The 56205-nt window shown below is 51.0% G+C and carries 53 protein-coding genes and 1 riboswitch; of the genes, 29 read left to right on the forward strand and 24 right to left on the reverse strand.

Features of this window, described 5'->3' with window-relative positions; translation table 11 throughout:
* Positions 1-667 precede the first annotated feature (667 nt).
* On the forward strand, positions 668-2203 hold the full coding sequence (locus HMPREF9370_RS03280) for a Re/Si-specific NAD(P)(+) transhydrogenase subunit alpha (protein WP_009115884.1): 1536 nt from the start codon (positions 668-670) through the stop codon (positions 2201-2203).
* Between the two features lie 10 nt (positions 2204-2213).
* Complete coding sequence (gene pntB, locus HMPREF9370_RS03285; RefSeq protein WP_009115885.1) at positions 2214-3602, forward strand: Re/Si-specific NAD(P)(+) transhydrogenase subunit beta; 1389 nt, start codon at positions 2214-2216, stop codon at positions 3600-3602.
* 220 nt (positions 3603-3822) lie between these two features.
* On the opposite strand, the gene HMPREF9370_RS03290 is transcribed toward pntB, so the two are convergent.
* Complete coding sequence (locus tag HMPREF9370_RS03290; RefSeq protein ID WP_009115886.1) at positions 3823-4308, reverse strand: Lrp/AsnC family transcriptional regulator; 486 nt, start codon at positions 4306-4308, stop codon at positions 3823-3825.
* A gap of 227 nt (positions 4309-4535) precedes the next feature.
* Positions 4536-4632: riboswitch (glycine riboswitch) on the forward strand.
* A 161-nt stretch (positions 4633-4793) separates the two neighbouring features.
* On the opposite strand from HMPREF9370_RS03290, the gene gcvT reads away from it, so the two are divergent.
* From gcvT to HMPREF9370_RS03330, 7 genes are all read left to right on the forward strand, one after another.
* Positions 4794-5894 (forward strand): glycine cleavage system aminomethyltransferase GcvT, encoded by a 1101-nt coding sequence (gene gcvT, locus HMPREF9370_RS03300; protein WP_009115887.1) that lies wholly within the window; start codon positions 4794-4796, stop codon positions 5892-5894.
* A 132-nt stretch (positions 5895-6026) separates the two neighbouring features.
* A complete protein-coding gene (locus HMPREF9370_RS03305; protein ID WP_009115888.1) occupies positions 6027-6599 on the forward strand; it encodes a putative periplasmic lipoprotein in 573 nt (190 codons plus the stop codon).
* Between the two features lie 197 nt (positions 6600-6796).
* Positions 6797-7375, forward strand: coding sequence for a DJ-1/PfpI family protein (locus HMPREF9370_RS03310; RefSeq protein WP_009115889.1), 579 nt, complete (start codon positions 6797-6799; stop codon positions 7373-7375).
* A gap of 100 nt (positions 7376-7475) precedes the next feature.
* Positions 7476-7859, forward strand: coding sequence for a glycine cleavage system protein GcvH (gcvH, locus tag HMPREF9370_RS03315; RefSeq protein ID WP_009115890.1), 384 nt, complete (start codon positions 7476-7478; stop codon positions 7857-7859).
* 126 nt (positions 7860-7985) lie between these two features.
* Positions 7986-8675 carry an aspartate/glutamate racemase family protein gene (locus tag HMPREF9370_RS03320; protein WP_009115892.1) on the forward strand — a complete coding sequence of 230 codons (690 nt, stop codon included), beginning with the start codon at positions 7986-7988 and terminating at the stop codon, positions 8673-8675.
* A 109-nt stretch (positions 8676-8784) separates the two neighbouring features.
* Positions 8785-9183 (forward strand): hypothetical protein, encoded by a 399-nt coding sequence (locus tag HMPREF9370_RS03325; RefSeq protein ID WP_156792964.1) that lies wholly within the window; start codon positions 8785-8787, stop codon positions 9181-9183.
* A 119-nt stretch (positions 9184-9302) separates the two neighbouring features.
* Positions 9303-9863 (forward strand): DNA-3-methyladenine glycosylase I, encoded by a 561-nt coding sequence (locus HMPREF9370_RS03330; RefSeq protein ID WP_040666843.1) that lies wholly within the window; start codon positions 9303-9305, stop codon positions 9861-9863.
* 136 nt (positions 9864-9999) lie between these two features.
* Here HMPREF9370_RS03330 and purH read toward each other — a convergent pair whose 3' ends face one another.
* The 4 genes from purH to dusB all read right to left on the reverse strand — a co-directional run bounded on the left by purH (position 10000) and on the right by dusB (position 13612).
* On the reverse strand, positions 10000-11577 hold the full coding sequence (gene purH / locus HMPREF9370_RS03335; RefSeq protein ID WP_009115896.1) for a bifunctional phosphoribosylaminoimidazolecarboxamide formyltransferase/IMP cyclohydrolase: 1578 nt from the start codon (positions 11575-11577) through the stop codon (positions 10000-10002).
* 145 nt (positions 11578-11722) lie between these two features.
* The gene (locus HMPREF9370_RS03340) at positions 11723-12193 is read right to left on the reverse strand and encodes a hypothetical protein (RefSeq protein WP_009115897.1); all 471 of its coding nucleotides are present in this window, start codon (positions 12191-12193) and stop codon (positions 11723-11725) included.
* A gap of 103 nt (positions 12194-12296) precedes the next feature.
* Positions 12297-12542, reverse strand: a complete 246-nt coding sequence (locus HMPREF9370_RS03345; protein WP_009115898.1) for a Fis family transcriptional regulator — start codon at positions 12540-12542, stop codon at positions 12297-12299.
* A 77-nt stretch (positions 12543-12619) separates the two neighbouring features.
* The gene (dusB, locus tag HMPREF9370_RS03350) at positions 12620-13612 is read right to left on the reverse strand and encodes a tRNA dihydrouridine synthase DusB (RefSeq protein ID WP_009115899.1); all 993 of its coding nucleotides are present in this window, start codon (positions 13610-13612) and stop codon (positions 12620-12622) included.
* Positions 13613-13791: 179 nt separating this feature from the next.
* Between dusB and HMPREF9370_RS03355 the strand changes: the two genes are divergently transcribed.
* Positions 13792-15273, forward strand: a complete 1482-nt coding sequence (locus HMPREF9370_RS03355) for a DNA recombination protein RmuC (protein WP_050795400.1) — start codon at positions 13792-13794, stop codon at positions 15271-15273.
* A 127-nt stretch (positions 15274-15400) separates the two neighbouring features.
* Here the strand turns inward: HMPREF9370_RS03355 and HMPREF9370_RS03360 are convergent, their stop codons facing one another.
* Together HMPREF9370_RS03360 and HMPREF9370_RS03365 are read right to left on the reverse strand one after the other, a co-directional pair.
* Entirely contained in the window at positions 15401-15595 is a 195-nt protein-coding gene (locus tag HMPREF9370_RS03360) for a hypothetical protein (RefSeq protein ID WP_009115902.1), read from the reverse strand.
* Positions 15596-15646: 51 nt separating this feature from the next.
* Positions 15647-16450, reverse strand: a complete 804-nt coding sequence (locus tag HMPREF9370_RS03365; RefSeq protein ID WP_009115903.1) for a DNA ligase — start codon at positions 16448-16450, stop codon at positions 15647-15649.
* Between the two features lie 84 nt (positions 16451-16534).
* Between HMPREF9370_RS03365 and HMPREF9370_RS03370 the strand changes: the two genes are divergently transcribed.
* Entirely contained in the window at positions 16535-17170 is a 636-nt protein-coding gene (locus HMPREF9370_RS03370) for an MBL fold metallo-hydrolase (RefSeq protein WP_009115904.1), read from the forward strand.
* An 86-nt stretch (positions 17171-17256) separates the two neighbouring features.
* Here the strand turns inward: HMPREF9370_RS03370 and HMPREF9370_RS03375 are convergent, their stop codons facing one another.
* The 6 genes from HMPREF9370_RS03375 to edd all read right to left on the reverse strand — a co-directional run bounded on the left by HMPREF9370_RS03375 (position 17257) and on the right by edd (position 24364).
* Positions 17257-18702 carry a dihydrolipoyl dehydrogenase gene (locus HMPREF9370_RS03375; protein ID WP_009115905.1) on the reverse strand — a complete coding sequence of 482 codons (1446 nt, stop codon included), beginning with the start codon at positions 18700-18702 and terminating at the stop codon, positions 17257-17259.
* Between the two features lie 233 nt (positions 18703-18935).
* The gene (locus HMPREF9370_RS03380) at positions 18936-19670 is read right to left on the reverse strand and encodes a glutathione peroxidase (RefSeq protein ID WP_009115906.1); all 735 of its coding nucleotides are present in this window, start codon (positions 19668-19670) and stop codon (positions 18936-18938) included.
* 207 nt (positions 19671-19877) lie between these two features.
* Positions 19878-20684 (reverse strand): 1-acylglycerol-3-phosphate O-acyltransferase, encoded by an 807-nt coding sequence (locus HMPREF9370_RS03385; RefSeq protein ID WP_009115907.1) that lies wholly within the window; start codon positions 20682-20684, stop codon positions 19878-19880.
* 208 nt (positions 20685-20892) lie between these two features.
* Positions 20893-21714: a bifunctional DNA-formamidopyrimidine glycosylase/DNA-(apurinic or apyrimidinic site) lyase gene (mutM, locus tag HMPREF9370_RS03390; protein WP_009115908.1), complete on the reverse strand. Its 822-nt coding sequence runs from the start codon at positions 21712-21714 to the stop codon at positions 20893-20895.
* A gap of 111 nt (positions 21715-21825) precedes the next feature.
* The gene (locus HMPREF9370_RS03395; RefSeq protein ID WP_009115909.1) at positions 21826-22455 is read right to left on the reverse strand and encodes a bifunctional 4-hydroxy-2-oxoglutarate aldolase/2-dehydro-3-deoxy-phosphogluconate aldolase; all 630 of its coding nucleotides are present in this window, start codon (positions 22453-22455) and stop codon (positions 21826-21828) included.
* Positions 22456-22534: 79 nt separating this feature from the next.
* On the reverse strand, positions 22535-24364 hold the full coding sequence (edd, locus tag HMPREF9370_RS03400) for a phosphogluconate dehydratase (RefSeq protein WP_009115910.1): 1830 nt from the start codon (positions 24362-24364) through the stop codon (positions 22535-22537).
* A 521-nt stretch (positions 24365-24885) separates the two neighbouring features.
* Between edd and zwf the strand changes: the two genes are divergently transcribed.
* From zwf to HMPREF9370_RS03430, 5 genes are all read left to right on the forward strand, one after another.
* Complete coding sequence (gene zwf / locus HMPREF9370_RS03405; RefSeq protein WP_009115911.1) at positions 24886-26322, forward strand: glucose-6-phosphate dehydrogenase; 1437 nt, start codon at positions 24886-24888, stop codon at positions 26320-26322.
* A gap of 119 nt (positions 26323-26441) precedes the next feature.
* A complete protein-coding gene (pgl, locus tag HMPREF9370_RS03410; protein WP_009115912.1) occupies positions 26442-27143 on the forward strand; it encodes a 6-phosphogluconolactonase in 702 nt (233 codons plus the stop codon).
* A complete protein-coding gene (locus HMPREF9370_RS03415; protein WP_009115913.1) occupies positions 27124-28146 on the forward strand; it encodes a glucokinase in 1023 nt (340 codons plus the stop codon). The genes pgl and HMPREF9370_RS03415 overlap by 20 nt, the downstream gene beginning before the upstream one ends.
* Positions 28147-28423: 277 nt before the next feature.
* Positions 28424-29284: an SIS domain-containing protein gene (locus HMPREF9370_RS03425; RefSeq protein ID WP_009115915.1), complete on the forward strand. Its 861-nt coding sequence runs from the start codon at positions 28424-28426 to the stop codon at positions 29282-29284.
* Between the two features lie 208 nt (positions 29285-29492).
* Positions 29493-30965, forward strand: coding sequence for a DUF3360 family protein (locus tag HMPREF9370_RS03430; RefSeq protein ID WP_009115916.1), 1473 nt, complete (start codon positions 29493-29495; stop codon positions 30963-30965).
* A 97-nt stretch (positions 30966-31062) separates the two neighbouring features.
* Here the strand turns inward: HMPREF9370_RS03430 and HMPREF9370_RS03435 are convergent, their stop codons facing one another.
* Positions 31063-32589, reverse strand: a complete 1527-nt coding sequence (locus tag HMPREF9370_RS03435; protein WP_009115917.1) for a helicase HerA-like domain-containing protein — start codon at positions 32587-32589, stop codon at positions 31063-31065.
* Between the two features lie 567 nt (positions 32590-33156).
* On the opposite strand from HMPREF9370_RS03435, the gene HMPREF9370_RS03440 reads away from it, so the two are divergent.
* Positions 33157-34665 (forward strand): catalase, encoded by a 1509-nt coding sequence (locus HMPREF9370_RS03440; protein WP_009115918.1) that lies wholly within the window; start codon positions 33157-33159, stop codon positions 34663-34665.
* A 444-nt stretch (positions 34666-35109) separates the two neighbouring features.
* On the opposite strand, the gene accD is transcribed toward HMPREF9370_RS03440, so the two are convergent.
* From accD to mltG, 6 genes are all read right to left on the reverse strand, one after another.
* Positions 35110-35979 carry an acetyl-CoA carboxylase, carboxyltransferase subunit beta gene (gene accD / locus HMPREF9370_RS03445; protein ID WP_009115919.1) on the reverse strand — a complete coding sequence of 290 codons (870 nt, stop codon included), beginning with the start codon at positions 35977-35979 and terminating at the stop codon, positions 35110-35112.
* 50 nt (positions 35980-36029) lie between these two features.
* Positions 36030-36332, reverse strand: coding sequence for a hypothetical protein (locus HMPREF9370_RS03450; RefSeq protein ID WP_009115920.1), 303 nt, complete (start codon positions 36330-36332; stop codon positions 36030-36032).
* 13 nt (positions 36333-36345) lie between these two features.
* Entirely contained in the window at positions 36346-37128 is a 783-nt protein-coding gene (gene trpA, locus HMPREF9370_RS03455) for a tryptophan synthase subunit alpha (RefSeq protein WP_009115921.1), read from the reverse strand.
* Between the two features lie 87 nt (positions 37129-37215).
* A complete protein-coding gene (locus tag HMPREF9370_RS03460; protein ID WP_009115922.1) occupies positions 37216-38571 on the reverse strand; it encodes a PFL family protein in 1356 nt (451 codons plus the stop codon).
* 15 nt (positions 38572-38586) lie between these two features.
* A complete protein-coding gene (locus HMPREF9370_RS03465; RefSeq protein WP_009115923.1) occupies positions 38587-38859 on the reverse strand; it encodes an ACT domain-containing protein in 273 nt (90 codons plus the stop codon).
* A 319-nt stretch (positions 38860-39178) separates the two neighbouring features.
* On the reverse strand, positions 39179-40201 hold the full coding sequence (mltG, locus tag HMPREF9370_RS03470) for an endolytic transglycosylase MltG (RefSeq protein ID WP_009115924.1): 1023 nt from the start codon (positions 40199-40201) through the stop codon (positions 39179-39181).
* A gap of 150 nt (positions 40202-40351) precedes the next feature.
* On the opposite strand from mltG, the gene HMPREF9370_RS03475 reads away from it, so the two are divergent.
* From HMPREF9370_RS03475 to galU, 5 genes are all read left to right on the forward strand, one after another.
* A complete protein-coding gene (locus HMPREF9370_RS03475; protein ID WP_009115926.1) occupies positions 40352-41119 on the forward strand; it encodes an alpha/beta fold hydrolase in 768 nt (255 codons plus the stop codon).
* Complete coding sequence (gene ampD / locus HMPREF9370_RS03480; protein ID WP_009115927.1) at positions 41100-41690, forward strand: 1,6-anhydro-N-acetylmuramyl-L-alanine amidase AmpD; 591 nt, start codon at positions 41100-41102, stop codon at positions 41688-41690. Before HMPREF9370_RS03475 ends, ampD begins: the two co-directional genes overlap by 20 nt.
* 114 nt (positions 41691-41804) lie before the next feature.
* Positions 41805-43136: a cell division protein ZipA C-terminal FtsZ-binding domain-containing protein gene (locus tag HMPREF9370_RS03485; RefSeq protein ID WP_009115928.1), complete on the forward strand. Its 1332-nt coding sequence runs from the start codon at positions 41805-41807 to the stop codon at positions 43134-43136.
* Positions 43137-43227: 91 nt separating this feature from the next.
* Positions 43228-45648, forward strand: coding sequence for an NAD-dependent DNA ligase LigA (gene ligA / locus HMPREF9370_RS03490; RefSeq protein WP_009115929.1), 2421 nt, complete (start codon positions 43228-43230; stop codon positions 45646-45648).
* Positions 45649-45712: 64 nt separating this feature from the next.
* Complete coding sequence (gene galU / locus HMPREF9370_RS03495) at positions 45713-46594, forward strand: UTP--glucose-1-phosphate uridylyltransferase GalU (protein ID WP_009115930.1); 882 nt, start codon at positions 45713-45715, stop codon at positions 46592-46594.
* A 585-nt stretch (positions 46595-47179) separates the two neighbouring features.
* Here the strand turns inward: galU and HMPREF9370_RS03500 are convergent.
* Positions 47180-47644: an Lrp/AsnC ligand binding domain-containing protein gene (locus HMPREF9370_RS03500; RefSeq protein WP_009115933.1), complete on the reverse strand. Its 465-nt coding sequence runs from the start codon at positions 47642-47644 to the stop codon at positions 47180-47182.
* Positions 47645-47784: 140 nt separating this feature from the next.
* Between HMPREF9370_RS03500 and HMPREF9370_RS03505 the strand changes: the two genes are divergently transcribed.
* Positions 47785-49038, forward strand: a complete 1254-nt coding sequence (locus HMPREF9370_RS03505; RefSeq protein ID WP_009115934.1) for a D-amino acid dehydrogenase — start codon at positions 47785-47787, stop codon at positions 49036-49038.
* A 98-nt stretch (positions 49039-49136) separates the two neighbouring features.
* Here the strand turns inward: HMPREF9370_RS03505 and HMPREF9370_RS03510 are convergent, their stop codons facing one another.
* Together HMPREF9370_RS03510 and HMPREF9370_RS03515 are read right to left on the reverse strand one after the other, a co-directional pair.
* Positions 49137-50468, reverse strand: coding sequence for a GTPase/DUF3482 domain-containing protein (locus HMPREF9370_RS03510; protein WP_009115935.1), 1332 nt, complete (start codon positions 50466-50468; stop codon positions 49137-49139).
* 134 nt (positions 50469-50602) lie between these two features.
* Entirely contained in the window at positions 50603-51949 is a 1347-nt protein-coding gene (locus tag HMPREF9370_RS03515) for a DUF2868 domain-containing protein (protein ID WP_009115936.1), read from the reverse strand.
* A 259-nt stretch (positions 51950-52208) separates the two neighbouring features.
* On the opposite strand from HMPREF9370_RS03515, the gene HMPREF9370_RS03520 reads away from it, so the two are divergent.
* The 6 genes from HMPREF9370_RS03520 to HMPREF9370_RS03545 all read left to right on the forward strand — a co-directional run bounded on the left by HMPREF9370_RS03520 (position 52209) and on the right by HMPREF9370_RS03545 (position 55508).
* The gene (locus tag HMPREF9370_RS03520) at positions 52209-52688 is read left to right on the forward strand and encodes an HvfX family Cu-binding RiPP maturation protein (RefSeq protein WP_009115938.1); all 480 of its coding nucleotides are present in this window, start codon (positions 52209-52211) and stop codon (positions 52686-52688) included.
* Positions 52689-52746: 58 nt separating this feature from the next.
* A complete protein-coding gene (locus tag HMPREF9370_RS03525; protein ID WP_009115939.1) occupies positions 52747-53055 on the forward strand; it encodes an HvfA family oxazolone/thioamide-modified RiPP metallophore in 309 nt (102 codons plus the stop codon).
* An 84-nt stretch (positions 53056-53139) separates the two neighbouring features.
* Positions 53140-53988, forward strand: a complete 849-nt coding sequence (locus HMPREF9370_RS03530) for an HvfB family MNIO-type RiPP peptide maturase (protein WP_009115940.1) — start codon at positions 53140-53142, stop codon at positions 53986-53988.
* Positions 53978-54712, forward strand: coding sequence for an HvfC family RiPP maturation protein (locus HMPREF9370_RS03535; RefSeq protein WP_009115941.1), 735 nt, complete (start codon positions 53978-53980; stop codon positions 54710-54712). Before HMPREF9370_RS03530 ends, HMPREF9370_RS03535 begins: the two co-directional genes overlap by 11 nt.
* 2 nt (positions 54713-54714) lie before the next feature.
* Positions 54715-55308, forward strand: coding sequence for a sigma-70 family RNA polymerase sigma factor (locus tag HMPREF9370_RS03540; RefSeq protein WP_009115942.1), 594 nt, complete (start codon positions 54715-54717; stop codon positions 55306-55308).
* Positions 55263-55508 (forward strand): zf-HC2 domain-containing protein, encoded by a 246-nt coding sequence (locus HMPREF9370_RS03545; protein WP_256998670.1) that lies wholly within the window; start codon positions 55263-55265, stop codon positions 55506-55508. The genes HMPREF9370_RS03540 and HMPREF9370_RS03545 overlap by 46 nt, the downstream gene beginning before the upstream one ends.
* A 77-nt stretch (positions 55509-55585) precedes the next feature.
* On the opposite strand, the gene HMPREF9370_RS03550 is transcribed toward HMPREF9370_RS03545, so the two are convergent.
* Positions 55586-56194, reverse strand: a complete 609-nt coding sequence (locus HMPREF9370_RS03550; protein ID WP_040666849.1) for an MlaC/ttg2D family ABC transporter substrate-binding protein — start codon at positions 56192-56194, stop codon at positions 55586-55588.
* Positions 56195-56205 lie beyond the last annotated feature (11 nt).

Below are 56205 nucleotides of genomic sequence, written 5' to 3' on the forward strand. Positions count from 1 at the left end.
GGATCAACTGAATCATTGGTATGGGCAGGGTACACCTTTAACTTTTATTTTCCATTATAGTCAATCAGCTTAAATTTTACGGTGTTGTTGCACCTTAGCTCAAAGAGAACGATTTTGTAAGCTGCTCAAGCAGCAACTTACTTGATAGTACACTCATCACACTTGGGCTTGTCCCTAGTATCTTGAGCTTCGGTAAATTTAGGAGATACTCGGGTCAAGCCCGAGCATGACTGAACTGTTATTAAAATTAAGTGGTTTAACTATAACAGTAGCCAAGATTGACTAATGGCTTAAGGGTATTTGGCCTGTCTGAAAAGTGGTTGTCAAATAGAGGTGGTGTTGTGTGGGTTTATTGGAAATTTCACAATCCGGGCCGGCCACGTGAACGCTGGTTTTCGTTTGATACCAGTTCCAGCTTATACCCCAAACTGAAAAGGTTACAAAGCTCATATCCCATGTGTTGCACTGCCTTTCCATATTATCCATACTGCCTACGGCTGGCTGAGTATTAAGTTTTTCGGCTATAAGTATTGTCAGCGGCTGCTAAATTCGTTATAACAAAGGTGTAACAAAATTTTGAGCAATTAAATAAATTTTGTAATTAATTTACAAATTAGATTCTTGGTTTTAGCTTGTTTAATTTTTTAATCTATTAAAGGATTTAGTTATGAGAATCGGCATTCCGAAGGAGACATTGGCGCTGGAAACACGCGTTGCCGGTACCCCTTCGACTGTAACTCAGCTACAAAAGTTGGGTTTTGAAGTGGTAGTGGAAAAAGGCGCGGGTTTGGCAGCCAGTTTGGACGATGCGGCGTATGAGGCTGCCGGAGCAACGGTGGCTGACACAGCCGAGGTGTGGTCTTGCCCGTTGATCTATAAAGTGAACGCGCCATCTGAAACTGAAATTGAATATTTGAATGCAGGCCAAACATTGGTAAGCTTTTTATGGCCCGCACAAAATCCCGAGTTGGTGCAAAAACTCACCGATCAAAAAGTGAACGTGCTGGCGATGGATATGGTGCCGCGTATTTCACGCGCGCAGGCATTGGATGCGCTGTCGTCTATGGCGAACATCAGCGGCTACCGCGCCGTGATTGAAGCGGCGAATGCGTTCGGCCGTTTCTTTACCGGCCAGATTACCGCCGCGGGTAAAGTGCCGCCGGCGCAAGTGCTGGTGATTGGCGCAGGCGTGGCCGGTTTGGCGGCGATTGGTACGGCAAACTCGTTGGGCGCGGTGGTTAAAGCATTCGATACCCGTTTGGAAGTGGCCGAACAAATCGAATCAATGGGCGGCCAATTCCTGAAGCTCGATTTTCCGCAAGAGTCCGGCGGCAGCGGCGACGGTTACGCCAAAGTGATGAGCGAAGAGTTTATCGCGGCGGAAATGAAACTGTTTGCCGAGCAAGCCCAACAAGTGGACATCATCATCACGACTGCTGCCATTCCGGGCAAACCTGCGCCGAAGCTGATTACCAAAGAAATGGTGGAAAGCATGAAGCCGGGTTCGGTAATTGTCGATTTGGCTGCGGCTACCGGCGGCAACTGCGAGTTGACCAAACCGGGCGAGCTGTTCGTTACCGGTAACGGCGTGAAAATCATCGGCTACACCGATATGGCCAACCGTTTGGCCGGCCAGTCTTCACAGCTTTACGCCACCAACCTTGTGAACCTGAGCAAGCTGTTAAGCCCGAATAAAGACGGCGAAATTGCGCTTGATTTTGAAGATGTGATTATCCGCAACATGACCGTTACCCGCGACGGCGAAATCACGTTCCCGCCGCCAGCGATTCAGGTTTCCGCCGCGCCGCAACAGCAAGCGCAAGCCGCACCTGTGGCGAAACCCGAGCCGAAACCCGTTCCGACATGGAAAAAACTGGCTCCTGCCGTAATCGGTGCGGTGTTGGTATTGTGGATGGGTGCCGTTGCGCCTGCTGAGTTCTTAAACCACTTTATCGTGTTCGTGCTGGCTTGCGTGATCGGCTATTACGTGGTGTGGAACGTGAGCCATTCGCTGCACACGCCGCTGATGTCGGTAACCAATGCCATCTCCGGCATTATCGTGGTGGGCGCGTTACTGCAAATCGGGCAGGGCAACGGTGTGGTGTCGTTCCTCGCCTTTATTGCCGTGCTGATTGCCAGCATCAATATCTTCGGCGGCTTCTACGTTACCCGCCGCATGTTGAATATGTTCCGTAAAGGTTAAGGAGGCGGGAATGTCATCTGGATTAGTTACCGCGGCATATATCGTCGCCGCAATCTTATTTATTCTTTCTTTGGCCGGCCTGTCGAAACAGGAAACCGCCAAAAACGGCTGCTATTACGGCATCGCCGGTATGATTATCGCCCTGATTGCCACCGTGTTCAGCGAGCAAACCGCAGGCTTGGGCTGGATTATCATCGCTATGGCCATTGGTGCGGCCATCGGTGTTTACAAAGCCCAAAAAGTGGAAATGACCGAAATGCCCGAACTGATTGCCTTGCTGCACAGCTTCGTAGGTTTGGCTGCCGTGTTGGTGGGTTTCAACAGTTTTATCGAATCGGGCAATGTGTCTTCCGATATGCACACCATTCATTTGGTGGAAGTGTTCCTCGGCATTTTCATCGGTGCCGTAACCTTTACCGGCTCGATTGTGGCGTTCGGCAAACTGAACGGCAAACTCAGTAGCGCGCCTTTGCAACTACCGCATAAACACAAGCTGAATCTGGCTGCCTTGGTGGTGTCGTTTATCCTGATGCTGGTGTTTGTATCGGCTGACGACGGCAGCTGGTTGGCTCTGATTCTGATGACCGCTATTGCACTCGCGTTCGGCTGGCATTTGGTGGCTTCCATCGGCGGTGCAGATATGCCGGTAGTAGTTTCCATGTTGAACTCGTATTCAGGCTGGGCGGCTGCCGCAGCGGGCTTTATGCTTGCCAACGACTTGCTGATTGTTACCGGTGCGTTGGTCGGCTCAAGCGGTGCGATTCTGTCTTATATTATGTGTAAAGCCATGAACCGCTCGTTCATTTCCGTGATTGCAGGCGGCTTCGGCACCGATGGTTCTTCCGCAGCAGCAGGCGGAGAAGAAATCGGCGAATACCGCGAAGTGAAACCCGCCGAAGTGGCCGAAATGCTCAAAGGCGCAAACTCAGTGATTATCACGCCCGGATACGGTATGGCCGTTGCACAAGCGCAATACCCCGTTGCCGAAATCACTGACTTACTGCGCAAACAAGGCGTGGAAGTGCGCTTCGGTATCCATCCCGTAGCAGGCCGTCTGCCCGGACACATGAACGTATTGCTGGCCGAAGCTAAAGTGCCTTACGACATCGTATTGGAAATGGACGAAATCAACGACGATTTCCCCGAAACCGACGTGGTGCTGGTGATCGGCGCGAACGATACCGTGAACCCCGCCGCCCAAACCGACCCGAACAGCCCGATTGCCGGTATGCCGGTATTGGAAGTGTGGAAGGCCAAAGAAGTGGTGGTGTTCAAACGCTCGATGAACACAGGCTATGCCGGCGTGCAAAATCCGCTGTTCTTCAATGAAAACAGCGTGATGTGTTTCGGTGATGCCAAAGCGACTGTGGATGAGATTCTGGCGGAATTGAAGAAATAAGGCGGCCAGAAAAATGTCTGTCTGAAAGTTTTCAGACAGGCATTTTTAAAGAAACATATACTCGTCATATTCAAACTTGCTTCGAGTACTTTAAACGCCAATAGCTTTCGGATATGCTTGAATTAGGCTTGAGCAGGACGTATGTACTTTATAAAGTCGATTTAATGTAGCAATGCCTGTCTGAAAACTTTCAGACAGGCATTTGTTTTTCAGACAGGCATTAATCCTTTTGCAAGTGTCCGAGCGGCAGGGCCGTGGTTTTTTTGATTTCTTTCAACACAAAGCTTGATTGCGCATCTTGTACGCCAGGGTGGGAAAGCAGGGTGTCGAGCACGAAATGGGAGAATGCGTTCATATCCGTGAAAAACGTGTGCAGCAGATAATCCGTTTCACCGGTGAGCGCAAAACAGCTTAATACTTCGGGCCAGCTTTGCACCGAAGCGGCGAAATCGTCGCGCGCTTCGCTGGCTTTGTTGATGGAAACCCTGATAAAAGCCTGCAAACCGAGTTGAACCGCCACGGGGGAAAGCAGCGCGGCATATTGGCGGATAATGCCCGCGTCTTCAAGCTGCTTTAAGCGGCGCAGGCAGGGGGAAGGGGAGAGGGCAACGCGTTCCGAAAGCTCCACGTTGGTTAAGCGGCCGTTTTCCTGCAAAACCTGCAAGATTTTCAGATCGGTTTTATCCAAGGTTACGGTTTGTGGCATGGTTTCATCCTTTTTTTCTTTTAATGTAGACAATGCAGAGTGCTGGAATCCAAATATATGATAATTTTATTTAACGCACAATAGTTTAAAAAATTATTTTTTTTTAAAATTATATGTTTTTTTAGCTAAACGGATGAATACGCAAACCGCCCGCATCATCCATATGCCGCCGCCGAAGGGTTTTTCTTGAGGAAAATCTTGCCGCTCGGGGGGATTTTAGCCATAATCATGCCCGTGCAGGAGAGCGTTACACCCGATTACACCGTAACCGCCGAAGGCGCAGACACCCTTAAATCGCTCAGGCAAAAGGACTGCATTTATCACAAACATCTGGAGAGCGGCGCAGCGGCGCCCACCGAAGGGGAAAAGGCGTTTGAATGCTTCAAACCGGCCGAAAATCTCAGGTTAAAGGACAGATAGGGGCGCGTGAAAAGCAACCGCATAGATACGTTGCGGCCATTTCCCCCTATTCGGAGACCTGAAACATGACTACCCTCAAAACCACCCCGTTCAACCAAGCCCATAAAGACGCAGCCGGCAAACTCGTTGATTTTGCCGGCTGGGAGCTGCCCGTCAACTACGGCTCGCAAATCCAAGAACACGAAGCCGTGCGCACCGACGCAGGCATGTTCGACGTATCCCACATGCTCGTTTCCGACATTAAAGGCAGCCAAGCCAAACCATGGCTGCAAAAACTGCTCGCCAACGACGTAGCCAAACTTTCGTTCGTCGGCAAAGCCCTCTATTCCGCCATGCTCAACGACAACGGCGGCGTGATGGACGACCTTATCGTTTACCGGACCAACGAAGCCGAAACCCAATACCGCATCGTATCCAACGCCGCTACCCGTGAAAAAGACTTGGCACAATTTGCCAAAGTCGGCGAAGCGTTCGGCATCGAAATCACCCCCCGCTACGACCTCGCCATGCTCGCCGTGCAAGGCCCAAAAGCCATTGAAAAACTGCTCGCCGTCAAACCCGAATGGGCCGAAACCGTCAACGTGCTCAAGCCCTTCCAAGGCGCAGATTTGGGCAACGACTGGTTTGTCGCCCGCACCGGCTACACCGGCGAAGACGGTGTAGAAGTAATCCTGCCCGGTACCGAAGCCACCGCCTTCTTTACCGCGCTGCGCGAAGCCGGCGTACAACCCTGCGGCCTCGGCGCACGCGACACCCTGCGCATGGAAGCCGGCATGAACCTCTACGGCCACGATATGAACGACGAAACCAGCCCCCTGCAAGCCGGCATGGGCTGGACGGTGGACTTGAAAGACGAAAACCGCGACTTCATCGGCAAAACCGCCCTCGTCGCCCTCAAAGAAAAAGGCGTGGACGTGAAACAAGTCGGACTGCTGTTGGCCAAAGGCGGAGTATTGCGCGAAGGCATGGAAGTCGTTACCGAACAAGGCAAAGGCATCACCACCAGCGGCGTGTTTTCCCCCAGCCTGAAACAATCCATCGCCATTGCCCGCGTGCCCAAAACGTTTGAAGGCGACGCCGCCAAAGTGGTGATTCGCGGCAAAGAAGTGGACGTGCGCGTGTTGAAACTGCCGTTTGTACGGAATGGGCAGAAACAGTTTGATTGAGGTTTGTGGTTTCAGGCGACCAACAGAAAGTTGGTCGTCTGGAAAAATAAATTGTCTATATTACATTTAATGTTCTAGAGCAATTTGTTTTCAGATAAAGTAAATAATATTTGTACTAAAGATTTGAGAAAAATGAAAAAGCAATTTTTTATATCAATGTTGGTAGGGATTACTACATTAGTATCAGGTTGTGCCTCGATTCCTCCTCTAAATTTTACGCCTGATGAGGGTAAAGTTGTTGTTAATGAAGAACAAAGACTTAATGCTGATTTGAAATCAATTATTGTTACTTCGGCTAAATCAAATGAGCAGTTGGGTCAGATTCAAGTTGGTTTTGCAGGTAATGTTTATGAGTCTTCGTTAAAAGAAACTTTTAGATCTTCTTTGGAAGAAGCTATTTTAAAATCTCAATTGTTCTTTAATCAGCAAGGAAAAAGTGTCAGCTTATTAGCCAAGATAATGAAGTTTGAAACCCCGGGAATGGGTGTTCGCTTTAAAACGCATGTTATTGTCCGATATCAGATTCTGGATAGAAGTTCAGGGGCTTATTTGTATGATCAAAATATTGAGTCATATGGTGAGGTATCTGGGGATTATGCTTTTGCAGGAATAGTGAGAGCATCAGAGGCTCGTAATCGGGCTATGCAAGAAAATATTGCTAATTTTCTAAATGATTTGAAAGTCAGGGGATTAGCAGAGAAATAGTAAACGTAGCAACAGACACAGTTATTACATAAAGAAAACAAGAGTTGCTTAACCCATACCTAAAGCTTACAGATATGATGTGTTAAACCCCGGTAGTTGTACCGGCGCCTAAAGGCAACCGTACAATCAATATATTTTCAGACAGGCATTTCGTTAACATGCCTGTCTGAAAACGTAACAATAACTAAGGAGAACAAATGAGCAAGAAAATCCTGCTGTTGGCGGGCGATTATGCCGAAGATTACGAAATCATGGTGCCATTTCAGTTTTTGCTGGGATTGGGCTATGAAGTTCATGCCGTGTGCCCCGATAAAAAAACGGGCGACACGGTGGCGACGGCTGTGCATGATTTTGAAGGCGAGCAAACGTATAGCGAAAAGCGCGGCCATAATTTTGCGCTGAATTATGATTTCGATAAAGTAAACGCCGCCGATTATGCCGGTTTGGTGATTCCCGGCGGCCGGGCGCCGGAATATTTGCGCCTGAACCCGCGCGTGATTGAGATTGTGCGCGAGTTTGATGCGGCTGAAAAACCGATTGCCGCAGTGTGCCACGGCGCGCAGCTTTTGGCGGCGGCGGATATTCTGAAAGGGCGGCGCTGCTCGGCTTATCCGGCTTGCGCGCCCGACGTGCGTGCGGCAGGCGGCGATTATGCCGATATTGCGGTTACCGATGCCGTAACCAGTGGCCATTTGGTTACCGCGCCCGCATGGCCTGCGCATCCGGCATGGCTGGCACAGTTTGTGAAGCTTTTGGGTGCGGAAATTAAGATTTGATTTTTATTTCAGACAGGCATCTTGATACAATGCCTGTCTGAAAAACTGTTTAACCATCGCGGCGGCCGTCCCGCCCATCTCAACCAACGGAGAACAAACCATGAGCAATATTCCTGCTGATTTGAAATATGTATCCAGCCACGAATGGCTGCGTCTGGAAGCAGACGGCACCGTAACCGTGGGCATCACCGAGCATGCGCAAGAGCTGCTGGGCGACATCGTGTTTGTGGAGCTGCCCGAAGTGGGCGTGAATCTGGCTGCCGAAGAGCAGGCCGGTGTGGTGGAATCGGTGAAAGCCGCTTCCGATGTGTACGCGCCGATTGCCGGCGAAGTGGTGGAAATCAACCAAGATTTGGTAGATGCACCCGAAACGGCCAACAGCGAACCATACGGCGCAGGCTGGTTCTTCAAAATCAAACCGGCTAACGCCGCTGATTTAGACGGTTTGCTGACCGCCGAGCAATACGCTGCGGAAATCAGTTAATATCAACAGCGATTGGAGTAGGGCGGGCAGAGATGCCCGCTTTACAATTGATTTATATTTTTCAGACAGGCATCAAGCTTTCATTGGAGACGAATGTCTGTCTGAAAAACCATCCGGCGGCATATCATGAAAACCATAGGCATCATCGGCGGCATGAGCCCTGAAAGCACCGTGTCGTATTACCAAATCATCAACCGCGAAACCAACGCGCGACTGGGCGGCAACCACAGCGCCGACATCGTGATGCACAGCATTGATTTTGAAACCATTGTGCGCCTGCAAAAAGTGGGCGACTGGGCGGGCGCAGGCCGAATTTTGGCGGCAAGCGCGCGTAAACTCGAAAGCATGGGGGCGGATGTGTTGGTGTTGGCCACCAATACCATGCACAAAATTGCCGACGCCATACAAAGCGCAGTCGGTATCCCCCTGCTGCATGTGGTGGATACCACCGCCCAAGCCGTGAAAGCGCAAGGGCTGAACACAGTAGGCCTGCTCGGCACACGTTTCACCATGAGCGACGGTTTTTACACCGAGCGCATGAAACAACACGGCATTGAAACACTGGTGCCCGCAGATACGCAGCAACACACCGTCCACCGCATCATTTTCGAGGAGCTGTGCCTAAACCGCTTTGAACCGGCTGCCAAGCGCGCTTACCTCGACATCATTGCCTGTCTGAAAGAGCAGGGCGCGCAAGGCGTGATATTCGGCTGCACCGAAATCGGGCTTTTGCTCAAGCAGCAGGATTGCCCGATTCCCGTGTTTGACAGCGCAGAAATCCATGCGCTGGCAGCGGTGGATTATGCGTTGGGATGAAGTTGTTTTGCAGCCGGGCCATCATAAATCGGTATAAAAACGTAAATCCTGCGAACAAAAAGGCGGTATTCCACTCAATTGTATTTGACAAATTTAGCGCAGGAGCTTGATGATGCGGCAAAACAAGGTGCAAGAATTAGAACGCATTTCGGGAAACCTTTCTCCGGTTGAGGGTAAGGGCGGCAATCCGAATCGGGACTTTACCCGTGCGAATCGTTTGGAAACCTTTTTGTATTCTGCATCCGTAATGCGTGCCGCCGCAAAAACGACGGCGGCAAAGAGGCTTTCGGCTGCTCTTTGCGTGTGTTTATTAAGCGCATGCAGTTATCTCGATACGGATAATTTGACCGTCAAACCTTATCCTGACCATTCTGCCACCAAACATTTTGATCCCGCCTGTGATAATTATGCGACCGGCGGCCGCCCCCTTTCCGGTGAGCGCGCCAAATGGTCGGATCACGGCAATTATTGCAAGTCGGCAGGTTTGGGGCAGAAAGCGACGTATTAATCTTTGTTTCAAGAATTGGGAGGGCATAATAAACGATGCCCTCCTATCGTTATGATGATGGTTTAATCCTATCATTACTGTGTGCCGATAACATTGTCTATATAAAAGGCCTGTCTGAAATGACTTACTGCGACTTTGCCAACGCGCTGCCACCGGATACGGATAATCCGAACAAGCATTATCACGATTGTGTGTACGGCTTTCCGCTTGATGACGACAATGAATTGTTTGGGCGGCTGGTGTTGGAAATCAATCAGGCCGGGTTGAGTTGGACGTTGATATTGAAGAAGCAGGCGGCGTTTCGCTCGGCTTATTCGGGGTTTGACATTGCCGCCGTTGCGGCTTACACCGAAGCCGACCGCGGGCGTTTGCTGAATGATGCGGGCATTGTCCGCAACCGTTTGAAAATCAATGCGGCAATTTATAATGCCGGGCGGATTTTGGCTTTGCAGCAGGAATACGGTTCGTTTAAGAGCTGGCTGGACGCGCATCACCCGAGAGGCCTGTCTGAATGGGTGAAGCTGTTTAAAAAGCATTTTAAGTTTGTCGGCGGCGAGATTGTGAAAGAGTTTCTGATGAGCACGGGGTATTTGCCCGGTGCGCATACGGTAAGTTGTCCGGTTTATGAGGAGGTGTTGAAGAGGCAGCCGAAGTGGGCGGAAGAGAGAGAATCCACTTAAAATAGTAAACTCGTCATACTCGGGTCAAGCCCGAGTATGACGGGTGTGTTGATTTTTAAGTTTATTCGCGACACCTTGCCAACAATACAAAATGCCTGTCTGAAAAGTTTTCAGACAGGCATTGTTTATGCGGGCATTAGTGGCGGAAGTGGCGCACGCCTGTGAGCACCATGGTGATGCCGTGCTCGTCGGCTGCGGCAAACACTTCTTCGTCACGCACGGAGCCCCCGGGGTGGATGATGGCTTTGATGCCTTGCTCCGCAATCACGTCGATGCCGTCGCGGAAGGGGAAGAAGGCGTCGGAAGCGGCGCAGGCGCCGTTGAGGTTGAAGCCGCCGTCTTGCGCTTTACGCGCAGCGATGCGGGTGGAATCGACGCGGCTCATCTGGCCGGCGCCTATGCCGTAGGTTTGGCCGCCTTTGCCGAATACGATGGCGTTGGATTTCACGAATTTGGCCACGTTCCACACAAACATTAAGTCCTGCCACTCTTGCTCTGTCGGCTGGCGTTTGGAAACCACTTTCAAATCGTCGCGTTTGATGCGGTGGATGTCGGGCGTTTGCACCAGCAGGCCGCCGCCCACGCGTTTGAGTTCGAAGCGGTTGGCACCGGCCATCAGCGGCACTTCGAGTACGCGCACGTTTTTCTTGGCAGCAATGATTTCTTTGGCTTTGTCGGTGAACTTGGGCGCCATCAACACTTCGAGGAACTGGCCGGTTACGGCTTCTACCGTGTCGGCGTCCACTTCGCGGTTAAACGCGATGATGCCGCCGAATGCGCTGGTGGTGTCGGTGGCAAAGGCCAGTTTGTAGGCGGTAAGCGTGTCGTTTGCCACGGCCACGCCGCACGGGTTGGCGTGTTTTACAATCACGCAGGCGGGTTGGTCGAAGGCTTTCACGGCTTCCCATGCGGCATCGGCGTCGGCGATGTTGTTGTAAGACAATTCTTTGCCTTGCAGCTGGGTATAGGCGGAAAGGCTGCCGGCAGCGGGGTAGAAATCGCGGTAGAACGCGGCTTGCTGGTGCGGGTTTTCGCCGTAGCGCATTTCCTGAACTTTGAGCCAGCTTTGGTTGATTTGGGCGGGAAACTCGTTGATTTGCGGCTCGCCGCTGAGTTTTTCGTCGCACACGCTGGTGAGGTAGTTGGAAATCATGCCGTCGTATTGGGCGGTGTGGCTGAAGGCTTTGCGCGAGAGGTTGAAGCGGGTTTTGTCGCTCAGCCGGCCGCTATTGTTTTGCAGCTCTTCGATGACGGGGGCGAAGTCGCCGTTGTCGGTGATGATGGCAACATGTTTCCAGTTTTTGGCGGCGGAGCGAACCATGGTGGGGCCGCCGATGTCGATGTTTTCAATTGCGTCTTCCAGCGTGCAGCCGGGCTTGGCGATGGTGGCGGCAAAGGGGTAGAGGTTGACGCACACCAAGTCGATGTTGCCGATGTCGTGCTCTTTCATTTTTTCAACGTGTTCGCTCAAATCGCGGCGGCCGAGGATGCCGCCGTGGATTTTGGGGTGCAGGGTTTTCACGCGGCCGTCGAGCATTTCGGGGAAGCCGGTGTAGTCGGCCACCTCTATCACGGGCACGCCTGCGTCGGCCAGAAGCTTGGCGGTGCCGCCGGTGGAAAGGATTTCAACGCCCATTTCGTTTAATGCGCGGGCAAATTCTACGGCGCCTGTTTTGTCGGACAGGCTGATGAGGGCACGTTTTACGGTTGCCATGTCGGTTCCTTTGTTTGGTTAATACATTGAGTCGAAAAAACATTCAAAATTAAAACAGTATTTTTTCAGACGGCCTGCCGCCGTCTTTTCGCGTGCAGGCCGTCTGAAACCGTACATTTGCCTCCATCGGCATATGTGTTGACGCTTACATGCCGCTTTTCAAAGCTTTAGCCACCGCCTCGCCGTTTTTTCTGCCCACTACCGATAATTGGTAGCAGACGTTTTTATGGGTGGTGAAATAAGTATCGCGACCGCTGCCGCCCGGGTTTTTCTCAAAATACGTTTTACCATACATCTTCACCTTGCGGCATTCGGGGTGGGTGTTGTAATACACGGCCATTACCGTACAGACTTGTGCGCCATCACATTCTGCCGAATCCTGCTTGGTCGAATAATACACACCGGCATCATTATTGATATCGGTGCCGCGCTGCACCGCCCAGCCGCGACTTTTCGCCAGCGGCGCCAGCGCGCGTTGGATTTGCTGCTCCAAGCGGACATCTTTCTTATTGCTCCAAGCCAAAATTTCCATTTCTTTCCGCTCGCTGATTTTTTCTGCGGCAGCGGCAGAAACTGCGGCACATAATAAAACAGCAGCAAAGCATGATTTTTTCATTTTGTTTCTCCTTACAGACATGGTTAAAACCGTATCAATGGCACATGAAAACGTGAGGCCGTCTGAAAACCTGAATTGTTTGTTTTCAGACGGCCTGATGAACTTAACTTTCCAATAATCCGTGCAGCATGAGTTTTTTGCGCAGAGTGTTACGGTTCAGCCCGAGCATGGCGGCAGCTTTGGATTGGTTGCCGCCGCATTGTGCCATCACGCAGCGTAACAAGGGCTGCTCTACTTGGTGGATAACCATATCGTACACGCCTTGGGCGGGTTCGCCGTCGAGCGTACGGAAATATTGGTTAAGGTTTTGTTCGATGGTATGGGCGATGTCGGGCACTCTACCGGGCATAGTGTTTTCCTTTATAGTGATTCGTCTGGTCTGACGGAATGCCTGTCTGAAAACTTCTTCAGGCAGGCACAGTAATTTTATCTGTAATCGGTCGGCCAGTATTCGAGCGGGCAGCTTTCGAGAAAACGGGCTGCTGCGTCGTATTGGGCGGCTGCGCTTTCCAGGCGGTTGGCTTCTTTGCGGAAAGCTTCACCCTGCGGAAGACGGGCGGTGTACCAGCCGATGTGCTTGCGGGCAATACGCACGCCTGCGGTTTCTCCATAAAAATCGTGCATGGTCTGCAAATGCGCCAGCATGGTGGCTGCGGCCTGCGCAAACGGCAGCGGGGCTGGCAAACCGCCGGTTTGCAGGTAGTGGCGGATGTCGGCAAACAACCAGGGCTGGCCTTGCGCGCCGCGGCCTACCATCACGCCGTCGGCGCCGGTTTGCGCCAGCACGGCGGCGGCTTTCTGCGGGCTGGTGATGTCGCCGTTGACCCACAGCGGGATGCTGATATTCTGTTTCACTTCGGCAATCAGCCCGTATTCGGCTTCGCCTTTATACATTTGGGTGCGCGTTCTGCCGTGGATGGCCAATGCGGCAATGCCGGCCTGTTCGGCCATGCGGGCGACGGTGCGGATGTTTTTATTGTCGTCGTTCCAGCCCAAACGGGTTTTCAGGGTAACAGGCACATCCACCGCGCGCACCACGGCATTCAGGATAGCCTCGACCAAAGGCTCGTTTTGCAGCAAGGCGCTGCCGGCCAATACGTTGCACACTTTTTTGGCAGGGCAGCCCATATTGATGTCGATAACCTGCGCGCCCTGCTCGACATTGTAACGCGCAGCTTCCGCCATTTGGGCCGGGTCGCTGCCGGCAATCTGCACGGCAATCACGCCGTTTTCGCCTTGATAATCGCTGCGGCGCAGGGTTTTTTTGGTGTTTCTGAGCGAGGGGTCGCTGGTCAGCATCTCGCTTACCGCCCAACCTGCGCCGAATGCGCGGGCAAGGTTGCGGAACGGTTTGTCGGTAATGCCTGCCATCGGCGCCAGAGCGAGCGGAAATTCGGTTTGGTAGGGGCCGATGAGCATAGTAGATGGAGTGTGGTCTTGCTTATTATCAGGAACGTTATTGTACAATTTTTAGGCAGATTTAGCCAAGCAACAGAATGCCGTATTTATATGCCTGTCTGAAAATTATCTTGGCCGGCGGCAGAATGGAGGCGAAATCTGCTAACATGCGGCTTTGTTTCCGCTTTTCACGCATCAATATGACCGACCAACTTATTTATCTGCTGATTGCAGCCGCCGCGGCCTGCCTGTTTGTGTTTCTGTTGACTTGGGCGGTGCTGCGCCACCGCTACCAAACCGAGCGGCAGGCGCTGCATACCCAGCTTGCCGAACGTTCCGAGCAATACCGTTTTGCCGCGCAGGAAAAAGAAGAAGCGGAAGCCGAGCTTGCCGGGCTGCGCCAAGCCCACCAATCGGTGCAAAGCAACCTTGCCGCCGCCAATCAGCACATTGAGGATTTGCAGGCGCGGCAGAGCGATTATGCCTGTCTGAAAAAAGATTATGAAGACTTGCGCGTGAGCAACGAGCGGCTGAACGCGCAAATAGAGCAGGAGCGGCGCACCCACGAAGAAAAAATCACCCTGCTGCAAGATGCGCGCGCCAATCTGAGCCATCAGTTCCAAACGCTTGCCAACGATATTTTGGAAGAAAAAACCAAACGCTTCACCGAGCAAAACCGCGAAAACCTCAACCAACTGCTCAACCCGCTCAACGAGCGCATCAGCGGCTTCAGCCAATTGGTGCAGAACACTTATGAAAAAGAAACCAAAGAGCGGCTGACGCTGGAAAACGAATTAAAAAGGCTGCAAACCCTGAATAACCAGCTGCATATCGACGCCAAAGCGCTTACCCAAGCGCTGGTGGGCACGCAAAACAAGGCTCAGGGCAATTGGGGCGAAATGATATTGGAAAGCGTGTTGGAAAATTCGGGTTTGGTAAAAGGGCGCGAGTATATCGTGCAGGCATCTTCCACCCGCCAGGAAGAAGACGGCAGCGTCCGCCGCTTGCAGCCTGATGTGTTGGTGAACCTGCCCGACGGCAAGCAGATGATTATCGACGCCAAAGTGTCGCTCACCGCCTATGTGCGCTACACTCAGGCGCAAACGAAAGAAGATGCCGAGCGCGAATTGGCCGCCCACGCCGCCAGCGTGCGCAGCCACATCAAAGGCTTGTCGATCAAGCAATACAGCGAAATCGAAGGTGTGAACACGTTGGATTTTGTGTTTATGTTTATCCCGGTCGAGCCTGCGTATCTGCTTGCCCTGCAGCATGACAACAACCTGTTTCAAGAATGTTTTGACAAGCGCATCATGCTCACCGGCCCGAGCACGCTGTTGGCCACTTTGCGCACGGTGGCGCATTTGTGGCGCAACGAACAGCAAAACCAAAACGCACTGACCATAGCGGAAGAGGGCGGCAAACTTTACGATAAGTTTGTCGGCTTCGTGCAAACGCTGGAGAGCGTGGGCAAAAACATCGAACAGGCGCAAAACCAATATCAGGCGGCCTACAAACAGCTTTACGAAGGCCGCGGCAATTTGGTGAACCGCGCGGAAAAGCTGCGCAAGCTGGGCATTAAAGCGGGCAAACAATTGGAGAAAAGCCTCACCGAGCAGGCAGCGGCGGAGCAGGAAGCGCCGCGAATCGGAGCGGTTGGAAGCGGCGGGGAAGCGCAAGATTGACGGTTTGAAAAATGCCTGTCTGAAAAGTTTTCAGACAGGCATTTCATAATTCGGTTTGGTTTCCGCCATGTTCGGGCTTGCTGGGGGGCATAACGAAACCGTAGCCGAGTTTTCAGACAGGCATGGTCTACTTGCCGAACAAAGCGGCCACCATATCGGCTTGCTCTTGTGTGAAAGCCGGCTCGCCCAAGCGGGCGGACACGGTGAATTCGTTGGCGAAACTCTGCTGCGCCGACACGTCGCGCCATTCTTTGAGCTTGGCCTCTTTGCTTGTTTTCAATTTTGCCGCTACTTTGAGTGCGGCCTGCTTTTCTTTTTGCATAACGGGTACGGATGGATATGGCTAAATCGTTATTTCAAAACATATTATTGCCTACCGGTCGCTGCGCACGCGTAAAAATGTGGCGAAGCGGGGCAGGCCTTTTTGTGTGTAACCTCGGTGTTTGTAGGTAACCAGCGTGCCGACGGGCGGCGGGTTGCTGCGTTCGCTGTCTTTAAAGCCGCTGCCGATTCTGAATTCGCCCGATTCGTTGCGGCAGCTAATGGCGCCGAGCTTGCCGGCATATTTGCCCTTGCCTTCATGATGCGCGGTTACGGTGCATTCGGCGTCTTGTTCGGGTTTGAGCTTTAAAAAACCGTTGCTGCGGCCGCTGGTGTAAGGCAGGGCGGGATCGCGCACAATCGCGCCTTCGCCGCCGGCTGCGATGATTTGGTTCATAAAATCAAACGCATGTCGGTTATCGCGAACCGGAATCTGCGTGATCACTTCGATATTGGCCGGATAAACTTTCAGCCGCTCTTCAATCACTTGCAGGCGTTGGTACAAGCTACCCTCGGCGCGCGGCACATCAAACACATAGAATTTAATGCCTTGCCAGTTGCCCGACCGGGTGCGCACGGCAGCGGAAATCTGCTCGAACCGGCCGCGTGCGCTGAATAATTCGCCGTCAAGCGGGTAGGGCGGGAAATTGTGCGTAAAGTTTGGGGGCGGCGTGAATGCGTAGCCCTGGCGGCTGATAAGCTGTTTGCCGTTCCAATAGGCGCGCACGCCGTCGAGCTTTTCGCTCATGGCCCAGCCGCTGAGGTTTTGTCCGTCGAAAGTTTTGGCCAGCAGCAAATCTTGCGCATCCGAGTTTGCCGCGATGCTTAGGAGCAGCGCGTAAAGTATGGTTTTCATGATTTTCCCCGTGTTTTGGTTGTGGTTTGATTATGGCATAATCGCTGCTTCAATTAAACACGCTATGCCTGTCTGAAAGAAGTTATGACTTTAAAATGCCAAATTATGCCTGTTACGCCTTTCCGCCAAAACTGCACGCTTTTGTGGGATGAGGAAACCCGCGATGCGGTGTTTACCGATGTGGGCGGCGATGCGCCGTTTTTGCTGGAGGAGGCCGAAAAGCTGGGGCTGAATGTGCAGGCCGTGTGGCTGACGCACGGCCATCTCGACCATGCGGGCGGGGTGGTGGATATGCTGGGGCGCAAGCCTTTGCCGGTTATCGGGCCGCATGAGGATGATTTGTTTTTGTTGGAAAGCCTGCCTGAAGTGACTGCGAATTACGGCTTCCCCGTGTCGCCTTCGTTCACGCCCGATCGTTGGCTCAAGGAACACGAAAGCTTAACGGTGGGCAAACACCGTTTCGAGGTGCTGCATATTCCGGGGCATACGCCCGGCCATGTGGTGTTTCATGCACCTGACGACAAGCTTTTGATTGCGGGCGATGTGTTGTTTTACGAAAGCATAGGCCGAACGGATTTTCCGCGTGGCAACCATGAGGATTTGCTGCACAATATCCGAACCAAGCTGTTTACGCTGCCGGACGATACTCTGGTGGTGCCGGGGCACGGCCGTACGACGACTATCGGGCATGAAAAAACGCACAATCCGTTTTTGAGATAAGCCGAAGCAAGCCGGAATAGACAATGCCTGTCTGAAATTTTTTTCAGACAGGCATTGTGTTTGCCCTTGGACTTATAAAAACCAAATTAATCGCCGGGGCATTCTTTGCATTCGCTGTGCTCCTCGCTGGTTCTCAGCTTGGACATCACGTCGCGCAGCGCCGTGCGCAGGCCTTCCTCGATAACGGGATGGTAGAAAGGCATATCCAGCATTTGCGGAACGGTCATTTTCGCTTGGTGAGCCCAAGCCAACAGGTGCGCCAAATGTTCTGCCGACGGGCCGAAGATTTCCGCGCCGATGAAGCGGCCGGAACCTTGTTCGGCATAAACGCGCATATGGCCTTTGTTAACCAACATCACGCGGCTGCGGCCCTGGTTGCGGAACGACACTTCGCCGATGGCCACGCAATCCATATTTTTATAGCGCTCCTGCACTTGGGCAAATCTTAAGCCTACACTTGCGATTTGCGGGCTGGTAAAAACCACGCCGATCATACTGCGGCGCAAGCCGTTTTCAATATTGGGATAGCGGCCTGCGTTGTCGCCGGCGATTTTGCCCTGGTCGCTCGCCTCGTGCAGCAGAGGCAGTTGGTTGGACGCATCGCCTGCGATAAAGATGTGCGGGATGCTGGTTTGCATGGTGAGCGGGTGGGCTTTGGGCACGCCGCGATCGTCCAGCACGATATCGAGGTTTTCCAAACCGATATTGTCCACATTCGGGCGGCGGCCGGCGGCAGCCAGCAGGTATTGTGCGGTAAAAGTGCCGCTTTTATCGCCTTCGCGCCATTTTACTTCCACATCGCCTTCTTTATTGAGGCTGACTTCGGTTTGGGCCTTCAGCGACATGGTCAGCTCTTCGCCGAACACTTCTATGGCTTCTTTCAAAACCACAGGATCGGAAATGCCGCCCAAAGAGCCGTTGGGGCCGAAGATGTGGACTTTCACACCTAAGCGGTGCAGAGCCTGCCCGAGTTCCAAACCGATTACACCGGGGCCGAATACGGCTACGCTTTCAGGCAAGGTATCCCAAGAAAATACGTCGTCATTCACAATCAGACGCTCGCCCACTGCTTGCCATTCGGGAAGCAGCAAGGGGCGCGAGCCGGTGGCAATCACGATGCGGTCGGCTTTGATTTGGGTATGGTCGTCGATTTGAACGGTGTGTTCGTCAATGAATTTGGCGTGACCCATGATGCGTTTGTCGGCAGGCCATGCTTCGACATCTTCAACAACGAAGCCGACAAAGCGGTCGCGCTCGGATTTCACGCGGTGCATAACCTCTTCGCCATTAACGGTAACGCTGTTTTTATCCAAATGGATGCCGAAAGGATCGGTATGCAAAGTATGGTGACGCGCTTCGGCAGCAGCAATCAGCAGTTTGGAAGGCATGCAGCCCACGCGGGCGCAGGTTGTGCCGAAAGCATGGCCTTCGATCAGGTAAACATTGTCGGTATGCAAACGGGCATTGCGGAATGCGCCCATACCGGCAGTACCGCCACCGATAACCACTACATCTGCTTGGATTGTTTTCATTTTCTTGTTGTCCTTTAAATAATAGGCTAAATAATAGGCGTGCTGTTTTGGGTTCAGACTGTTTGAAGAGGAACGATTAAGATCAGTACAGCTGGAGAAATCTTGCGGTGCTCGATTTTTTAAGTGATAAGGATATTAAATGTTGGCAGTCTGGATATTTAAAACGTGCCGTTATGGCTTGATAACGGCACGTTGCGATACGGTATTTAAACCATGATTTTATAAAGAATAAATTATTTGGCTAAAAACGCTTCTAATTCTTGGCTGCCGCCGATGTATTTGCCACCGATAAATACTTGAGGAGCAGTATATTTACCTGTGATGGCACGTACGGAAACGGTGGTTGCGTCTTTGCCCAATATGATTTCTTCATAGCTTAAGCCTTTGTCTTGCAACAATTGTTTGGCTTGCGCGCAGAATTGGCAACCCGGTTTGGTAAAGATAGAAATAGATTCTTGCTCTTTCCAGTTGGGGTCAATGAATTTCAGCATGGTATCGGCATCGGAAACTTCAAAGGGGTCACCTTCTTTTTCCGGCTCGATGAACATTTTTTCGATTTTGCCGTCGTTCACTAGCATTGAATAACGCCAAGAGCGTTTGCCGAAACCCAGGTTGTCTTTGTCAACCAATAAGCCCATACCTTCAGTGAAATCACCGTTGCCGTCAGGCACTACAACGATATTTTCTGCTTCTTGGTCTGCTAACCATGCGTTCATTACGAAAGTATCGTTTACAGACACACACAGGATGCTGTCTACGCCGCGGGCTTTGAATTCTTTAGCCAGCTCGTTGTAGCGTGGCAGGTGGGTAGAAGAACAAGTGGGGGTGAAAGCGCCGGGCAGGGAGAATACAACGACTTTTTTGCCTTTGAACAAATCATCGGTAGATACGTCTTTCCACGCATCACCTACGCGAGTGTGGAAAACAACACTTGGTACTTGTTGTCCGGTACGGTCTTGAAATGCCATTATGATACTCCTTATAGAATTTATGTTGTTAGATAAAGCGTGATATAGATTTTATAAATCATTAACTAATTAATTAATTATAAGCTGCTTGTAGCTAAGAAACTGATTTATAATCCAAATAGCCTTTATTGCAAAAAGCTATATCCTGTTCGGATAAACCGAACTTTTCAAAATATATTGGGTTGCTTGTACTGGGCTCAATGTTGTTTACGGAACTTTACTGAATACCGCATCTTCAGGCGGTTGTTCGGGGGAATCTTCGTAAACTTTTTCACGAATGGGCGTTTCCGCCATATCTTTTAAAGCGAAGCGGTCTTTACCGGGATGTTCGGAAGGAACGACAGGCGCCGCGAAATCTACCACTACGGTGATTTCTTTCATAGACAGTATGCGCCATAACGATCTGATCAAGTTGACATCTGAAAACGAAGGCACGGTGGTGCGGCTGCCGGTGCTATCGTAATAGCGCAGGGCGATGGGCTGTATGGGCGCGTCGGCTTGGATGGCAGACTCGAACAAGGCCGCTTTAAAAGGCAGCAGGCCGATGCCGGAAGAAGTGGCGGATTCGGGGAAAAAGCAAACGTTATGGCCCTCTTCCAAAGACGCGCTGATAGCCTTGTTGATGGGGTTGATATTTTTACGGTTTTTGCGGTCGATAAACACGGTGCCTGCGTTGGTGGCGATTTTGCCCAGTAGCGGCCATGATTGCATTTCTTTCATGGCGATGAAGCTGCTCGGACACAAGGCGCTGATGGCGAAAACATCCAGCCAGGAAACATGGTTGGAAACAACCAGCATACTGTTGTGCCCGGTTCCGTTTTTAGGGGTGAGCACTTCAAGCCGCACATTCATTACATTGAGGATTTCGCAGCTCATGCTGCTGATAATGTGGTTGCGGGTACTGATAACAGCGGATTCGGGGCGGGTAAACCGGCGGCTTTGAACGAGGATGAGTTTGCTCAGGCGCCAAAGGCGGCCAAACCGTTGCAGAAGAGGCGTTTTTTCGTAAGACATTATGTGCAGTGTGTGTTCGATAAGAAGCAAAAGTGGATTATAGGAAGCAGAGGGTTTTTTGTAGAGCAGGTTTGCTTAATTTTAACCATTTGCTAGATGAAGTGTGCATTATTATTTTAAATCAATAGTATAGTTTTGATGGGTGTGGTATTGAATCTCAAATAAAATTAATTTTGGCATTGGATTTTAATGAATGCCTGTCTGAAAGCTATTTCTGGCAATTCGGGCAATAAAATGTGCCGCGTTGGCCGATGGTTTCTTTGCGGATGGGCTGGCCGCAGCGCGGGCAGGGTTGGTTATGGCGACCGTAAACGGCGTATTCCTGCTGGAAATAGCCGCTGTTGCCTTCGCTGTCGACAAAATCGCGCAAGGTGCTGCCGCCGGTGTCTATGGCGCGCTGCAATACGGTTTTGATGTGGGTGCATAGTGCAGCGGCTTCTTTTTTGCTGACTTTGCAGGCTTGGCGCTTGGGGGAAACGGCGGCGCGGAACAGGCTTTCGTTGGCGTAAATATTGCCCACGCCCACCACCAATGCGTTATCCATGATGGCAAGCTTTACGACGCATTTGCGTTTTTTCAAACTTTGATAAAGATATTCGGGATTAAATGCTTCGCTGAGCGGTTCGGGGCCGCATTTTGACAGCAGGGGGTGGTGCTCGGCAATACCGGCAAACCAGAGGATGGCGCCGAAGCGGCGCGGATCGTGGTAGCGCAGGACGGTGCCGTCGGCAAAAGCGATGTCGGCATGGTCGTGTTTGCCGGGCGGCGGGGCGGCGTTGGGTGTGAAAATGCGCAGGCTGCCCGACATGCCTAAGTGGATGATCAGAATGCCTGTCTGAAAATGGATGAGCAGGTATTTGGCGCGGCGTGTGCAATGGGTAACGGGCTGGCCGTGAAGGGTGTCGGCCAGATGTTCGGGCACCGGCCAGCGCAGTTTGGGCTGGCGGATGTTGACTGCGGCAACGATTTTGCCGGTGATGTGTGGTGAAACGCCGCGCAGGGTAGTTTCGACTTCGGGCAGTTCGGGCATGGTGCTTGGTGTTTTATATCATCAGTAACGCATGGATTATGTGTGCGCTGTGCAGATAATTCAAGCACCTGCTGAGTTTTCCGTGAAAGCTTGTTTTCAGACAGGCCTTGTTTAGGTCGAACGTAATGCCGCTGCTTCTCTGGCCAGGCGGGTAATGGCAGCCCAGTCTTTCGCGGCAATGGCATCTTTGGGTGTAAGCCATGAGCCGCCGACGCACAATACGTTGGGCAGTTTCAGATATTCGGGTGCGGTTTCAAGGCTGATGCCGCCGGTGGGGCAGAACTTGGCTTGTGGAAACGGGCCGTGCAAGGCTTTGAGCATGGCACGGCCGCCCACAACTTCGGCGGGGAAAAGTTTTAAAGTGTCGATTCCGTGTTCCAAGGCCAGCATCAGTTCGCCCGGCGTGGCGACGCCCGGAATCACGGCGATGCCGCTGCGCTCGGCGGCTTTGGCAAAGCTGGTGTTGAAGCCGGGGCTGATGGCGAATTCGGCACCCGCGTTTTCCACGGCTTTAAGCTGCTCGCCGTTGATTACCGTGCCGGCGCCTACGATGGCGTTGGGCACTTCTTTTTTGATTAGTTCGATGGCTTTGATGCCGTGTTCTGTGCGCAGGGTGATTTCGAGCGTGGGAATGCCGCCTTCAACCAAAGCGTGCGCTAAATCGACGGCAGTGGATAAATCTTCGATAGCCATCACCGGCACCACTGCGCCGGCGCTTAGAATTTCGCGTGCATTTTTCATAATGGGTTTTCTCCGAATTTGTTGGTTTCAGACAGGCATTGTTTTGGTTTACAGGCAATGCCTGTCTGAAAAATCAGGTTCAGGAAAATTCGCCGCCAAAACTCATGGCGCCAGTTTCTGCGCTGCCGGCAATGCTGCGGAAGCCGGCAAACAGCTCGCGGCCTATGCCGTGGGTGTTGTGGCTCAAGTCGGGCTCGGGTATTTCACGGGCGTTCCACTCTGCTTCGTTAACCAATGCAGAAAGCTCGCCTGTGATTGAGTTGAAACGGATGAGGTCGCCGGTGCGGATTTTGCCGATGCCGCCGCCGAGCAGTGCCTCGGGCGACATGTGAATGGCGGCGGGCACTTTGCCTGATGCGCCGGACATGCGGCCGTCGGTAACGAGTGCTACTTTAAAGCCGCGGTCCTGCAAAATACCGAGCGGGGGGGTGAGCTTGTGTAACTCGGGCATACCGTTGGCACGCGGGCCTTGAAAGCGCACAACGCACACAAAATCCCGTTCCAACTCACCCCGCTCGAATGCGGCCAACACTTCTTTTTGATCGTTGAACACAATCGCAGGAGCTTCGATGATGCGGCAATGTTCTCGTACGGCAGAAACTTTGATGACACCGCGCCCGATATTACCTTTCATCAGACGCAAACCGCCATCGGGTGAGAATGGGCGGGAGAATGGGCGCAGAATTTCTTCGTCGCGGCTTTCGGCCACGGCGTCCCGCCATTCCAGTTTGCCATCAATCAGGAAAGGCTCTTTGGTGTAGGCTTCCATGCCGCGGCCCGTTACTGTGTCGACATCATCATGCAGCAGGCCGGCATCGCGAAGTTCCCGGATAACGAAGGGCAGGCCGCCGGCGGCAGCGAAATGGTTGATGTCGGCTTGGCCGTTGGGGTAAACGCGGATGAGCAGCGGGATAATGGAAGAGATTTCGTCGAAATCGTCCCAGTTCAAAATAATGCCGGCCGCACGCGCCATGGCAACCAAATGCATGGTGTGGTTGGTCGAGCCGCCGGTGGCCATCAGGCCGATCAGGGCGTTGACAAATGATTTTTCAGACAGCATTTCACCAAGTGGTTTAATGGTCTGGTTTTGCACGCTTTCGGCTAGGTGCGCGGCCGCATAGCGTGTCAATGCCTCGCGCATGGGGGTGTAGGGATTGAAGAATGCCGCCGCAGGCAGGTGCACGCCCATCATTTCCATCATCATTTGGTTTGAATTGGCGGTGCCGTAAAATGTGCAGGTGCCGGGGCTGTGGTAAGAGCCCATTTCGCTCGCCAACAAAGCGTCTCGTCCGACTTTGCCCTCGGCAAACTGCTGGCGTGTGCGGGCTTTTTCTTTATTGGCTATGCCGCTGGTCATCGGCCCGGCAGGCACGAAAATGCCGGGCAGATGGCCGCAGCTCAGTGCACCTATCATCAGCCCGGGCACGATTTTGTCGCACACGCCGAAGTAAAGTGCGCCGTCAAACATTTGGTGCGACAGGCCTATAGCTGTGCTCATGGCAATCACGTCGCGGGAAAATAAAGAAAGCTCCATGCCTTCGTAACCCTGCGTGATGCCGTCGCACATGGCGGGTGTGCCGCCGGCTACTTGCGCCGTGGCGCCGTGTTTAAGCGCTTCTTCTTTAATCCAGGCCGGGAATTCGGCAAAAGGCTGGTGTGCGGAAACCATGTCGTTATAAGCGGTAATCATGCCTAAATTGGGCACGGTGGGGCGCAGCATTTCAATTTTGATGGCTTTGGGCATGGCGGCGTAACCGTGTGCCAGATTCGAGCAGCCCAAGCGGTCGCGTTCGACACGGCCTTGTTGTTTGAAAGCATGGATGCGTTTCAGATAGGTTTCGCGAGTTGGGCGGCTGCGTTCGATAATGCGCTCGGTTATGGCTTTTAAGGCAGGGTTTAAGGTAGTCATGGTGCCCTCTGTTGGTGTTTTATTGGAAGGATGGCGGTGTTGCTTTAATATGTTGTGGCGGTTTGGCTTATGAAAAACAAATATCTAGTGTGTAGCCGAGCTACACAATCAAGAAAGTTTCAGCTTTTATTTTGTTTTGTAGTTTTCTAACATAATAGCATTTTAGTTTGAGAAAGTATTTACTTAAGTCAAACTTTTACGTGCATGAAACGATAGACAAAATATGTAACCGCGTGTAGGATTGCTACGTAGAATGAAACGGTATTTCAAAAATATCACGCAATGAATTATTCTTATAAATCAATGATAAGGGAATTTTTGGGGGATATATTTTGAAATGTAGCCAAACTGATATGCTACGGCGTTGGTTCGCTTTGCCTCACTGCTTATGCTATCTGCGGCTCGCCGCTTTGTGGTAAACATTACTTTGGCTAAAAGTTTTCAATCCAAAATCGAATGGAAGAATGCGACAGGCTGAAATCTGCTAGATTTTTGAGATGTTTTGAAGGAACAAGATTGTAATGAATAAACAAACAAATTTTGATTTGGTGTTGTTTGGCGCGACCGGAGATTTGGCGATGCGCAAACTTATACCCAATCTATATCAGGCACATGCGGCGGGCTTATTGAACCCTGAAGGGCGTATTTTGGGCGTAAGCAGAAGCAAGCTGGATACGGCTGGGTTTTTGAGGCAAATAGAAAGTGACGCCAAGGTTCACATCAAAAAAAACTTCTCGGAAGAAATGTGGAATTCGTTTTTAAAACGCATTCAATATCTCACTGTAGATGTCACGCATCGGGCCGATTTCGACAAGCTGGCAGAGCTGGTTAAAGCGAGAAAAAATACCGAAAACGTGATTGTCTACCTTTCCACTGCACCCACCTTTTTCACCCAGGCTTGCGCCAATCTCGCAGCAGTGGGTTTGAATGGTAAAAATGTGCGTGTTGTGTTGGAAAAACCTTTAGGCACCGATTTGAAATCTTCTCAGAAAATCAATGCCGATGTAGCCGAGCATTTTGAAGAGTCCCAAGTTTACCGTATTGACCATTATCTGGGCAAAGAAAGCCTGCAAAACCTGATTCCGCTGCGTTTTGCCAATGTGTTTTTCGAGCCGGTATGGAATAAAGATTTTATTAAAAGCGTGCAGATTACCATTGCCGAGCAACTGGGCGTGGAAGAACGCGCCGAGTTTTACGATGCAACCGGTGCATTGCGCGATATGGTGCAAAACCATATGCTGCAAATGCTGTGTTTTGTCGCTATGGAGCGGCCCAAATCTCTGGCCGGCGATGATATGCGCGATGCGAAAATGAAAGTATTGAAAGCGCTCAAACCATTATCCCCGGCGGATATAGATGTTAATGTGATACGGGCGCAGTATACCGCAGCGGAAGGGCATGCCGGTTATCTTGAAGAGCATAATGTGCCGGCCGACAGCCGCACGGAAACTTATGTCGCCATTAAAGCTGAAATTGAAAATGAACGTTGGCAGGGTGTGCCTTTCTACCTGCGAACCGGCAAACGCTTGGCGGCTAAAACCGCGGAGATTGTGCTGAATTTCCGTGAAGATTTGGATGACTTGTTTCCCAACACCCCAAACCGTCTGATTGTAAACATGCAGCCGCGCGAAACGGTAAGCACTTGTGTGTTTATCAAAGAGCCGGGCAGCAGCATGAACGCCATGCCTGTTGAAATGGTTATTGATTTGGCGCATGCAGTTGAAGGCCGACGCGCTGAAGCTTATGAATTGTTGCTGCGCGAAGTGATTGACGGCCGCCTGAGCCGGTTCAACCGCCGCGATGAGCTGGAGGCCGCTTGGGAATGGGTAATGCCGATTATGGAACATTGGGCGAAGAGTCCGGTTGCTCCGCATCAATATGCCGCGGGCAGCTGGGGGCCGCAGGCGGCACGCGATTTATTGGCTAAAGACAACAACGCTTGGTTGGAAGACCAATAATATTCAGCTTTTAAAGCAACACTATTTTTCAGACAGGCATTTCATCTTAGGACAATGCCTGTCTGAAAACACAAAATACCTCGTGAAGAGGAAAACAATTAAAACGAGAGAATACAATAATGGCTTATCAATTATATATGCACGCCGATGCCGGCGGAGCCGCTCAGGCTCTGGCGGAAGCGGTTGCTGCTGCATTGAAGGATGCGATTACACAAAAAGGCAAAGCTGTGTTGGCTGTGTCTGGAGGCAAGTCGCCGATAGCTTTTTTCGAGGCTTTGTCGCAAATAGATTTGGATTGGGCTAAGGTAGGTATAACGCTGGTGGATGAACGTATCGTACCCACTACGCATGCCGACAGCAACACCGGCTTGGTGCGCAAATATCTGCTGCAAAACCAAGCTGCAAAAGCTACCTGGATTCCTATGATTGAGGATGGTGCCGATGAGGCTGCTTTGGCCGACAGCGATAAGGCTGTTGGCTTTGCATTGCAGCATTTCGAGCAACCAGATGTGCTGGTGTTGGGAATGGGCGGTGACGGACATACCGCATCACTGTTTCCGCAGGCACCGCAGTTGGATAAAGGTTTGGATGCAGGCAGTGATGTTCCGTTGTTGCATACCACACCGGTAACGGCGCCGCATGAGCGCATTTCCATGACGCTGCCTGCGATTGAAAATACGGCAGCCGTGTTTCTGGCCATTGCCGGAGCGGAAAAGAAAACGGTGTTTGATCAAGCTGCAGGAGCTGCCGATAAGGCGCTGCCGGTAAGTTTTATCCTCAATTCAGAAAAGGTTGTCTGCCATGTCCACTACACAAACTAAAACCCAAGCATCTACGAGCACAGCAAGCGTTTTGTGGCCGCGCCTGGTGGCCGATATCGGCGGCACGAACGCACGGTTTGCGCTGGAAACATCTCCTCAGAAAATCGAAAAAGTAGAAGTGCTGCCGTGTAATGATTACGATACGGTTGTGGATGCGATTAAAGAATATCTCAGCCGCGTAGATAATCCGACTATCAAACATGCGGCCATTGCCATTGCCAATCCGATTGTGGGGGATTGGGTGCAGATGACCAACCACCATTGGGCGTTTTCCATTGAAACCACACGCCAAGCTTTGCATTTGGAAACTTTATTGTTTTTAAATGATTTTACTGCGCAGGCTTTGGCGATTACCAAAATGGATTCCGACAAACTGGTGCAGATAGGCGGTTCCGCGCCGATTCCAAATGCACCGAAAGCCGTGCTCGGCCCGGGCACGGGTTTGGGTGTGAGCGGGTTGATTCCGAACGGCGATAATACTTATACCGCGCTGGCAGGAGAGGGCGGCCATGTGAGCTTTGCGCCTTTTGACGATGCGGAAATTCTGATTTGGCAGTATGCGAAGAAGAAATTCGGCCACGTTTCAGCCGAGCGTTTTTTGAGTGGCGCAGGCTTGGGGCTGATTTACGAATCGCTGGCGGCGCGCGAGGGAGTTAAGCCGCAGAAGCTGACGCCTTCAGGAATCAGCGAGCGCGCCTTGAGCGGCACCTCCCCTTTATGCCGCTTAACATTGGATATTTTCTGCGCCATGCTGGGTACGGTTTCATCCAACCTTGCGCTCACTTTGGGTGCGAGGGGTGGTGTTTATCTTTGCGGCGGCATTATCCCGCGTTTTATTGACTATTTTAAAAACTCACCGTTCCGTAACCGCTTTGAAAGTAAGGGCCGATTTGATGCCTATTTGGCAGCCATTCCGGTGTATATCGTGCTGGCGGACTATCCGGGCATTTCCGGTGCGGCGGTGGCTCTGGAAAACGAATTGTCTGCCAAAGGCATTCGATAAAAGAGTACATGATTTTCCGCAAATATGCTGAATTTGTGGAAAACTGTAATAATGCAGCTTTAAATAAAAACGGTATGCGGCACTTTTCAGACAGGCATGATGATTACCTGCGCCGACAACCGGAACATTTTATAGCCGAATCATTTTTAAACAGTATTATAGAGTTTACTTATCATCTTAACCGGCTGTTTTAAATGGATTGAACTATATAATGCCTGTCTGAAAACAGAGTTTACGCGCTTCCTGAAGAACAAATCCAAGCACAAGGAACGATAAAATGTTGAGTAAAATCAGTGAATTCTTAAGCGAATTATCTGGTGCCGAGCGGAAAGTGGCCGAATGCGCTTTGGCCGAGCCGAAATGGTTTGTGCATGCGGCGGTGGCAGAAATTGCCGAACGCGCATCCGTGAGCCAGCCTACGGTTATCCGTTTTTGCCGCAGCCTCGGCTATAAAGGCCTGCCTGAATTTAAGCTGGCTTTGTCGGCCAGTATCGGCCATGAAGGCATGCCGTATGTACATGCTGAGCTCAACAGCGACGACGATATGGGCGATGTGATGGAAAAAGTGCTGGGTAATACCGCTGCTTCCATACTTGGCGCGCGCCGCTATTTGAATGAAACTGAGTTGGAAAATGCCATTGCCATGCTGACCCATGCGCGCCGAATCGAATTTTACGGTGTGGGTAATTCGGGCATTGTCGCGCAGGATGCGCAACACAAATTTTTCCGTTTCGGTATGTCTACAGTGGCTTATTCCGATCCGCATATCCAATTGATGGCTGCATCGGTATTGAGTGACCAAGATGTGCTGGTGGTGATTTCCAACTCGGGTTCGTCGATTGAAGTATTGGATGCTGTGAGTATTGCCAAAGAAAACGGTGCTTCTGTGATTGCGATTACGCGGGCTGATTCTGCTTTGGCACACCTTGCCGATTGTGTGTTGAATGTGGCTTCTTCGGAAAACAGCGAGCAATACACGCCCATGGTGTCACGCTTGTTGCAGCTTGTGGTGGTGGATATTTTAGCAATCGGCTTGGCCTTGCGATTGGGGGAAACCGCCAGCTTACAATTGCAAAAAGGCAAACGCAGCATTTACAGCAAGCGTGTGGAATATGAGCCGCAAGACAATAAAAAATAGTAGATTTCAGTATTTTATTTAGATGTAAGTAAATTACTCAGACCTTCGGAAATTACTTCGGGTGGATTTAAACCGCTAGGGTAATTTCCGTTTTTTATTGGAAAATATGAAAAAGCTTCATGTTGTTTTGCTATTTTGAAACCTTGTGCTAATATCCGCCCACAAATAAATTTGATAAAAAAAGTTAATTTTATAAAACAATAAGGAGATGATTGTGAGCCACTCGCACGAGAAACCTTATGCAGAACTGCATAAGCCGAGTTCGGACTTTCCAACCCGAAATGAATATTTGGAACACGAGCTGCAAATCATGCAACCGAAACGCTGGCGTGCCAACCTGCCGTTTCGTGACTACCGTTTTGAATTTGAAGACATGATTCCCGCCATGGCCGGCACCATCGGTAAAGTTGTGATGGTGGGTGCCGTGGCGGCAGCTTTTGCCGGCCCGCTTGGTTTGCCAGAAGGCTTTGTATTGGAAAATGTGCGTTATGAGTTGCTCATCGCATCTATTTTTATTCTTCTATTGTCAGGTTTTTTTCTGCCTACTGCCAATCTGCCGGGTACGCACGGCCCATTAATTCCGCTAATTCCGCTGGTTGTTGCAGCCGGCGGTCATCCGTTGGCATTTGGTTTGCTAATCGGCTTATTTGGATTTTTGCTCGGCATTTCCAAAGGCGGGAGTTTGATGGCTAAACTTACCAGTAACGGTGTGTGCGGAGGGCTGCTGCTTTATCTCGGCTTTATCGGTACGACCGGACAGGTGAAAAAACTGTTCACTTGGGCTGAAGGTTTCAATATGCCGCATATCGCGTTTATTGTGATATTGGGCACGATATTGTTATACGCCCTGTTGGAGCACTGGCAGAAACGTTGGCTGGCCGTACCTTTAGGCTGTTTGCTCGCTGGAGTGACTGCATATTTGCTGGGTGCGCCGTTTGAGTTTAAAACCGCCCCCGGCCTGCCGCCGATGAGTCCTGCTTACTGGTGGGGCGAAAACAGCGGCTGGATGCTCGGTTTGCCGACTATGGAAAGTTTCTTGGCGGTGTTCCCTTTTGCCGTGTTGGCGGTGGCGATGTGGTCGCCGGATTTCCTCGGACACCAAGTGTTCCAAAAAATCAGCTATCCCGAGCGCACGGAAAAAGTACATATGAATATCGACGATACCATGATCAGCTGTTCTGCCAGACAAACAGTCGGCTCCATCTTGGGCGGTGCGAACTTTTCTTCTTCGTGGGGCACTTATATCGTGCCGGCGTCGATTGCTAAACGCCCGATTCCCGCTGGTGCGGTGTTGACTGCTTTGTTCTGTATTGTTGCCGGCATTTGGGGCTATCCGATGGACTTGGCGATTTGGCAGCCTGTGTTAAGCGTGGCTTTGGTGGTGGGCGTGTATGTGCCGCTCTTGGAAGCGGGAATGGAAATGACCCGTAAAGGGAAAACCACGCAATCTGCTGCGGTTGTGGTATTTGCTTCTGCTTTGGTTAATCCGGTGTTTGGTTGGTCTTTGACCATGCTGCTCGATAATTTGGGTTTGATCGGCTGTAAGGAGCGTAGTACGGAGCTGGGTTTTGCCGGTAGGGTGGTTGTTCCGTTGGTCGGCTTTACGATTTTGTGTGTGGCTATGGGCGCAGTGGGTATGTTTCCCGGTATTCCGGCATTTTTGGAGCAATTCCGTAATTAACCTAGTATGACGAACGTACTGTTTTTAAGTTGACACACTATAATTAAAAAGAATGCCTGTCTGAAAACTTTTTCAGACAGGCATTCGCTTATACAGCTCATTTCATCATGTTTTTAATCACACCCATAATGCTGCGGGAAATGGCACGTGTAACTTGTTTATTAAGCTGATCGCCAACCGAGTCGGCCAAGTCATAAGCCATGCCTTGATTGGATTTTTTGCGGCTGCCGAACAATCCGCCAAGAAAACCGCCAACAATGCCGTCTTTTTCAGCAGGCTGGCTTTTGGCTGTGTTTGCTTGTTCTTTTGCTTCTGCCTGCGCTTGCGTTTCCGCTGCTTTTTGCGTGTTTAATTCCTGCAAAGCTTCATAGGCCGAATAATTGTCGATAGCATCTTTATAGGCCGGATAAAGCGTATCGGTTTGATACATTCTGTTGCGCTCGTCTGCGCTGATCGGGTTTAGCTGGGATTGAGGAGGCATCACATTGGCGCGTTCCACAATGCCCGGCATGCCTTTTTCATCTAAAAAAGACACCAATGCTTCGCCTACGCCCAATTCGGTAATCACTTCGGCCACTTTTAAATTCGGGTTGCTGCGGAATGTATCGGCAGCGGCGCGCACAGCTTTTTGGTCGCGCGGGGTAAAGGCGCGCAAAGCATGTTGCACACGGTTGCCGAGCTGGCCGAGGATGGCGTCGGGCAAATCCAACGGGTTTTGGGTAATGAAATACACGCCCACGCCTTTGGAGCGGATCAGGCGCACCACTTGCTCAACCTGCTCCACCAAAGCGGGCGCGGCATTGTCAAACATCAGGTGCGCTTCGTCGAAAAACATCACGAATTTGGGTTTGTCCAAATCGCCTACTTCGGGTAACGTTTGGAACAATTCCGCCAGAAACCACAGTAAAAACGCGCTATACATGCGCGGGCTGCGCATCAGTTTTTCCGAATTCAGAATATTGATAACGCCCTTGCTGCCCTCGGTTTGCATCCAGTCTTGCAGATTCAGCTCCGGCTCGCCGAAGAAACGCTCGGCACCTTCGTTTTCAAGTACCAAAAGCTGGCGCTGGATGGCACCCACACTGGCAGCAGATACATTGCCGTATTGCGAGCGGTATTCTTTGGCGTTATCTGAGACATGTTGTAGAATGCCGCGCAAGTCTTTCAAGTCGATTAAGTGCCAGCCGTTGTCGTCGGCCACTTTAAACACAAGATTGAGCAGGCCTTCTTGCGTGTCGTTCAGGTTCATTAAGCGGGAGAGTAACATCGGGCCCATTTGGGAGATGGTTACGCGGACGGGAATGCCGGTTTCGCCGTATACGTCCCAAAAACGTACGGGAAACGCGCTTAAATAAGATGAATCCAAACCATATTCGGCCATACGTTCGCCCACTTTGCCGCCGTTGCCGCCGGCACGGCATAAGCCCGACAAATCGCCTTTCACATCGCCTAAAAACACAGGGATGCCTTGATTGCTGAAAGTTTCCGCCATTTTACGCAGGGTCACGGTTTTACCCGTGCCGGTGGCGCCGGCAATCAGGCCGTGGCGGTTGCACATTCTGCCGATAATATCGATGGGGTGTTTGCCGTCTATGGAAAATGCAATGGTCAGCGGTGTGGTCATTTTGGGAATATCCTTGAAAACAAAAGATTAAGTTCGCTTATTTTAGCGTAATGTCAAATGCCTGTCTGAAAAGTTTATTTGCGATAGCTTCGACGAAGCCCTGTTTTCAGACAGGTATGATTTAAGAATGCAGCTGAGAAGCTGAATATTTTATAATATTCTCTTAATAATTACTGTAATATGCTATTTGAATTTTATGATTATAAAGCTATGGTTCCCCTATAACGAATACAGGGTTTCTTGACTGTATCATTATTATTCCAGCTTTCACCGATTAACTTTTAAAGTGTGTCGTTTGCTTAGGTTGATATATGTAATTATTTTTATTTAATAATTTTTATATCAAAATTAGGATAATCATAAATAATTTAAATTCTAAATCTAGTTTATAGTTTTAATAACGAAAATTTTTTGCTATAGTCCGCTTCATGATTCACCCTGAAGAGGGCAATTAAGATAAAATACCAAGATATGAATACCGAAGATACTTGTTATTTTTACGCTTTCAAATTTACGCTTTCAAACAAATAAACACAACCACTCATTGATAAATAAAAGGAGCAAATCATGAGCAAATGTCCCGTAACCCATTTAACCATGAGCAACGGCGCACCTGTTGCCGACAACCAAAACAGCCTGACCGCCGGCCCGCGCGGCCCCTTGTTGGCGCAGGATTTGTGGCTGAATGAAAAACTGGCCGACTTCGCCCGCGAAGTGATTCCCGAACGCCGCATGCACGCCAAAGGTTCGGGCGCGTTCGGTACGTTTACCGTTACCAACGACATCACCAAATACACCCGCGCTTCCATTTTCAGCAAAGTCGGCAAAAAAACCGAAATGTTCGCCCGCTTCACTACCGTAGCCGGCGAGCGCGGTGCGGCCGATGCCGAGCGCGATATCCGTGGTTTCGCCTTAAAGTTCTACACCGAAGAAGGCAACTGGGATATGGTGGGTAACAACACGCCGGTATTCTTCCTGCGCGACCCGCGTAAATTCCCTGATTTGAACAAAGCGGTTAAACGCGATCCGCGCACCAATATGCGCTCGGCCACCAACAACTGGGATTTCTGGACGCTGCTGCCTGAGTCTTTCCACCAAGTAACCGTTGTAATGAGTGACCGCGGTATTCCTGCTTCTTACCGTCACATGCACGGCTTCGGTTCGCACACTTACAGCTTCTGGAACGAAGCGGGCGAGCGTTTCTGGGTGAAATTCCACTTCCGCACCCAACAAGGCATTAAAAACCTGACCAACGAAGAAGCCGCCGCCATTATCGCCAACGACCGCGAGAGCCATCAGCGCGACCTGTACGAGTCTATCGAGAAAGGCGATTTCCCGAAATGGACCATGTATGTACAAATCATGCCCGAAGCCGATGCGGAAAAAGTGCCTTACCACCCGTTCGACCTAACCAAAGTATGGCCGAAAAAAGACTATCCGCTGATTGAAGTGGGCGTGATGGAATTGAACCGCAACCCTGAAAACTTCTTTGCCGATGTAGAGCAATCCGCTTTCGCACCGAGCAATTTGGTCCCCGGCATCAGCGTTTCTCCCGACCGCATGCTGCAAGCCCGTTTGTTCAACTACGCCGATGCACAACGTTACCGCTTGGGCGTAAACCACAAACAGATTCCGGTAAACGCACCGCGCTGCCCCGTGCACAGCAATGCCCGCGACGGTTACGGCCGCGTGGACGGCAACTACGGCAGCACCATTGCCTACGAACCCAACAGCTTCAAACAATGGCAGGAGCAATCGCAATACGCCGAGCCGCCTTTGAAAATCAACGGCGATGCGGCGCACTGGAACTACCGCGAAGACGATTCCGACTACTTCAGCCAACCGCGCGCGCTGTTCAACCTGATGAGCTGCGAACAAAAAGAAACCTTGTTCAAAAACACCGCCGCTGCTATGGGCGATGCGCCTGATTTCATCAAATACCGCCACATCCGCAACTGTAATGCCTGCGATCCGGCTTACGGTGAAGGCGTAGCAAAAGCCCTGGGCTTAAGCGTGGCCGATGCTATTGCAGCACGCGAAAGCGACCCCGCTTTAGGTCAACCCGGATTGCTGTAATGTGGTTGGATATGAGTGAAACTTTGGCCGAAATCATCGGCCGGGTTTCTGAAAAAAGCAGGCAAAAATAAACCTGCTGATGTATAAACGGAATGCCTGTCTGAAAATTTTCAGACAGGCATTTTTTATTATTCTGTGTGCTTATCACACTTGGACTTCACCTGAACATCTCGCATTTTAAAATATATAGTCAATTCACTTAAGTTTAATAACGATACCGTCATACTCGGACTTGACCCGAGTATCTTGAGTTCCAGTAACTTTAAGAGATACTCGGGTCAAGTCCGAGTATGACGAGCGTACTATTTTTTAATTTGATTACTATAGTTGGAAATGTTCGGCTCGCATCTTAATGCGGTAAAAGCGTTATTTTTTAAGCTTAGTTGCTAGAAATGCCTGTCTGAAAGTTTTCAGACAGGCATTTCTATAACGACAAACTGTTTCTTAAGCAGCATCAACAGCCGATTCGCGGCGCAGCAAGGTAATCAAATCGGAGATGCGTTGTTTCATTTCACGGCGGTCGACAATTTGGTCGATGGCACCTTTATCCAATAAGAATTCCGCACGCTGGAAGCCCTCCGGCAGGGTTTCGCGCACGGTTTGCTCAATCACGCGCGGGCCTGCGAAACCAATCAGTGCACCCGGTTCAGCCAACACAACATCGCCTAAAAACGCAAAGCTGGCAGACACGCCGCCCATGGTTGGGTCGGTCAGCACAGAAATAAAGGGTAGGCCTTTTTCGGTCAGCAAATGCAGGGAAGCGCTGGTTTTGGTCATCTGCATCAATGAGCTTAAACCTTCCTGCATACGCGCGCCGCCGCTGGCGGAAACGCAGATAAAGCTGCAATGGTCGGCTACGGCACGGCGCACGCCTTGCACGAAACGCTCGCCTACTACGGAACCCATCGAGCCGCCGATAAAGCGGAATTCAAACGAAGCAATCACAACGGGCTGGCCGTTCATCGTACCTTTCATTACCACCAGCGCGTCATCTTCGTTGGTCAGTTTTTTAGCTGCGGAGAGGCGGTCGGGATATTTTTTGCTGTCTTTGAATTTCAGAATATCGGTAGGCTTCACATTGGCGGCGATTTCTTCACGGCCTTCGGCATCCAGCAGTAAATCCAAACGCTCTCGGGCGGTCATGGCATTGTGATGGTTGCATTTCGGGCACACGTTTTGGTTATGGGCCAAATCGGTTGCGTATAAAGTTGCGGAACAAGACGGGCATTTATGCCACAGGCCTTCGGGAATGCCCGATTTGCCGTTTTCGTCTTTTTTAATTTTGGGCGGAAGAATTTTATCCAGCCAGCTCATGGTCGACTCCTTGAATGTGTTCAGACAGGCATTGGCCCATCCGCGATGTTTTAGTAGTAATCCGTGATATGGGCATATTGCCGCAACACTTTGCTGATTCGGGCGTTGCTCCGGTATGTACGGATAAGTTTCGGGTATTGCTTATTGGCTGTTGAGCAGGCTGCTTGTGTTTCGGCAGCGATGCGGCGTTGCTCTTTTTGAGGTAAATCAGGATCAAATTCTCCGGCGAAGTGTGCGCAATCTTTCGCATGTTCAATAAAAACAGCTACTTCACGCGGATAAGATATATGGGTTTCAGCTTTCGCAGCAGGCAATATAGCCAGCAAAAGCAGGATTGGCAATTGTTTTTTCATAACTGCATCAGTATCACAGCGCCGCTTTGAGCTCTTTAACCAACGCGCCGACTGCTTCGGCCTCTTTACCCAGATGATGCTCGATTTCTTTCACAATCCTGCTGCCGACAATCACCGCATCGGCAATTTGGCTGATTTTTCGGGCGCTTTCGATGTCGTTGATGCCGAAACCCACGCCAATCGGAATCGAGATGTATTTGCGCAATACGGCAATTTTTTCAGCCACGGCTTCCGTATCAAGCGCAGCGGAGCCGGTTACGCCTTTGAGCGACACATAATAAACGAAGCCGCCCGCATGCTCGGCAATGGCTTGGATACGCGCTTCGCCGGTGGTTGGTGCAATCAGGAAAATACAGTCTATGCTCGCCTCTTGCAGCACTTTCTGTAAAGGAGCGATGGTTTCAACCGGGTCATCTACGGTTAACACGCCGTCCACGCCGGCAGCTTTAGCGGCGTGGGCAAATTCGGTGTAACCCATTCTGTGTATGGGATTCAGATAGCCCATCAACACTACGGGCGTGGTTTGGTTGGTTTGGCGGAACTCTGCCACGGCAGCCAATACGTCTTTCAACGAAACACCGTTAGCCAATGCGCGTTCTGCGGCACGTTGAATGGTAGGGCCGTCGGCCATCGGATCGGAAAAGGGCACGCCCAATTCAAGAATATCCGCGCCGTTTTCCGCCATGCTGTGCATGATGCTGACGGTGGTCGAAATGTCGGGATCGCCGGCTGTGATGTAGGTAATCAGGGCTTTTTTGCCGTTTAAGGCGGAGAAAGTGGTTGAGATTCTGCTCATGTAGGTTTCCGGTTTTGATGTTTTCAGACAGGCATCAGCATGTCAAACTTTATTATATGCCTGTCTGAAAATTTCTACCAACAGGGTTTAGTTTTTCAACGATTGCACTGGTGCCGGAATCCGCCCGCCGCGGTTGACAAACACTTCGCAAGAGCCTGATTTCACCGGCATAATCGGCGCATAACCGAGCAGCCCGCCGAATTCCACGCTTTCGCCCACATCTTTGCCCGGCACGGGAATAATGCGCACGGCGGTGGTTTTGCTGTTGATCATACCGATGGCCGCTTCATCGGCAATGATGCCGGAAATGGTGGCCGCACTTGTATGGCCGGGCACGGCAATCATATCCAAGCCCACCGAGCATACCGCAGTCATCGCTTCCAACTTATCCAGCGTGAGTACGCCGGACTCTGCGGCGGCAATCATGCCTTCGTCTTCCGACACGGGAATAAACGCGCCGCTCAAGCCGCCAACTGCGGAAGAAGCCATCATGCCGCCTTTTTTCACCGCATCGTTGAGCAGCGCCAGCGCAGCGGTGGTGCCGTGAGTGCCGCACACGCTCAAACCCATGGCTTCGAGAATGCGCGCCACAGAATCGCCTACTGCCGGCGTCGGCGCGAGTGATAAATCGAGAATACCGAAAGGAATGCCCAAACGCCGTGCGGCTTCATGACCGATTAATTCGCCCACGCGGGTGATTTTAAACGCGGTTTTTTTTACGATTTCGGCGATTTCGGTTAAATCTTTGCCTTCGCAATCGGCCAACGCAGCCTGCACCACACCGGGGCCTGACACACCTACGTTCAACATGACATCGCCTTCCCCTGCGCCGTGGAATGCACCTGCCATAAAGGGATTGTCGTCTACAGCATTGCAAAACACTACGATTTTGGCGCAGCCGAAGCCTTCGGGCGTGATTTCGGCCGTGCGCTTGATGGTTTCGCCCATCAGCTTCACGGCATCCATATTGATGCCCGCGCGGGTGCTACCGATATTGACCGAGCTGCACACAATATCCGTGGTTTTCATGGCTTCGGGAATCGAACGTATCAACACTTCGCCCGAAGGTGTCAGCCCTTTGGGCGCGAGCGTAGAAAAGCCGCCGATAAAAGACACGCCGATGGCCTTGGCGGCTTTATCCAGTGTTTGCGCCACGCTCACATAAGAATCCGCGCCGGTAGCCGCGGCAATTTGGGCAATCGGGGTAACGGAAATGCGCTGGTTCACAATCGGCACGCCGTATTTGGCGGATAGGTATTGCGCGGTGGCAACCAAATCTTTGCCGACGCGGGTAATTTTGTTGTAGATATTTTGATTGAGTGTGTCGAGGTTGGGGCTGATGCAGTCGTGCAGGTCTATGCCGATGGTTAAGGTGCGCACGTCGAAATTTTGGTCGGAAACCATGCGCACGGTTTCTAAAATCTCGCTGGATTGGATACTCATGATTCAGGCAGCCTTTCAGATGCGGTGCATGGCGTTGAACAAATCTTCGTTTTGCATGCGGATGTCAAGCGCGAGCTTTCGGCCTTCTTCGGTAAACAAATCCAGCATTTCCCGGCACGATTTGGGGCATTGTTCGGTGTCGGCCAAAATAATCATGGTAAAAAAGCCACCCATCAGCTGCTGGCTGATGTTAACAATATTAATTTGGTTTTCCGCCAGCAATTTGGATACGTCGTAAACAATGCCGATGCGGTCTTTGCCGATCACGGTGATTACTGAATGGCTCATAATGGTTTCCTGGTTGAAATGTTTTCAGACAGGCATCTTATTGCTGCAATGCCTGTCTGAAAATAGATAATTGATGAGTTTATTGAATAATGAATGAGGCAGATTATAACCGAATCGCAGGGGTTTATAGCCAAATAATAGTAAAATAACCGAAAAACAGTAACAGGGCAGGGCAAGGATCTTTGCACGCATGTTTGGCAGCGGCTAAATGAATATCCGAACCAAGCCCTAGTATGACGATAAATGCCAGGAATAATGGCAATGCCTGTCTGAAACAGTGGTTTTCAGACAGGCATTGCGTTATCTGCGCAGCAGGCGCCTATTTTTTCAAAATATATTGGCGCACGGCATCGTTGTGTTCGCTCAGCGAGTGGCTGAATTTACTTTTGCCTGTGCCGTCCATTTTGGAAACGAAATAAAGATAGTTGGCATTGCTCGGGTGGGCGGCGGCTTCCAGTGAAGCTTTGCCGGGCAGGGAGATGGGCGTTGGGGTGAGGCCGGCGCGGGTGTAGGTATTATAAGGTGTGTCGCGCTGGAGGTCGGACTTGCGGATGTTGCCCTTATAAGCATCGCCCATGCCGTAGATAACGCTGGGGTCGGTTTGCAGGCGCATGCCGATGTTGAGGCGGTTGACGAACACGGCGGCAACGTGGCGGCGGTCGTCTTTATGGCCGGTTTCTTTTTCCACAATGCTGGCCATTGTCAACAGCTCGTAAGGGTTTTTGTAGGGCAGGCCGCTTTGGCGCTCTTCCCAGGCGGCTTGTAGGTTTCTTTGCTGGGTTTTGTAGGCCAGTTTGTAGAGCGCCAAATCGCTGCTTTCGGCATCGACTTCATAGCTGTCGGGCGCAAACAGGCCTTCGGGATGGCTGCTCGGTGCTGCAGGGTCGATTTTTTGCAGAAGCTCAGCATCGCTCAGGTTTTTGGTGTCGTGCGCCAAATCGGGCGACTGGTTGATGACGCCGCGCATCTGGCTGAATTTCATGCCTTCGATAATGCGGATGGTAACGGTGTCGGGGCGGCCTTCTTTGAGGCGTTTGAGAATCTGCCAGGCGGATACTTTTTGCGGCAGCTTGTAGTTGCCGGTGTGTAGCTTGTTTTGTACGCCTAAAACATAAGCGCCGGCCATCATCACGGTGCGGTTGTAGATAATGTCGTCTTCAGCCAGCTTGCGGCTTACGCCGGAAATGCCCTGGCCTTTGCCGACACGCATGCGGTAGGTTTGGCCGTTGTCTTTTTCGGCAAAGAGCAGGTAGCCGAAAGTGCCGCCGGCTGCGGCCAGAAATATGAGTGCGCCAACCAGAACGGGCTTGCCGGAATGCTTTTTAGTCTTTTGTTTTACCATGAATTATTGATGTATTATGAAGGAAATCGGGCGTAAGTATAACAGGATATGCCGTACGGGGCGTGTTACAATGCGGACGGTGTTTTTTCGGGTGCGGGCGTGTATTCGGTTTCAGACAGGCATTGCTTTTATTTAAGGAGAAAGTGAACGATGCAATCTCATTTTCTAATCCATAAAGGTGCAAATCTGCATTTCCGGCTCGGCGGGCAGGCCGATGCGCCGGTGATGGTGTTGCTGCATGGCGGGTTCGGCTCGATTGAAGATTTCGCCGCTTTACTGCCGCGTTTGCAGCAGCACTTCCGCGTGCTCGCCATTGATACGAGGGGGCACGGCCGCAGCACTTTCGGCCATGCCACATTGACTTATGCGCAAGCCGCCGAAGATGTGCGCCGGATTTTGCAGCATTTGGATATCCGGCAATACAGCGTGTTCGGCTTCAGCGACGGCGGCATTATTGCTTACCGCTTGGGCGCGGAAGATGAACAGGTGCAGCGCATCAGCACCATAGGTTCAGCCTGGCATAAGGACCACTTAAGCGCAACGCGCCCGATGTTTGAAGCAGTTGATGCCGAATTCGTGCGCGAGCATATGCCGGAGCAACTGGCCGCTTATGAGGCGGAGAATCCCGAAGTGGATGTAGAAAAATGGGTTGGCAGCCTGAGAGCGATGTGGCTGGATGAAAGCGACAGCGGCTATCCCAACCAAACCGTCAGCCGCATCAAAGCGCAAGTGCTGGCTATCCGCGGCGAGGCGGATTTTCTCTATTCGCTAGCGGACTGGGCGGCGCTGAAAAACGAATTGCCCGATGCGCATCTGATGAACATACCTTTTGCGGCGCATGAAGTCATCAAAGAGCAGCCCGATATGGTGTGGGCGGCGCTGCAGGCATTTCAAAAGCATGAAACCATGCCTGTCTGAAAACATAGTGAGGCAAACAGTGGAGAATGATTGGCAAAACGGCTGGTTCAGCCCCGCACGGCGGGTGGATTCGCCCAATTTTTGTGCGCGTGAGGCAGGCGAGTGCGTGAATTTGGTGGTGTTGCACAATATTTCGCTGCCGCCTTTTGAGTATGGCAACGGGGCGGTGGAAAAGCTGTTTACCAACCGCATTAATCCGGTGGAGCATCCTTTTTTCAGCATTCTGACCGAATTGCGTGTGTCCAGCCATTTTCTGATTGCCCGAAGCGGCGAAATCGTGCAGTTTGTGTCGTGTGATGATATGGCTTACCACGCGGGCGTGTCTTCGTTTCGCGGGCGCGAAAAATGCAATGCGTTTTCGATAGGCATCGAGCTGGAAGGCTGCGATTTCGAGCCGTTTGCCGAAGCACAATATGAAAGCCTGAATACACTCCTGCATGCCTTGCAGCAGGTTTATCCGATTGAAGCCGTTACCGGCCATCAAGACATCGCGCCTGGCCGCAAATCTGACCCCGGCCATTTTTTCGATTGGGCGCGTGTGTGGCAGGCGGGTTTTCCCGTGGCGCGCTGAGGGTTTTTCAGACAGGCATGGATGCCTAAGCCGTTAATTTTGGGTATAATCACGGCCAGTTTATGCCATTAAAAAATTAAATTTTAAAATCATACCAAACAGCTATTTCTAACAATGAGTGATGCCATGCTGATTTTTTTAGTTTTAGGCGCCGTCGTGATTCTCGGCGTGATTGCCTACAATATGTATCAGGAAAATAAATACCGCCAGCAGGTGCGCGCCCAGTTCGGCCATTCCGACAAAGACGCGCTGCTGGAAAAACAAACCCGCTCCGTGCGCGACGGCCGCTTGCCTGGCCACCAGCCTAAAAGCGAACCTGTTAAAAAATTAAGGGAAAAAGACATTTCCGAGCTGCCCACCGAAGATATGTTCGACCAAATGGCCGCCGCTGCCGCAAAAGCCGAACAAAAGTCGCAGAAGCAAGGTTCGCGCAAAGCTGCCGCCAACCGCCAAGACGTTGAAATCGAAATGGAAGAAGACAGTTTCGGTGCAGCCTTTTCGCTTGATTTGGATGCGGAATTGGAAAAAGAAGCGAAGCAGGGCAGAGGCTTTAAGTTTAAGAAGGTAGAAGTGCCCGTGCCTTCGCAAACCAAAGTGAAAAACAAAAAAGAGCTGTTGCTTGATTTAGACGATATGGTGCATCAGCAATTGCCGTGGTTTAACCACAATTTCGATTACATGGCCTACATTTCCCTGCGCGAGCCGCAGGAATTGCACGCCCTGCCGCGCTTTGCAGGCCGCCACCGTTTTCAGATTGCCGGCTGCACCATGGACGACCGCTGGCAGATTGCCGAGCCGATTCCCAGCGTTTATTACCAGGGCTTTGTGGTGGGCTTGCAGGCCATCAGCCGTAACGGTTTGGCCACAACCCAGGAATTGGAGCGTTTCGGCGAGCAGGTTAACCATTTTGCCGAGCAGCTTGATGCCGGTTTGCTGCTGATGGATGTGCCCAGCTTCCTAGACACTGCCCGCCCGCTGGACGAATTGTGCGAGCGTGTCGACCAAACCATCGCTATTCACTTGGTATCGCGCGGCAGCATCAGCGGCGTGGAGTTGCGCAATGTATTGGAAAATTCAGACTTCCGTTTGGGGCATGATGGTGCTTTCCACTTGCAGGATGATAATGGCGAGCCGCTGTTCAGCATTGTTACGGTTGATGGCAGCCCGTTTACCGCCAGCCTGCTTTCCAGCCAGGCTTATCGCGGTTTCAGCATGTTGTTCGATATTACCCGCGTGCCGGCCGGCGAGAAATATTTCAACCGTTTTATGGACATTGCCGTGAATTTTTCCGGCAGCCTCGGCTTGGATTTGGTTGACGATAATATGAACCAGCTTTCCCCCGAGTGGTTGAAAAACGTGCGCAGCTTTGTGTTGGCGCGTCAAGAAGAAATGAAAAAAGTAGGCATCGAGCCGGGCAGGGACCTCGCAGTACGCCTGTTCTCTTAAACTTATCCGTTATAATGGGCGGGCACTTGATTAAGTGCCCGCTTTTTTCAGACAGGCATTTTATGGCTGTCTCCACTTGCATCTTAATACTATGAACGAATTATCACACCGCATCCGAACGCTTACCGACCAACTCAACCGCTACGCCCACGAATATTACACGCTCGACGCGCCTACCGTGCCCGATGCGGAATACGACCGACTGTTCCGCGAACTGGAAGCGCTGGAAGCGGCGCATCCCGAACTACGCCTGCCTGAAAGCCCGACGCAGCGGGTGGGCGGCGGCCTGTTGGCAGGCTTCGAGAGCGTGCGGCACGAAGTGCCCATGTTGTCGCTTTCCAATGCGTTCTCGCCGCAGGATGACAGCGGTGTATTCGACCATGCCGAAATGCTGGCGTTCGACGAGCGGGTGCGCAGCGGTTTGGGAGGCGGCAAGCCCGAGTATGTGATTGAACCGAAGTTCGACGGCTTGGCCGTGAGCTTGCTGTATCGCGACGGTGTGTTGGTGCGCGGTGCAACCCGGGGCGACGGCGAAACAGGCGAAGACATCACGCAAAACGTAAAAACCATCGGTAATGTGCCGTTGCGCCTGTATGGCGATGATGTGCCCGAATTGATTGAAGTGCGCGGCGAAGTGCTGATGCTGAAGGCCGACTTTGAAGCATTAAACCGTCGGCAGGCCGAGGCGGGGCAGAAAACCTTTGCCAATCCGCGCAATGCCGCGGCCGGCAGCCTGCGCCAATTGGATTCGCGCATCACGGCGCAACGCAAGTTGCATTTTTTTGCTTACGGCATTGCTCGCCAGCAGGGCGGTAAAGTGCTCAAAGCGCATATTCAGGAGTTGGCCTATTTGGGCGAACTCGGATTCAGCCTGCCGCACGGGCATTTCGGCTTCTTCGGCAATATCGCGGATGTGTTGCGTTTTTATGAAGATATGCGCCAAAAACGCCCCGAGTTGCCATATGAAATCGACGGCATGGTGGTGAAGGTGAACAGCTTGGCGCAGCAGCGCGAGTTGGGTTTTATTTCCCGCGCGCCGCGCTGGGCGGTTGCCCACAAGTTTCCTGCAGAAGAGGCGTTAACCGTGGTGGAGGCGATTGACGTGCAGATAGGCCGTACGGGCGCGGTAACGCCGGTTGCCCGTTTGCAGCCGGTATTTGTGGGCGGAGTAACCGTAACCAACGCCACTTTGCATAATCAGGACGAAGTGAGCCGCAAAGATGTGCGTGTGGGTGATACCGTGGTGGTGCGCCGCGCCGGCGATGTGATTCCCGAAGTGGTAAGGGTTGTAGCGGATAGGCGGCCGATGCGCGCTGCAAACGTTTCAGACAGGCATTTGCAAGAAACCGTGCAGAGCGATTTGTTTGCACCCACTGTGGAAAGTGGAGGCGCAGAACCGGTTTACCCGCCTTACCGTTTGCCTGAGCATTGCCCGATTTGCGGCAGCGATATTGAACGTGAGGCGGGCGAGGCGGTGGCACGTTGCAGCGGCGGGATGCTTTGCCAAGCCCAGCGTGCGCAGGGTTTGATTCATTTTGCTTCGCGCAAAGCGATGGACATCGAGGGCCTGGGGCAGAGGCAGATTGAGGCTTTGGTGGAGCAGGATTTGGTACGCCATTTTGCCGATTTATATCATTTGGATATTGCTGCTTTGCAGCGTATGAAAGAAAACGCCGCCGAAGATGTGGCGGAAGAGGGCAAAAATAAAAAGCAGTCGCCCACCAAATGGGCGCAGAATATTCTCGACGGCATTGCCGCCAGCCGGCAGCCGGAATTGTCGCGTTTTCTGTTTGCGCTCGGCATCCGGCATGTGGGCGAACGCACGGCCAAAGTGTTGGCGCAGGCGTTCGGTACGCTTGAAAACGTGCGGCGGGCGCCGGAACCGCTGTTGGCCTGTTTGCCCGACATCGGTGCCGTGGTGGCCCGTTCAATCGCCCATTTTTTCGCGCAAAGTGAGCAACAGGTGATGATAGATGAGCTGTTGGCGGCGGGTGTGATGCCGGAAGCGCAGCCGGTGAGCCTGCCGCCGGCGCAATATGCGCAGCCGCAAAAATGGTTGGCCCGCCTGCCCGGTATCCGGCTTACCGAAAATAAAGCGCAGGCTCTGTGGGATTTGGCCGGACAGGATATAGATGCGTTGCTGAACGATAAAGCTTTGCCGGCCGAGTGGCAGGCATGGCGGGTAGATGAGCAAAACCGCAAACTGCTGCAAGCAGTGCAGCAATTTCTGTCGGAAAATATGGCCGGGCAGCCGGCGGAAGTTTCAGACAGGCATCATGCAGCAGCAGGCAAAACCTTCGTTTTGACCGGTACGCTGCCCACCTTAAAGCGTGATGAAGCGCAAGCTTTGATTGAAGCGGCAGGCGGCAAGGTATCGGGCAGCGTGTCGAAAAAAACCGATTATGTGGTGGCAGGCGAGGCGGCGGGCAGCAAGCTGGAGAAAGCCAAGGCTTTGGGTGTGGCAGTGCTGGATGAAGCCGCATTGCTCGCGTTTTTACACGAAACAGAATGATTGAAATATGATGCCTGTCTGAAAATAATGTTCAGACAGGCATCAAGCTATCGAAAGAAAAACTATGACTTCTAAAACCATCAGAAAAGCCGTTTTCCCCGTGGCCGGCATGGGCACGCGTTTTCTGCCTGCTACTAAGGCCAACCCTAAAGAAATGCTGCCGATTGTTGACAAGCCTTTGATTCAATATGCGGTTGAAGAAGCCGTGGAAGCAGGCTGCACCGAGATTATTTTTGTAACCGGCCGCAACAAGCGCAGTATTGAAGATCATTTCGACAAAGCTTATGAGCTGGAGTCGGAACTGGCTTTGCGCAATAAAGAAAAATTGCTGGCGCATTTGAAAGACATCGTGCCGAAAGACGTGAGCTTTCTCTACACCCGCCAGCCCGAAGCGCTCGGTTTGGGGCACGCGGTTTTGTGCGCGCGCCCGGCAGTGGAGCAGGAGCCTTTCGCGGTGTTGCTGGCGGATGATTTGATTGACGCGCCGCAAGGAGCATTAAAGCAGATGGTTGATCTGTATAGCCAAACCGGCAGCAGCGTGCTCGGCGTGGAAACCGTGGATCCTTCGCAAACCGGGTCTTACGGCATTGTGGAAACCGAAGCGTTCCGGCATACGCAGCGGGTGAAAAGCATTGTGGAAAAACCCAAGCCGGAAGATGCCCCTTCAAATTTGGCCGTGGTCGGCCGCTATATTCTGAATCCGCGTATTTTCGATTTGCTGGTCAACCTGCCGCGCGGCGCAGGCAATGAAATCCAGTTAACCGACGCCATTGCCAAACTGCTGCATGAAGAAACCGTTTTGGCACATGCATTTACAGGAACGCGCTACGATTGCGGCAGCAAGCTCGGCTATTTGGAAGCAACCGTAGCATATGGGTTGAAGCATCCCGAAACTGGGGAAGAATTTGCCAAGCTGTTGAAGCGGTATAGCCAAGCCCAACCATAGTCGCGAGAGGCATAACCGTCACTTTGCGGTATGGCTAGATCCTGCTGTGTTTACTGCTCATGTGACCTGTCTGAAAATACAGTGTTGTAATAGAGGAACATAATTAGGCCGATTGTAACAATGAAACAAAACAACATTGACTGAAGTCAAGTATTGGTACAAAATAACGCTCATCAGGTTCTTTAAGAGAGGAATCTGATAGTTTCTCCTCTATTTCTCCTCTATTTCTCCTTTGTAGACTTGGCGCACATTCTTGAGAATGTGTGCATTTTTTTTTACCCAATGCATCTTGCTATATTCAAATATCGTATCAAGAAAATAGCTGTAAAAGTGATGCTTTTTTGCAAAAAAGCTCAAATCAGCAGGAAATTCATCAGATTTTTATTGACGGGCTTGATGTGGAAGCAGGATAATACGGCCCGTTAGGTAGTTGCAATGACTGCTTAATAGTTTCTCCTCTATTTCTCCTTTGTAGACTTGGCACACATTCTTGAGAATGTGTGCATTTTTTTATCTGTAGTGTCGGCAAAAAACAATGCCCGTCTGAAATAAAGCTTCAGACAGGCATTGTTTTTATGATATGGCTTAGTCAACTTGTAACAAGCTGTCTTCTTTTACTTCTTCCATTGCCATATAACTGCGGCTTTCGCTTGCCGCGGGCAATTGCAGCAGAATATTTCCCAACAAATCACGGTAAGCCGACATGTCTGGCAAGCGTACTTTAATCAGATAATCATATTCTCCCGAAATGAGATGGCATTCCATAATTTGTGGAATTTTCAGCACTTCACGGCGGAAGTCTTCAAAAATATTGCCGGATTTGGATTGCAGCTTCAATTCCACAAATACCAATAAATTCTGCCCCAAGGCCTGCGGATTGAGGCGTGCATGGTAGCCCTCAATCACGCCTTCGCGTTCAAGGCGGCGCACGCGCTCGGTAACGGGTGTGGTAGAAAGCCCGACTTTCTCCGCAAGCTCGGTCATCGGGATGCGGGCGTTTTGTTGCAGGATGCGCAGGATTTTGCGGTCGGTTTTGTCTAAATCTTTCATCTGCTTTTCTCTTTTAAAGTGCAGAAATTCTCAAGAAACATCTTTTCAAAGCTCTAAATATAGTGAAAAAAACTATTGGTTTTTGAATACACTACAATCTTTCACTAAAACAGACACGCAATCATAATGAGGAGCGGATAATGAAAGTTATCGTGTTGGGAGCGGGAGTGGTGGGCATCAGTACGGCTTGGTTTCTGTGCCGAGCAGGGCATGAGGTAACGGTTATCGACCGAGCCGGAGCAGCGGCGATGGAAACCAGTTTCGCCAATGCCGGCCAGCTTTCTTATGGCTACACCACACCGTGGGCGGCGCCCGGCATTCCCAAAAAAGCGGCCAAATGGCTGATGAAGCCGCATTCTCCTTTGATTGTCCGCCCCGATGGCAGCCTTTTCCAGCTGAAATGGCTGAAGCATATGCTGGAAAACTGCGATACCCGGCATTATAAACTGAATAAAGAGCGCATGGTTCGTGTGTCGGAATACAGCCGTGAAATGTTTGCCCGGGTTATAGCAGAAACCGGCCTGGCTTTTGAAGGCAGAAATAAAGGAACGCTTCAGATATTCCGACAAGATAAGGAAGTGAAAGCTGCTGAAAAAGATATGGCGGTTTTGGCTGAATACGGTGTACCCTACAAACAATTAAGCGCCCGCGAATGTTTGGAATACGAACCTGCTCTGGCAGGGGCAGTCGGCAGGCTGGCAGGTGCGCTGCATCTGCCCAACGACAGCACGGGCGATTGTCATTTGTTTACCACGCGGCTGGCTGAGTTGTGCCGCGAAAACGGCGTAATATTCCGCTTTAACCATACGGTTGAGCGTTTTGATTACAACGGCAAACATGTTCAGGCGGTTTATGCAAACGGCGAGCGTTTTGAGGCTGACCATTTTGTGTGTGCACTGGGCAGTTTCAGCCGGCCTGTGTTGGCTCAGTTAGGTTTAGACTTGCCTGTTTATCCGGTGAAAGGCTATTCGCTTACTTTGCCGATTATCAATCCGCAAGGCGCGCCGGTTTCAACCGTGTTGGATGAAACTTATAAGGTTGCGATTACGCGATTTGACGAACGCATCCGTGTAGGCGGCATGGCCGAGTTGTCAGGTTACCAGATCCAGTTGACCGAAGCGCGCCGCAAAACTTTGGAAACAGTGGTTAAAGATTTATTCCCCGACGGCGGCGACATGGTGCAAGGAAAATTCTGGAGCGGCCTGCGCCCCATGACACCCGATAGCACTCCGATTATCGGCCGCAGCGGCTTTGATAACCTTACTTTAAATACCGGCCATGGCACGTTGGGCTGGACGATGTCGCTTGGGTCCGGCAAAGTGGCCGCCGATATCGCCGGCGGCGTGCAGCCGGAAATACGAACGGATGATTTGGGTTTGAACCGCTATGGTTAAACCGTTTACTCACGTAATGGTGAAGAAATATTATGGCATTAAATGGTTGAAATAATGCAAATGCCTGTCTGAAAGATGGTTTCAGACAGGCATGATGTTTATAAATGCTTGATTAAGGCAGGTACGGCCTCAAGCCTTTCCCTACGGCTGCTCTCCGGCTCGCCCGTATTGAGCGAAGACCATTTCGGACGGCTTCTGGCTTTAGACAATTCGCTCGGTAAGCGAGAAGGCTGCCACGGCGTTTTGCCGCTGATCATTTGAATATCGTTTTGCGCCGCATGGCCGCGTTTTTGCAGCGCAGTCAATAAATCCAGCGAACGGGCCGCCAGCAGGGTTATGCTTTCAGGGTCGATAAACAGGGTTTGTTTGCCGCTTAATTTATCGGAAATATCCTGCATATTCGGCAATACGCCGCCCAAAATGCCGCCGATGGCCGTGCCCAAGCCGAGCGAGCCGCCCAGTGTGACCATATCCACGCCCAAGCCGATGAGCGCACCGGTGGCGGCGCCCGTGCCGGTGCGGATGCCGTAGGCTTTGAGTTGCTCCGCATCAAACGGATCCTGTCTGAATTCTTTTAAAGCCCATTCTCCTGTGTCGATTTCATTGTGGTAAAAACGGTAATTTTGAAACAGCTGTTGTTGAAGTGCGCGCTCCAGTTGGCGTACCGAAGCCTGCATTTTGTGCAGTGTCGGCTCGGGCGTGGCGTTGTCGTCGATTTCCTGTTTGTACGCCGCCACATCAAGCAAAAAGTGAGCGATATCGCGTTTGGAATCAATGTTGAGTTGCGCCCATTCGCGCCTGCGCATCTCTATTAAGCGGTCGAGTATGCCGCGCTCGGGCAGCATGGTGGTAAGATTGTCCCACAGCTGCACTTCTCCTTCAAAATCAAAAGCTACCGTGTCAAATCCGCTGTAAACATGCAGCCCGCGCCGCGCCAGCATAGTGGTCCAGTCGCTTAAATCTTGTCCTTCGATAAAGTTGAACACCGGCATCACGGGCTTGGCGCACCATGATAAAACGGTAAGCTCGTCTTTATATTTGTTCAACACCGGCTCGCGCGCATCCACCACATACAAAGCCATATCGCTCTGCAAAAGCTGGCGCAGCACTTTGGCTTCCTGATTGAAATCGCCCGCCGCTTCGGGGCTTTCAAGAAACTTGTGCAGCCGTTCGATGCCGTCTTCACGCGAAGAGGTGTGGGTTTCCAGCCAATCCAACACGCCGCCCGCATCTTCCAAGCCGGGCGTGTCATATAAGTGAACCAGCGTGCGGTTGCCGTCGTTAATCGCCGCTTCTTCCACGTGGCGCGTGGTGGCAGGCGCGTTTTTAACTTCGCCGAACCGGCTATCGCGTAGCAGAGTGCGAAGCAGGGAGGTTTTTCCGGTGTTGGTGTGGCCGACTACGGCCAAAGATAAGGAGGTGCTTTTCATAATTACATCTACTTAATAGATTAAGGCGAAAATGTGTTGTGTGCCTGCTTGTTGTTAATGCCTGTCTGAAAATCCAATATTCGGTTTCTTAGCCTTATTTAAGGTGTTAGCTAAAATTCGAATTTGAACCATTTTCAGACAGGCATTTCTTTTTGTCTATTCTGCTGACTAATTCGCGGAGGATTCAGCCACGGTAGGTTGCGTTCGTTAAGTGCGTTTTGCCATTGGCTTAAATAATCATCAAGCCTGTCTGAAAAATCAGGAGCGGCAAGCAGTTGGATCAAGGCGCCGCCTTGTGCTGCTTCGGCCAAGCTCACGATTTGGCGCAAAACGCCGCGGTCGGGCACGTTGTGGGCGCGCACGCCGATTAGCAGTTGGGCCGGCTGTTGCTGCAATTCGTTTTTCAACGCGGCTACGGCGTCGCGGCTGTCGGCGGTGCCTTTGTCCAACCACTCTTGACCGAGAACGTGTTTGAACCAATGCGTTTCGGGCCATTCGGTTTCCAGCATCACGGCCCATTTCGGGGCTTCGTTCAGGCTGATTTTGGGCGCAACGGTGGTAACGGTTTCGCTTTGGGTGTCGGCATCGACCACGCGTTTTTGCCATTGCTGGATGATGTTTTGATAATAGGGTTTGTCGAGCGGCAGGCGGTTGATGCGTTTGCGCGACAGGATTTTGCAGGTAAGCCATGCAGCAAAACGCGGCAATATGCCGTAGCACACGATGCTGCCGATCAAGAGGCCGCCCCATTGGCGGGCGGTTTCGGTGTTGCTATTGAGCCTGCTGCCGAGCACGGCTTCTGCGTCGGGCACGGGGAAGCCGAGTTTGGCGGGCAGCCACGCCAAGATGCTGACGAGATTGATGGATGTGGTGTCGCTTAACAGTGTGCTTTCCCAGTTGAATGTGTATTGCCGCACCATCAGGAGCAATACCACGGCGGCGAGCATGCCGAATAATGTGGCCAGCCACAGGCGGTGGGTGGTTTCGCCGATGCGCCAGCGGGCGGAAGGGCGGTTGAACTCATCGCTGTAAAGCCGTAAAACGGCTTGGTTGACCGGATCTTTACCGCGTATCCATAAAGAAGGATTAATGAAAAAGCTTGTGTTTTTGCGCAGCAGAAAAAGGGAAGCCAGCCATACAATAAGCATTAAAGTGTGTAAGCCCAATACACCGGCCAATACAAAAAAGAAGTTCAAACCGCTTTGCTGCATCAGGCCGAACGTGCCGGAAAAGCCGATAAGGAGCCAGATTAGGGTGGCGGCTGCTACAGCCCAGCCAACCGTATTGCGCACACGAAGCAGCGTGTCGTAAAGCTTGTGGTCGCTATCAATCATTTCAGCGCGGCGGATAAGCTTTTTCTCGGCGCTTTCCTCCGTTTGACGCAATACTTCGGTAATCGGTTGCGGGTTGGCGGCAAAAATATAACCGCGCTCTTGTAAAAGGCGCACGAGTTCGGTGAGCTGGATGGAAAGAGGAAACATTATTATTGATTATTCTGGTACTGAAAGAATCGGAATTTTAACATAGAGATAAAGCAAAGCATGATGATGGCTTTGTATATAGCGAAATGATTTAATGGGTTGGTTTGGATGGCTATTTTGGGGTTTTATCAAATTTTTTAAATTAATTTTCTTTAAATATCATTAAGATATAATTATTTTTATAAAAAATTATAAGAATTTGCCGGTAAGCGCCGTCTAAACGTGTGTACAGCAAATACACAGTGAAAGGTTCACAAAAATGACAGAGATAGCACAACCTGCTGCTTATCATAATCACAACAGCAGCTTTTCCTCTACTTGGACTAAAGACATTTCTTTACTCGCCTTACGTTTGTTTGCCGCTTACGAATTTTGGGAAGCGGGCGTTGAAAAGTGGAACGGCGAAAACTGGTTTGCAGAAATTCAAACAGCCTTCCCTTTCCCATTCAGCGTGTTACCGGCAGATTTAAACTGGTTTACGGCAATGGGTATTGAATTGGTTGCTCCCGTGTTGCTTGTATTGGGTTTGTTCAGCCGTTATGCTGCCGCGGCATTATTTATGCTCACTGCTGTCGCCTGGTATGCGGTTCACGCAGAAAATGGCTATAACATTGTTCAAAATGGTTATAAAATGGCGCTGATTTATTGCCTGGTTATGTTGCCTGTGATATTGCAAGGCTCGGGCAAGCTGTCGCTAGACACTTTATTAAAGAAAAAGTTTTCTAAAATTCCGTTGTAAAAACGGTTATTACCCTCTCGTTAATTTTATTTAAATCAATTTTTTAGGAGTGAACACAATGAAAAAAACCTCTTTAATTGCTTTGGCCGGTGCGTTGACTTTGGCTGGTGCTGCATGCGCCGACAGCAAAACCACTACCGTACAACCTGCTCAGCAACAATCACAAAAAGCGAAAGAAGGCGCTTGCGGACAAGGAAAATGCGGTGCTTCACACAAAACCAGCAAAGCCAAAGCCGGTGAAGGCAAGTGCGGTGAAGGTAAATGTGGCGAAGGTAAATGCGGTGCTTCTAAAGCCCACAGCAAAGCTGCTGAAGGTAAATGCGGTGAAGGCAAATGTGGCGAAGGTAAATGCGGCAGCAAAAAATAAGCTGTTTGCCGGCCGCTGCGGTAGGCTGCGCTCTATGCAGCGGCTTTCTTTTCCAAACTTATATTTGATTTGATAGGTAAGCATATGGCTACGGTTTTGCAAGGTGCCGGCTTGGGCTTTAAGCGTGATCTGGCAGAAGACCTACTGAACATTACCCCTGAAAACAGTCCGATTCAATTTATCGAAGTGGCACCGGAAAACTGGATTAAAACCGGCGGTGCGGCACGCAAACAGCTTGATGCGCTGGCGGAACGCTTTCCGATTGCCTGCCACGGGCTTTCGCTTTCACTGGGCGGACGTGATCCTTTACAGGTAGGCTTTTTGCAGGAAGTTAAAGCCTTTATGCGCCAATACAATATTGATTTTTTCTCCGAACATTTAAGCTATTGCAGCCATTTCGGCCATCTTTATGATCTGTTACCGCTCACGTTTAATGATGAAACTGTGCGGCATACTGCGGCAAGAATCCGCCAAACGCAAGATATATTGGAAATGCGTATAGCCATTGAAAATACATCTTCTTACCTGCTCGCTCCGGGCAACGAAATGAGTGAGGTGGCGTTTCTCAATGCGGTGGCAAAAGAAGCGGATTGCGACATCCATTTGGATATCAACAATATTTATGTAAATGCAATGAATCACGGCCAAACCGACGGCCAAACGTTCATTAATACGGTGGATTTGGATAAAGTGGTTTACCTACACATGGCCGGGCATGATTCTGATGAAGAAATTTTAATCGATACGCACGGCGAAGCCATTTGCGGTGATGTGTGGTCATTATTTGATTACGCTTGCAGCAAGTTTTCCCACCAGCCGCCTTGTCTGCTTGAGCGCGACACTAATTTTCCGCCTTTTGCGGAGCTGGAAGCAGAAGTAGCAAGGATTGCCGCTATTCAGAAAATATACGGAAAGCAAGCAGATGCAGCGTGATGATGTGAGCAAATGTATAGGTACGGATTTCCAAGCCCAACTGGCTGCCGCCGTAGGCAACCTCGAAGCCGGAGTACCTCAAGATTTTAATGCAAACGGCTTAGCAGTTTACCGTCGTTTGGTGCACAACAATATCGCTTCGTTTTTGGAGCGCTGTTTTAGCGACAGCATCGCATTTGCCGATGCGGAACAATGGCAGGATCTGCAAAACCGTTTTTTAAGCGAAGGCAAACCGGAATCGCCTTATTTTAAAGATATTCCCACCCAGTTTTTAGCATTTGCCCGAAGCCAGCTTTCAGACAGGCTTCTGCCGCAGAATGTGCTGGCGATGATGGAATTTGAAACAGATTTGCTGCACGCGGAAACTGCGCTATGCGGGCTGCGGAAGCCGGCTGAATCAAACAACGATATTTTGACATTGGCAGAAGGTGTGCGCCTGAAACAGTATCCCGTTGATTTTATCCGCACCGGCCTGAAAAGTTTTGAGAATGACGAAACTTATGTACTCACTTGGCGCAATTTGGAGGATGAAACCTGTTATCAAGCCATTGATGATATTGATGTATTCCTATTGCAACATTTCGAGCAGCAAAACGACAGCATTGCTTCGCTCACTCAAAGCATCCGTGAATTGACGGGTAGCAGCGATGCCGAACCTTTATTGCTCGAACGGCTGGCGCATTGGCAGGAAGAAGGTGTTTTGATAAAGGTGCAAAACGGATAACCATGCCAACATTTACCGATTTCAGCAACCGCATCGCCGCTTTGCGTCCCGCCATGCTTAAATTCGCCAGAATGCAGCTGCGGGATGAAAGCCTGTCTGAAGACTTGGTGCAGGACGCGCTTTCCGCAGCCATTAACAAACAAGAACAATACCGGGCAGGTGCCGAACTCGGCACTTGGGTGATGAGCATACTCAAAAACAAAATCATCGATTATTACCGCGGCCGCAAAGACATGATTAGCCTGGATGACAGCGACCAGGCCGCAAGGATTGATGCACAATATCAAGCCTGTTTCGATGAAGGCGGCCATTGGCAGAAAGAATCCAGCCCTGAAGTTTGGCAGCCTAATCCGACCGAAGCCCATTTAGAACAACAAGATTTTTTTAAAATACTGGAGAAATGTCTCGGCAACCTGCCGGAAAATACCGCGCGTATTTTTTATTTGAAGGAAGTCATGGGGATGGAAGTAGAAGAAATTTGCCACGATTTCGGCATTACACCTAATAATTGCTACGCCATCTTGCACCGTGCTCGCAACGGCTTGCGCCAATGCTTGCAGAAAAACTGGTACGGAACCGACAAAGGAGAAACATAGTGTTGATTAAATGCAAAGAGGCATGCCGGCTGCTTTCCGAGCAGCAAGACAGGCCGCTTAGTGTGCAGGAACACATAACCTTGCGCCTCCATCTTGCCTATTGTTCGCATTGTCGTAAATACAGTCGGCAGATGCAGCAAATCAGTGACAGTATGCAAGCATGGGTGAAGCATCTTTCGGAAGAAGAACAGAATAAATAACAGTAAATGAAAAACAATGCCTGTCTGAAACATATTTTTCAGACAGGCATTGTTGATTTTGCTTTCAGACAACAACCTTACTCAACTTTTTTCAGGCCTTTTTGGCGCACAGTTTCGATGGTGCCGTCGATGCCTTTTTGCTTCACCAGCTCATTAAACTGGTTGCGGTACACAGTTACAAGGCTGGCTCCGTCCACTTGGATATCATAAATCTTATAAGTGGAGCCGACCGGATAGAGACGGTAGCCCACTTCGTATTTTTTACCGCTGCTGGTTTTAATTTCAGTAAACACGGTAACGCGCTTGTTTTTTTCCTCTGTCAGTTTCGGCAACATGGTCACTTGCGAATCTACCGCACCCATTAAAGCGGAATGTGAATAAATAGAAACCACCATATCTTTAAACGCTTTGATAAACTCGCTTTTCTGATTGGCATTGAATTCGCGCCACGGCATACCTACGGCCAGCGCGGAAATGCGCTGGTAATCCAAATAGCGGTCGGCATAGCCGGTAATACGTTGGATTTTTTGATCTTCGTTTAAGCTCTTGTCGCGCGCAATTTTCAGCACGGCATCCATGTTTTGCTTAAACTGTGTTTGCGCCGGATGTTGTGCGGGTGCGGCGTGTACGAAAGGCGCAGCCACCAACACAGGCGCAGTTAACATCACGGTAAAGATTTTATTCATACTAATCCTCT

Source organism: Neisseria wadsworthii 9715 (genome assembly GCF_000227765.1).
Lineage (GTDB): Bacteria > Pseudomonadota > Gammaproteobacteria > Burkholderiales > Neisseriaceae > Neisseria > Neisseria wadsworthii.

What these genes read in the sequence shown, in the direction of transcription:
- HMPREF9370_RS03280 (WP_009115884.1), top strand. Translation starts at nt 668, where the DNA reads ATGAGAATCGGCATTCCGAAGGAGACATTGGCGCTGGAAACACGCGTT.
- pntB (WP_009115885.1), top strand. Translation starts at nt 2,214, where the DNA reads ATGTCATCTGGATTAGTTACCGCGGCATATATCGTCGCCGCAATCTTA.
- HMPREF9370_RS03290 (WP_009115886.1), bottom strand. Translation starts at nt 4,308, where the DNA reads ATGCCACAAACCGTAACCTTGGATAAAACCGATCTGAAAATCTTGCAG.
- gcvT (WP_009115887.1), top strand. Translation starts at nt 4,794, where the DNA reads ATGACTACCCTCAAAACCACCCCGTTCAACCAAGCCCATAAAGACGCA.
- HMPREF9370_RS03305 (WP_009115888.1), top strand. Translation starts at nt 6,027, where the DNA reads ATGAAAAAGCAATTTTTTATATCAATGTTGGTAGGGATTACTACATTA.
- HMPREF9370_RS03310 (WP_009115889.1), top strand. Translation starts at nt 6,797, where the DNA reads ATGAGCAAGAAAATCCTGCTGTTGGCGGGCGATTATGCCGAAGATTAC.
- gcvH (WP_009115890.1), top strand. Translation starts at nt 7,476, where the DNA reads ATGAGCAATATTCCTGCTGATTTGAAATATGTATCCAGCCACGAATGG.
- HMPREF9370_RS03320 (WP_009115892.1), top strand. Translation starts at nt 7,986, where the DNA reads ATGAAAACCATAGGCATCATCGGCGGCATGAGCCCTGAAAGCACCGTG.
- HMPREF9370_RS03325 (WP_156792964.1), top strand. Translation starts at nt 8,785, where the DNA reads ATGATGCGGCAAAACAAGGTGCAAGAATTAGAACGCATTTCGGGAAAC.
- HMPREF9370_RS03330 (WP_040666843.1), top strand. Translation starts at nt 9,303, where the DNA reads ATGACTTACTGCGACTTTGCCAACGCGCTGCCACCGGATACGGATAAT.
- purH (WP_009115896.1), bottom strand. Translation starts at nt 11,577, where the DNA reads ATGGCAACCGTAAAACGTGCCCTCATCAGCCTGTCCGACAAAACAGGC.
- HMPREF9370_RS03340 (WP_009115897.1), bottom strand. Translation starts at nt 12,193, where the DNA reads ATGAAAAAATCATGCTTTGCTGCTGTTTTATTATGTGCCGCAGTTTCT.
- HMPREF9370_RS03345 (WP_009115898.1), bottom strand. Translation starts at nt 12,542, where the DNA reads ATGCCCGGTAGAGTGCCCGACATCGCCCATACCATCGAACAAAACCTT.
- dusB (WP_009115899.1), bottom strand. Translation starts at nt 13,612, where the DNA reads ATGCTCATCGGCCCCTACCAAACCGAATTTCCGCTCGCTCTGGCGCCG.
- HMPREF9370_RS03355 (WP_050795400.1), top strand. Translation starts at nt 13,792, where the DNA reads ATGACCGACCAACTTATTTATCTGCTGATTGCAGCCGCCGCGGCCTGC.
- HMPREF9370_RS03360 (WP_009115902.1), bottom strand. Translation starts at nt 15,595, where the DNA reads ATGCAAAAAGAAAAGCAGGCCGCACTCAAAGTAGCGGCAAAATTGAAA.
- HMPREF9370_RS03365 (WP_009115903.1), bottom strand. Translation starts at nt 16,450, where the DNA reads ATGAAAACCATACTTTACGCGCTGCTCCTAAGCATCGCGGCAAACTCG.
- HMPREF9370_RS03370 (WP_009115904.1), top strand. Translation starts at nt 16,535, where the DNA reads ATGACTTTAAAATGCCAAATTATGCCTGTTACGCCTTTCCGCCAAAAC.
- HMPREF9370_RS03375 (WP_009115905.1), bottom strand. Translation starts at nt 18,702, where the DNA reads ATGAAAACAATCCAAGCAGATGTAGTGGTTATCGGTGGCGGTACTGCC.
- HMPREF9370_RS03380 (WP_009115906.1), bottom strand. Translation starts at nt 19,670, where the DNA reads ATGGCATTTCAAGACCGTACCGGACAACAAGTACCAAGTGTTGTTTTC.
- HMPREF9370_RS03385 (WP_009115907.1), bottom strand. Translation starts at nt 20,684, where the DNA reads ATGTCTTACGAAAAAACGCCTCTTCTGCAACGGTTTGGCCGCCTTTGG.
- mutM (WP_009115908.1), bottom strand. Translation starts at nt 21,714, where the DNA reads ATGCCCGAACTGCCCGAAGTCGAAACTACCCTGCGCGGCGTTTCACCA.
- HMPREF9370_RS03395 (WP_009115909.1), bottom strand. Translation starts at nt 22,455, where the DNA reads ATGAAAAATGCACGCGAAATTCTAAGCGCCGGCGCAGTGGTGCCGGTG.
- edd (WP_009115910.1), bottom strand. Translation starts at nt 24,364, where the DNA reads ATGACTACCTTAAACCCTGCCTTAAAAGCCATAACCGAGCGCATTATC.
- zwf (WP_009115911.1), top strand. Translation starts at nt 24,886, where the DNA reads ATGAATAAACAAACAAATTTTGATTTGGTGTTGTTTGGCGCGACCGGA.
- pgl (WP_009115912.1), top strand. Translation starts at nt 26,442, where the DNA reads ATGGCTTATCAATTATATATGCACGCCGATGCCGGCGGAGCCGCTCAG.
- HMPREF9370_RS03415 (WP_009115913.1), top strand. Translation starts at nt 27,124, where the DNA reads ATGTCCACTACACAAACTAAAACCCAAGCATCTACGAGCACAGCAAGC.
- HMPREF9370_RS03425 (WP_009115915.1), top strand. Translation starts at nt 28,424, where the DNA reads ATGTTGAGTAAAATCAGTGAATTCTTAAGCGAATTATCTGGTGCCGAG.
- HMPREF9370_RS03430 (WP_009115916.1), top strand. Translation starts at nt 29,493, where the DNA reads ATGATTGTGAGCCACTCGCACGAGAAACCTTATGCAGAACTGCATAAG.
- HMPREF9370_RS03435 (WP_009115917.1), bottom strand. Translation starts at nt 32,589, where the DNA reads ATGACCACACCGCTGACCATTGCATTTTCCATAGACGGCAAACACCCC.
- HMPREF9370_RS03440 (WP_009115918.1), top strand. Translation starts at nt 33,157, where the DNA reads ATGAGCAAATGTCCCGTAACCCATTTAACCATGAGCAACGGCGCACCT.
- accD (WP_009115919.1), bottom strand. Translation starts at nt 35,979, where the DNA reads ATGAGCTGGCTGGATAAAATTCTTCCGCCCAAAATTAAAAAAGACGAA.
- HMPREF9370_RS03450 (WP_009115920.1), bottom strand. Translation starts at nt 36,332, where the DNA reads ATGAAAAAACAATTGCCAATCCTGCTTTTGCTGGCTATATTGCCTGCT.
- trpA (WP_009115921.1), bottom strand. Translation starts at nt 37,128, where the DNA reads ATGAGCAGAATCTCAACCACTTTCTCCGCCTTAAACGGCAAAAAAGCC.
- HMPREF9370_RS03460 (WP_009115922.1), bottom strand. Translation starts at nt 38,571, where the DNA reads ATGAGTATCCAATCCAGCGAGATTTTAGAAACCGTGCGCATGGTTTCC.
- HMPREF9370_RS03465 (WP_009115923.1), bottom strand. Translation starts at nt 38,859, where the DNA reads ATGAGCCATTCAGTAATCACCGTGATCGGCAAAGACCGCATCGGCATT.
- mltG (WP_009115924.1), bottom strand. Translation starts at nt 40,201, where the DNA reads ATGGTAAAACAAAAGACTAAAAAGCATTCCGGCAAGCCCGTTCTGGTT.
- HMPREF9370_RS03475 (WP_009115926.1), top strand. Translation starts at nt 40,352, where the DNA reads ATGCAATCTCATTTTCTAATCCATAAAGGTGCAAATCTGCATTTCCGG.
- ampD (WP_009115927.1), top strand. Translation starts at nt 41,100, where the DNA reads ATGAAACCATGCCTGTCTGAAAACATAGTGAGGCAAACAGTGGAGAAT.
- HMPREF9370_RS03485 (WP_009115928.1), top strand. Translation starts at nt 41,805, where the DNA reads ATGAGTGATGCCATGCTGATTTTTTTAGTTTTAGGCGCCGTCGTGATT.
- ligA (WP_009115929.1), top strand. Translation starts at nt 43,228, where the DNA reads ATGAACGAATTATCACACCGCATCCGAACGCTTACCGACCAACTCAAC.
- galU (WP_009115930.1), top strand. Translation starts at nt 45,713, where the DNA reads ATGACTTCTAAAACCATCAGAAAAGCCGTTTTCCCCGTGGCCGGCATG.
- HMPREF9370_RS03500 (WP_009115933.1), bottom strand. Translation starts at nt 47,644, where the DNA reads ATGAAAGATTTAGACAAAACCGACCGCAAAATCCTGCGCATCCTGCAA.
- HMPREF9370_RS03505 (WP_009115934.1), top strand. Translation starts at nt 47,785, where the DNA reads ATGAAAGTTATCGTGTTGGGAGCGGGAGTGGTGGGCATCAGTACGGCT.
- HMPREF9370_RS03510 (WP_009115935.1), bottom strand. Translation starts at nt 50,468, where the DNA reads ATGAAAAGCACCTCCTTATCTTTGGCCGTAGTCGGCCACACCAACACC.
- HMPREF9370_RS03515 (WP_009115936.1), bottom strand. Translation starts at nt 51,949, where the DNA reads ATGTTTCCTCTTTCCATCCAGCTCACCGAACTCGTGCGCCTTTTACAA.
- HMPREF9370_RS03520 (WP_009115938.1), top strand. Translation starts at nt 52,209, where the DNA reads ATGACAGAGATAGCACAACCTGCTGCTTATCATAATCACAACAGCAGC.
- HMPREF9370_RS03525 (WP_009115939.1), top strand. Translation starts at nt 52,747, where the DNA reads ATGAAAAAAACCTCTTTAATTGCTTTGGCCGGTGCGTTGACTTTGGCT.
- HMPREF9370_RS03530 (WP_009115940.1), top strand. Translation starts at nt 53,140, where the DNA reads ATGGCTACGGTTTTGCAAGGTGCCGGCTTGGGCTTTAAGCGTGATCTG.
- HMPREF9370_RS03535 (WP_009115941.1), top strand. Translation starts at nt 53,978, where the DNA reads ATGCAGCGTGATGATGTGAGCAAATGTATAGGTACGGATTTCCAAGCC.
- HMPREF9370_RS03540 (WP_009115942.1), top strand. Translation starts at nt 54,715, where the DNA reads ATGCCAACATTTACCGATTTCAGCAACCGCATCGCCGCTTTGCGTCCC.
- HMPREF9370_RS03545 (WP_256998670.1), top strand. Translation starts at nt 55,263, where the DNA reads ATGCTTGCAGAAAAACTGGTACGGAACCGACAAAGGAGAAACATAGTG.
- HMPREF9370_RS03550 (WP_040666849.1), bottom strand. Translation starts at nt 56,194, where the DNA reads ATGAATAAAATCTTTACCGTGATGTTAACTGCGCCTGTGTTGGTGGCT.